The sequence below is a fragment of the Corynebacterium sp. KPL2734 genome (assembly GCF_040225595.1).
Classification (GTDB): Bacteria; Actinomycetota; Actinomycetes; order Mycobacteriales; family Mycobacteriaceae; genus Corynebacterium; species Corynebacterium rhinophilum.
In genome coordinates this window covers 1-48692 of sequence record NZ_JBEHFO010000014.1, presented here as the reverse complement: position 1 = coordinate 48692, position 48692 = coordinate 1, and the positions used below count along the sequence as shown (strand labels likewise).

At 61.1% G+C, this 48692-nt stretch carries 43 protein-coding genes, 2 tRNA genes, 1 other RNA gene and 5 pseudogenes; 21 read left to right on the top strand and 30 right to left on the bottom strand.

The window, feature by feature from the left end:
* From ABRP88_RS09065 to ABRP88_RS09050, 4 genes are all read right to left on the bottom strand, one after another.
* Positions 1–691 (bottom strand): type II secretion system F family protein (locus ABRP88_RS09065; RefSeq protein WP_349836997.1); only part of this gene is annotated, 691 nt, incomplete at its 3' end.
* Positions 684–1886: a TadA family conjugal transfer-associated ATPase gene (locus ABRP88_RS09060; RefSeq protein ID WP_349836996.1), complete on the bottom strand. Its 1203-nt coding sequence runs from the start codon at positions 1884–1886 to the stop codon at positions 684–686. The genes ABRP88_RS09065 and ABRP88_RS09060, both read right to left, overlap by 8 nt.
* Positions 1883–2953, bottom strand: coding sequence for a septum site-determining protein Ssd (gene ssd, locus ABRP88_RS09055; RefSeq protein ID WP_349836995.1), 1071 nt, complete (start codon positions 2951–2953; stop codon positions 1883–1885). Before ssd ends, ABRP88_RS09060 begins: the two co-directional genes overlap by 4 nt.
* A 348-nt stretch (positions 2954–3301) precedes the next feature.
* Positions 3302–4018 carry an oxidoreductase gene (locus ABRP88_RS09050; RefSeq protein WP_349836994.1) on the bottom strand — a complete coding sequence of 239 codons (717 nt, stop codon included), beginning with the start codon at positions 4016–4018 and terminating at the stop codon, positions 3302–3304.
* 125 nt (positions 4019–4143) lie between these two features.
* Here ABRP88_RS09050 and ABRP88_RS09045 point away from each other — a divergent pair, with 125 nt between their 5' ends.
* Both ABRP88_RS09045 and ABRP88_RS09040 read left to right on the top strand, forming a co-directional pair.
* Entirely contained in the window at positions 4144–4647 is a 504-nt protein-coding gene (locus ABRP88_RS09045) for a phage holin family protein (RefSeq protein ID WP_502879891.1), read from the top strand.
* A gap of 78 nt (positions 4648–4725) precedes the next feature.
* The gene (locus ABRP88_RS09040; protein ID WP_349836993.1) at positions 4726–5634 is read left to right on the top strand and encodes an alpha/beta fold hydrolase; all 909 of its coding nucleotides are present in this window, start codon (positions 4726–4728) and stop codon (positions 5632–5634) included.
* A gap of 63 nt (positions 5635–5697) precedes the next feature.
* On the opposite strand, the gene ABRP88_RS09035 is transcribed toward ABRP88_RS09040, so the two are convergent.
* The 4 genes and pseudogenes from ABRP88_RS09035 to nth all read right to left on the bottom strand — a co-directional run bounded on the left by ABRP88_RS09035 (position 5698) and on the right by nth (position 8839).
* The gene (locus tag ABRP88_RS09035) at positions 5698–6894 is read right to left on the bottom strand and encodes a MarP family serine protease (RefSeq protein WP_349836992.1); all 1197 of its coding nucleotides are present in this window, start codon (positions 6892–6894) and stop codon (positions 5698–5700) included.
* Positions 6895–6956: 62 nt separating this feature from the next.
* Entirely contained in the window at positions 6957–7658 is a 702-nt protein-coding gene (locus ABRP88_RS09030; protein WP_349836991.1) for an NUDIX hydrolase, read from the bottom strand.
* Complete coding sequence (locus ABRP88_RS09025) at positions 7655–8245, bottom strand: TlpA family protein disulfide reductase (RefSeq protein ID WP_349836990.1); 591 nt, start codon at positions 8243–8245, stop codon at positions 7655–7657. The genes ABRP88_RS09030 and ABRP88_RS09025 overlap by 4 nt, the downstream gene beginning before the upstream one ends.
* A 4-nt stretch (positions 8246–8249) precedes the next feature.
* Positions 8250–8839, bottom strand: a pseudogene (gene nth / locus ABRP88_RS09020) (endonuclease III).
* 404 nt (positions 8840–9243) lie between these two features.
* Between nth and glxR the strand changes: the two are divergent.
* Positions 9244–9927: a CRP-like cAMP-activated global transcriptional regulator GlxR gene (gene glxR, locus ABRP88_RS09015; RefSeq protein WP_005276495.1), complete on the top strand. Its 684-nt coding sequence runs from the start codon at positions 9244–9246 to the stop codon at positions 9925–9927.
* A gap of 85 nt (positions 9928–10012) precedes the next feature.
* Here the strand turns inward: glxR and ABRP88_RS09010 are convergent, their stop codons facing one another.
* The 4 genes from ABRP88_RS09010 to ABRP88_RS08995 form a co-directional block, all read right to left on the bottom strand.
* Positions 10013–10828, bottom strand: coding sequence for an MBL fold metallo-hydrolase (locus tag ABRP88_RS09010; RefSeq protein ID WP_349836989.1), 816 nt, complete (start codon positions 10826–10828; stop codon positions 10013–10015).
* Between the two features lie 18 nt (positions 10829–10846).
* A complete protein-coding gene (locus ABRP88_RS09005; protein WP_349836988.1) occupies positions 10847–11305 on the bottom strand; it encodes a RidA family protein in 459 nt (152 codons plus the stop codon).
* Positions 11306–11464, bottom strand: coding sequence for a Sp36 family protein (gene sp36 / locus ABRP88_RS09000; RefSeq protein WP_126318073.1), 159 nt, complete (start codon positions 11462–11464; stop codon positions 11306–11308).
* Between the two features lie 90 nt (positions 11465–11554).
* Entirely contained in the window at positions 11555–11878 is a 324-nt protein-coding gene (locus tag ABRP88_RS08995; RefSeq protein WP_005276491.1) for a WhiB family transcriptional regulator, read from the bottom strand.
* A gap of 145 nt (positions 11879–12023) precedes the next feature.
* Between ABRP88_RS08995 and ABRP88_RS08990 the strand changes: the two genes are divergently transcribed.
* On the top strand, positions 12024–14495 hold the full coding sequence (locus tag ABRP88_RS08990) for a transglycosylase domain-containing protein (protein ID WP_349836987.1): 2472 nt from the start codon (positions 12024–12026) through the stop codon (positions 14493–14495).
* A 3-nt stretch (positions 14496–14498) separates the two neighbouring features.
* Here ABRP88_RS08990 and ABRP88_RS08985 read toward each other — a convergent pair whose 3' ends face one another.
* Positions 14499–14963: a GatB/YqeY domain-containing protein gene (locus tag ABRP88_RS08985; protein WP_005276488.1), complete on the bottom strand. Its 465-nt coding sequence runs from the start codon at positions 14961–14963 to the stop codon at positions 14499–14501.
* Positions 14964–15006: 43 nt separating this feature from the next.
* On the opposite strand from ABRP88_RS08985, the gene ABRP88_RS08980 reads away from it, so the two are divergent.
* Together ABRP88_RS08980 and ABRP88_RS08975 are read left to right on the top strand one after the other, a co-directional pair.
* Complete coding sequence (locus ABRP88_RS08980; RefSeq protein WP_284770738.1) at positions 15007–15894, top strand: metallophosphoesterase; 888 nt, start codon at positions 15007–15009, stop codon at positions 15892–15894.
* Positions 15895–15961: 67 nt separating this feature from the next.
* Positions 15962–16035 (top strand) — tRNA-Pro (locus ABRP88_RS08975).
* A gap of 65 nt (positions 16036–16100) precedes the next feature.
* On the opposite strand, the gene ABRP88_RS08970 is transcribed toward ABRP88_RS08975, so the two are convergent.
* Together ABRP88_RS08970 and ABRP88_RS08965 are read right to left on the bottom strand one after the other, a co-directional pair.
* Positions 16101–17465 carry a CitMHS family transporter gene (locus ABRP88_RS08970; protein WP_349836986.1) on the bottom strand — a complete coding sequence of 455 codons (1365 nt, stop codon included), beginning with the start codon at positions 17463–17465 and terminating at the stop codon, positions 16101–16103.
* Positions 17466–17818: 353 nt separating this feature from the next.
* The gene (locus ABRP88_RS08965; protein ID WP_349836985.1) at positions 17819–19282 is read right to left on the bottom strand and encodes a hypothetical protein; all 1464 of its coding nucleotides are present in this window, start codon (positions 19280–19282) and stop codon (positions 17819–17821) included.
* Positions 19283–19366: 84 nt separating this feature from the next.
* Here ABRP88_RS08965 and ABRP88_RS08960 point away from each other — a divergent pair, with 84 nt between their 5' ends.
* Positions 19367–19921, top strand: a complete 555-nt coding sequence (locus tag ABRP88_RS08960; protein WP_349836984.1) for a hypothetical protein — start codon at positions 19367–19369, stop codon at positions 19919–19921.
* A 145-nt stretch (positions 19922–20066) separates the two neighbouring features.
* On the opposite strand, the gene ABRP88_RS08955 is transcribed toward ABRP88_RS08960, so the two are convergent.
* Positions 20067–21617 carry a catalase gene (locus tag ABRP88_RS08955; protein ID WP_349836983.1) on the bottom strand — a complete coding sequence of 517 codons (1551 nt, stop codon included), beginning with the start codon at positions 21615–21617 and terminating at the stop codon, positions 20067–20069.
* 183 nt (positions 21618–21800) lie between these two features.
* Here ABRP88_RS08955 and ABRP88_RS08950 point away from each other — a divergent pair, with 183 nt between their 5' ends.
* On the top strand, positions 21801–22343 hold the full coding sequence (locus ABRP88_RS08950) for an RNA polymerase sigma factor (protein ID WP_349836982.1): 543 nt from the start codon (positions 21801–21803) through the stop codon (positions 22341–22343).
* Between the two features lie 260 nt (positions 22344–22603).
* The gene (locus ABRP88_RS08945; RefSeq protein ID WP_349836981.1) at positions 22604–23962 is read left to right on the top strand and encodes a YkvI family membrane protein; all 1359 of its coding nucleotides are present in this window, start codon (positions 22604–22606) and stop codon (positions 23960–23962) included.
* 95 nt (positions 23963–24057) lie between these two features.
* Here ABRP88_RS08945 and ABRP88_RS08940 read toward each other — a convergent pair whose 3' ends face one another.
* Both ABRP88_RS08940 and ABRP88_RS08935 read right to left on the bottom strand, forming a co-directional pair.
* Positions 24058–25089 carry an aspartate-semialdehyde dehydrogenase gene (locus ABRP88_RS08940; protein WP_349836980.1) on the bottom strand — a complete coding sequence of 344 codons (1032 nt, stop codon included), beginning with the start codon at positions 25087–25089 and terminating at the stop codon, positions 24058–24060.
* Between the two features lie 33 nt (positions 25090–25122).
* On the bottom strand, positions 25123–26388 hold the full coding sequence (locus ABRP88_RS08935) for an aspartate kinase (protein WP_023016575.1): 1266 nt from the start codon (positions 26386–26388) through the stop codon (positions 25123–25125).
* A 240-nt stretch (positions 26389–26628) separates the two neighbouring features.
* On the opposite strand from ABRP88_RS08935, the gene ABRP88_RS08930 reads away from it, so the two are divergent.
* Positions 26629–27471 carry a DMT family transporter gene (locus ABRP88_RS08930; RefSeq protein WP_284770731.1) on the top strand — a complete coding sequence of 281 codons (843 nt, stop codon included), beginning with the start codon at positions 26629–26631 and terminating at the stop codon, positions 27469–27471.
* On the opposite strand, the gene ABRP88_RS08925 is transcribed toward ABRP88_RS08930, so the two are convergent.
* Complete coding sequence (locus tag ABRP88_RS08925; RefSeq protein ID WP_284770730.1) at positions 27468–28559, bottom strand: hypothetical protein; 1092 nt, start codon at positions 28557–28559, stop codon at positions 27468–27470. The genes ABRP88_RS08930 and ABRP88_RS08925 overlap by 4 nt on opposite strands.
* A gap of 234 nt (positions 28560–28793) precedes the next feature.
* On the opposite strand from ABRP88_RS08925, the gene leuA reads away from it, so the two are divergent.
* The 6 genes from leuA (at position 28794) to ABRP88_RS08895 (ending at position 36298) form a co-directional block, all read left to right on the top strand.
* Positions 28794–30611 (top strand): 2-isopropylmalate synthase, encoded by a 1818-nt coding sequence (gene leuA / locus ABRP88_RS08920; protein WP_284783232.1) that lies wholly within the window; start codon positions 28794–28796, stop codon positions 30609–30611.
* A 34-nt stretch (positions 30612–30645) separates the two neighbouring features.
* Positions 30646–31428, top strand: coding sequence for a hypothetical protein (locus tag ABRP88_RS08915; protein WP_349836979.1), 783 nt, complete (start codon positions 30646–30648; stop codon positions 31426–31428).
* Positions 31429–31908: 480 nt separating this feature from the next.
* Positions 31909–33021 (top strand): exonuclease domain-containing protein, encoded by a 1113-nt coding sequence (locus ABRP88_RS08910; RefSeq protein ID WP_502879892.1) that lies wholly within the window; start codon positions 31909–31911, stop codon positions 33019–33021.
* 27 nt (positions 33022–33048) lie between these two features.
* A complete protein-coding gene (locus tag ABRP88_RS08905; protein ID WP_005280819.1) occupies positions 33049–34326 on the top strand; it encodes a Mur ligase family protein in 1278 nt (425 codons plus the stop codon).
* Positions 34319–35092: a type 1 glutamine amidotransferase gene (locus tag ABRP88_RS08900; RefSeq protein WP_284612742.1), complete on the top strand. Its 774-nt coding sequence runs from the start codon at positions 34319–34321 to the stop codon at positions 35090–35092. Before ABRP88_RS08905 ends, ABRP88_RS08900 begins: the two co-directional genes overlap by 8 nt.
* Positions 35093–35206: 114 nt before the next feature.
* Positions 35207–36298 carry an HNH endonuclease signature motif containing protein gene (locus tag ABRP88_RS08895; protein WP_349836977.1) on the top strand — a complete coding sequence of 364 codons (1092 nt, stop codon included), beginning with the start codon at positions 35207–35209 and terminating at the stop codon, positions 36296–36298.
* A 41-nt stretch (positions 36299–36339) separates the two neighbouring features.
* Here ABRP88_RS08895 and ABRP88_RS08890 read toward each other — a convergent pair whose 3' ends face one another.
* The 6 genes from ABRP88_RS08890 to ffs all read right to left on the bottom strand — a co-directional run bounded on the left by ABRP88_RS08890 (position 36340) and on the right by ffs (position 42132).
* Positions 36340–36996 (bottom strand): recombination mediator RecR, encoded by a 657-nt coding sequence (locus ABRP88_RS08890; protein WP_023029977.1) that lies wholly within the window; start codon positions 36994–36996, stop codon positions 36340–36342.
* A gap of 72 nt (positions 36997–37068) precedes the next feature.
* On the bottom strand, positions 37069–37437 hold the full coding sequence (locus ABRP88_RS08885) for a YbaB/EbfC family nucleoid-associated protein (RefSeq protein WP_005276451.1): 369 nt from the start codon (positions 37435–37437) through the stop codon (positions 37069–37071).
* A gap of 67 nt (positions 37438–37504) precedes the next feature.
* Positions 37505–40135: a DNA polymerase III subunit gamma and tau gene (locus ABRP88_RS08880; protein WP_349836976.1), complete on the bottom strand. Its 2631-nt coding sequence runs from the start codon at positions 40133–40135 to the stop codon at positions 37505–37507.
* An 18-nt stretch (positions 40136–40153) separates the two neighbouring features.
* The gene (locus ABRP88_RS08875) at positions 40154–40678 is read right to left on the bottom strand and encodes a hypothetical protein (protein WP_284864743.1); all 525 of its coding nucleotides are present in this window, start codon (positions 40676–40678) and stop codon (positions 40154–40156) included.
* Positions 40679–40700: 22 nt separating this feature from the next.
* The gene (locus tag ABRP88_RS08870; RefSeq protein ID WP_349836975.1) at positions 40701–41972 is read right to left on the bottom strand and encodes an aspartate aminotransferase type Ic; all 1272 of its coding nucleotides are present in this window, start codon (positions 41970–41972) and stop codon (positions 40701–40703) included.
* A gap of 63 nt (positions 41973–42035) precedes the next feature.
* Positions 42036–42132: signal recognition particle sRNA small type (gene ffs / locus ABRP88_RS08865), an RNA gene on the bottom strand.
* Between the two features lie 198 nt (positions 42133–42330).
* Here ffs and ABRP88_RS08860 point away from each other — a divergent pair.
* Positions 42331–42419: transfer RNA gene (locus ABRP88_RS08860), tRNA-Ser, on the top strand.
* 60 nt (positions 42420–42479) lie between these two features.
* On the opposite strand, the pseudogene ABRP88_RS08855 reads toward ABRP88_RS08860, so the two are convergent.
* The 4 genes and pseudogenes from ABRP88_RS08855 to ABRP88_RS08840 all read right to left on the bottom strand — a co-directional run.
* Positions 42480–42851 (bottom strand): annotated as a pseudogene (locus ABRP88_RS08855) (hypothetical protein); the annotation flags it as partial.
* 92 nt (positions 42852–42943) lie between these two features.
* Positions 42944–43207: pseudogene (locus ABRP88_RS08850) on the bottom strand (integrase core domain-containing protein); the annotation flags it as partial.
* A gap of 36 nt (positions 43208–43243) precedes the next feature.
* Positions 43244–43771: a transposase gene (locus ABRP88_RS08845; RefSeq protein WP_349836974.1), complete on the bottom strand. Its 528-nt coding sequence runs from the start codon at positions 43769–43771 to the stop codon at positions 43244–43246.
* Positions 43680–44450 (bottom strand): annotated as a pseudogene (locus tag ABRP88_RS08840) (IS256 family transposase). The gene ABRP88_RS08845 and the pseudogene ABRP88_RS08840 overlap by 92 nt, the downstream one beginning before the upstream one ends.
* 203 nt (positions 44451–44653) lie before the next feature.
* On the opposite strand from ABRP88_RS08840, the pseudogene ABRP88_RS08835 reads away from it, so the two are divergent.
* From ABRP88_RS08835 to ABRP88_RS08820, 4 genes and pseudogenes are all read left to right on the top strand, one after another.
* A pseudogene (locus tag ABRP88_RS08835) lies at positions 44654–45115 on the top strand (IS6 family transposase); the annotation flags it as partial.
* 641 nt (positions 45116–45756) lie between these two features.
* Positions 45757–46230: a PDDEXK family nuclease gene (locus ABRP88_RS08830; protein WP_284819721.1), complete on the top strand. Its 474-nt coding sequence runs from the start codon at positions 45757–45759 to the stop codon at positions 46228–46230.
* A gap of 171 nt (positions 46231–46401) precedes the next feature.
* Positions 46402–47055, top strand: a complete 654-nt coding sequence (locus ABRP88_RS08825; protein ID WP_349836973.1) for a hypothetical protein — start codon at positions 46402–46404, stop codon at positions 47053–47055.
* Positions 47055–47411, top strand: coding sequence for a hypothetical protein (locus ABRP88_RS08820; RefSeq protein ID WP_239268985.1), 357 nt, complete (start codon positions 47055–47057; stop codon positions 47409–47411). Before ABRP88_RS08825 ends, ABRP88_RS08820 begins: the two co-directional genes overlap by 1 nt.
* A 327-nt stretch (positions 47412–47738) precedes the next feature.
* On the opposite strand, the gene ABRP88_RS08815 is transcribed toward ABRP88_RS08820, so the two are convergent.
* Entirely contained in the window at positions 47739–47996 is a 258-nt protein-coding gene (locus tag ABRP88_RS08815; protein WP_239275893.1) for a hypothetical protein, read from the bottom strand.
* Positions 47997–48692 lie beyond the last annotated feature (696 nt).

Genomic DNA, 48692 nt, shown 5'->3' with positions numbered 1-48692 from the left:
CTCCCCCGCCGAGCAAAAAGCCCAGCGAATTGGCCCCCATCGCCCCGCCCATGGCGATGCCCGCAATGGGAAGACACGCCAAGACCGTCGCCGTAGCTTGGGGTCCCTGCAGCCCGGCTGCGGTGGATTGGTGGTGGCGGCGCAGCGCATCCATCCGGCTTTGGGCCTGCTCAAAGAGGCTGGCTACCCCGATGCCATGCTGAGTAGATAATTCGAGCAGGTGGCCTAACCGGGTAAGTTCTGCATCCGCATGGGCGCCAGAGAGCGCCACGTGTGGGGGCGCGCCGCGGGCCGCCGCGGTAGCGGTGGATTCTAAGGCCGCGCTCATATCCCGCGGCGTCGTCGAGGGAAGGGACTCCGCCCCGCGCGATAGCGCGCTTGCGAGGGTCGCCCCGGCGCGCAGGTCAGCGGTCACGACACCGAAGTATCCGGCTAGGGCCTCGCGGCCGCGCCGGCGCGTGCGGGCGGCCATGACGTCCTTGATATACCACGACACGCACCAGGCGATGATCGCCGCCGCGACCGCAATGCTTATCCGCCCAACCGAGAAGAAGACCAAGCTGCCGCAGAATACGGCGCCCAAAATGACCAGGGAACTGGCCTTTATCCGGCTGCCCTTTCCGGCGATGCGGGCCGCGCTCGAGGGCGCAGACAGCAAAAGCGCTGCGGCGAGCAATAAGAAACTAAGCATCCGCCTGACCTCCTGCTTCTTCGCGCCGTTCCTCCAACAGCGCGGCGGAGAATTCCGCAAAGCCAGGCGCGGGCCCTTCGGTCGCACTCCAGACAATGCGCGGGGTGACCGGATTGCCCTCTAAGACGCCGATATGGGCCAGGCGCCGGCCGTGCGGCGTGCGCTCCATGGTGAGCACCACGTTGACGGCAGCCGCCAATTGCGAGTGCAGGGCGCTGCGGTCCAGGCCGCCGAGTGCGCCGAGGGCCTCCATGCGGGCGGGTACCTCAAAGAGGGAATTGGCGTGCAAGGTACCCGCACCGCCATCGTGGCCCGTATTCAGCGCGGCGAGGAGATCGACTACCTCTGGGCCGCGAATCTCACCGACGACGATGCGGTCTGGGCGCATGCGCAGCGCTTGCCGCAGCAATTGCGCCATGGTGATTTCCCCGCTGCCTTCCGCGTTCGCCCGGCGCGAGACGATGCTCACGCAATGCGGGTGGTGCGGCGACAGCTCCGCCGTATCTTCGATGACCACGATGCGCTCGCGCTCGGATACGGTTCCTAAAAGCGCCGAGAGCAGCGTCGTCTTGCCGGAGCCGGTACCTCCGATAACGAGGAAGGACAATCGCTTGTCCACCATCGCGGCAAGCAGCTGGCCGATGTCCTCCGGCACGGTGCCATTGGCCACCAACTGCGGCAGGGTGGTCTGCGTCTGCCGCAATACGCGCAGGCTAATGCACGTTCCGCCCACTGCGGGTGGGCTTAAAAGGGCATGCACGCGGAGCACGACGCCATCGGGGCGCGTGACGCGGCCATCGGCAAAAGGCTGGGCATCATCAAGCCGCGTGCCCGATGCCGCGGCCAACCGAGAGGCAAGCTGGCGCACCTCCCCATCGTTGCGAAAGGTGATATCGCTGCGCTCTAGCCCCTCTCCTCGGTCCATAAAGACGTGTTCAGGCCCGTTGACCACGACATCGGTCACGCCCTGCCGGGCCAATAAGGCATCCAGTGGCCCCATGCCGGTGGCATCTTGGCGCAAGCGCCGGAGCAGATCCACCACGGCGACATCACTGATAACCCCTGCTTCCTCGCGGATCCGCCGGGCCAAGCTAGGGGCGTCGTGCACCAGATCCGGCTCGGCGGCAATGACCCGCTGCATCTTCTCCATGGTCTTTTCCATGGTTTCGGCCGAGCTATCCATCGCCACGCTCATGCCCCTACCTCCTCGCGCACCGTACGGGCGGTTTTGGCCAGTGCCGCGGGGAGCCGGGCCGGTAATCCACCGATCTCGATGCTGCGGGTGAGCCCGCGCACGGTGGGCAATTGGGCGATGACCCGGTGGTGGATAATGTCTTCTACCTCTGGAGCACTCAGCGCCGCCCACTGCCGTTGGCGCAGAATCACCACGATGTCGCGTCGCGCCTCATCCAGGCGCAGGATAAGTTGTGCGGCAGCCGCTGCCGAGCGCACCTCCGCTGCCACCACCAGCACCACGTGCGTGCAGGAAGCGGGGATATTGTCCGCCGTGCAATCCACAACGCATAGGCCCTCGCCCGCATGCGCCGCAGACGTCACCGCCGCCAAGAGCGTGGCATCCAGCTTGAACGAGTCCTTGACCGTGCTGCGCGCTGCGGATAGCACCGCTATGCCATCGGAGGTAGAGGGCAAGGCGCGGTAGAGATCGGCGGCATCGATGCTGCCATCGCCAATATTGAGCTCCGGCCAGCGGGCACCCGGCGCCGTTTCCACGCCGAGGAGGAGATCGAGGCCGCCGGAGTGCGCGGTGGCATCGATAAGCAGCGCCCGCGCCTGCTCACCCGCCATGCAGTGGGAACGCGCCAGGGCCGCTGCAAAGGTAGAGGCTCCTACCCCACCGCTGGCGCCCACCACCGCGATGGTGGCGCTACCGAGGTGGTCCTCCGGTGGGTGCGCGGCCTGTGCAATAGCCGCCAGCAGGTCTTTAATCTCCGCGGGGATAATAAAGGCGCGGTCCGCATGGCAGGCAAGTGCCGCCTCGTAATCAATGGGCCCCGGATCTGCGGCGAGGAAAAGCACCGGGGCGGGCGTAGCCTGTGCGGCTTGGGCAGAGGCGATAACGCGTGCCATGAGCGCATCGACCAGAACCGTATAGGCCCCGGCGAGGCTGCGCGGAATATCGCGGGGATCGGTCACCGTAATGACCTCGTGGCTGGTCGCGGCGGCGGCATGAACTGCCTCGGCGCGCAAGGCTTCCTCACCTATGGCAACGACGATGGTGGAGCGAGACTGTGCTGTATTCATGCCCCCTAGCTTGAAGCACCCGCCTCGGCTGCACTAGGGATGGAACTTCCCGCCTGTGGATAAGTACGGGAAAGCTACCACTTAGCGCTCGGTTAGTTGCATTTTCAACAAAGCCTTGTGGATAACCGTAGATATAGGTGACGGCCCGCGCATCGGGGGGTGCGCGGGCCGTCAGTAACCCGGCCTCGGGGGGCGAGCCGGGGCAGGCCACACTGTATATCGGGGCCTTGCACCGCTTATTATGACACGTTCATTACCCGATCACAACAGCTAAGAAAAATTATCTACCTGCACGGCGATGACCAGCACCGAATGGGTGTTCACCGCCTACCGGGTACGGGCGTACGGTTAGGCAGCACGGGCGATGGCATCGGCTTCTTTGCCGCCTACCTCCCATGCGGAGAGATAGAAAAGCACCACCTCACCGGGGCTGTCGCGGTAGTTCGCGCGGCACTCGCGATAGGCCTTGGAATGACGGTGGAAATACACCTCTGGCACGGCGAACCCGCGGGGATCAAAGCCGGTGTGTATGGCGGCCAGTCGGGCCGCAACCCGCGCCACCACGCCGCTGCGCGGGCCAAAGAATTCGCCGGCCGCGATTTCAGCGTGCACGACACTTGGCAAAAGATCGCGGAATGCCGGGCCGCTACCCTGCGCAATCAGGCGCGCCAAGCCCTGCAAGCGCGCACTATCGCCGCCGGGGATCCCGGTTCCGCCGGCAGCGACGTCGATGCGCGCGAGCACCTGCAGCGGCGCGCGGGCAAAGGAACGGACGGTGGAGTCCACCACCTCAGGCGCCGCCACGGAATACGCGCTGACCGAGCCGGCGAGCGGCCCACTTTCCACATCGCCCGGGCCAGGGTGCGGGGGGATGGCGTGCCCATCCAAGGCCACGCTAGCGCGCGCCCCGCGCATCAAGGACTCCGCGGAGATGACCTCATACCTGCGCAGCCCGGCCGGCCTGCGGTGGGCGCGCGCGATGGCCGCCGCGGCTTTGTCCGCACCTTCTTTCACCCCCGGGAGGCGAAATAGCGGGGATAACGGGTCATTTTCTGGCATATACATTAGGATAGCCCTAGACGCCCCGAGCCCCGAAGGCCCTTACCTTTGGCGTGGCACCGTAAAACCGCGCTGTATCTATTATCATTGGGGCCGTTACAAGGTTTAGATGAAAACGAGGAGAATTAATCGTGAGCAACGATGGATTATTTACTGACGGCACCGATCAATTCGCACCAAAGGTTAATTCGATTCCTTTGAGCGATGTTGATGCATCGTCCTCCGAAACCTCCATCGGCAAGTTGGTCTCCAATGCCACCGAGCAGATGTCCCAGCTCGTGCGCTCTGAGGTAGAGCTGGCCAAGACGGAGCTGGCGCAGTCCGCAAAGAAGGGCGGCATCGGCGCCGGTTTCTTCGGTGCAGCGGGCACCATCGCGCTGTACAGCTCTTTCTTCTTTTTCATCTTCGTCGCTGAGCTCCTCGCCCTCTGGCTGGACCGCTGGGCTGCCTTCTTGATCGTCTTCCTCGTGATGATCGTGGTGGCCGGTGCCCTCGCCCTGCTCGGCGTCAAGAACGTCAAGAAGGTCAAGGCACCACAAAAGACCATAGATTCCACAAAGGAACTCAAGAACCTGATTCCGGGCAAGGCGCAGAAGTCGCTGGACCGCAAGGACACTCACGGCCTGTACACCTAAACCGCACGCACTATTAGATCCGCCTCAGCCTTTCCTGGGGCGGATTTTCTGTACACATAGAAAGGCGCCTTGTCCTCCATGGCCTTAGCACCACTTCCCCCCTCCACGGTTGAGCTGGAAGGACCCTTTGCGCACGAGTTTGTCCACACCCGTGGCATCCGCCTGCACGTGGCCATAGCGGGCGATAGCGCTGATCCCCTCGTCGTTTTTATTCACGGCGCTTTTGGCGGCTGGTTCGATTTTCAAGAGGTCATCGGGCCCCTCGCCCAGTGCGGGTACCACGTTGCCGCGGTGGATATGCGCGGCTTTGGCATGTCCGATAAGCCGCCCATCGATCCCGGCCAGGATATCCGCACCTTGGTCGGTGATCTGGATGGCCTCATCCAGGCATTGGGCCACGATGATGCCTATATCGTCGGCGCCGATACCGGTGGCGCGGTGGCGTGGTGCCTGGCCGCCGAGCGCCCCAACCGCGTCCGCGGCCTGGTCTCCGTCTCGGCCGCCCACCCCGTCGATATCCGCCGCGCCATCGCCGCCCGCCCCTGGGACTTTGGGTGGATGATCCTGCGTTCCCTCCTCTGCCACCTACCAAAGGTCACCCGAGCGAATACCTTGCTGCTCAGTCCCCGGGCCTATCGCAAGGAGCTCAGCCTGGATACGGGGCCCGCGCTTGCCGATGCCACCCTAGAGTCCATCCTTAGCCTGCGCCTGCGCGCCTCACAGATTGGCAAAGTGCGCCGCGGGATCCTATGGAATCACCGGATGCGCACCGCCGTGGTGCCCTTAAACTGGTCCGAATTAGGCGTAAAACGCCCCGTCCTTTTCATCCACGCCCAACAGCGCTTGTGGAACCCGGTGATAAAGCGGGCCGCCCTCCGCGCCCGCGCTGGTTTTAGCGCCACCTCGATTCCAGGTGCCAAGAACCTGCCCTTCCTCGAGGCCCCCGAGCAGTTCGTCGACGAGCTGCTCCGCTGGCTCGACGCATAGGGCGCGTGGGGCGCGTAGGACGGCGCGTGGGGAGACATACCCCACGCGGATCTAATACGAAGGCTAGTGCGCCACGCACTCGCCCGTTTCTACCGGGCGCTGCAATTGGGTGACATCCCCAATGTGGCCGATGACCTCGTCTGCGGTCAGCGCGTATCCGGTCTCAGAATCATCCACTGAGGCGCCGAAGATAACGCCCAAGACCTCGCCCGCGGTATTGACCAGGGGGCCGCCGGAATTGCCCTGTTGGATATTGCCGCGCACCGTATAAGAATCGCGCTCTACCCGGCCTTGGGAATAGATATCTGGGCCGGCGATGGTGATGCGATCGCGCACCCGGGCCATTTCCGCGTTAAAGGGACCGGAGTGTGGAAAGCCCATGACCATGGCATCGTCGCCGGTCTGGGCCGGCTGCTGCGCCCACGGCAGGGGTTGGATGCCCAGATCCGGCGCGCGCAAGACGGCGATATCGACCTCTGGGTTGTAGTAGACCACCGTGGCGTCTTTTAGCCCGAGCTTCGTATCCAACCTCACCGTTTGGGTGCCGGCCACCACGTGGGCATTGGTCACCACATAGTCATTGTCCACCACAAAACCGGAACCCAAGAGGCGGCGGGAGCACTCTTCGGCATCGCCAAGCACGTGAATGATGGACGGGCGGATGCTGCGCACCAGCTCTGGGTTCTGTACGTCCGGAGCTGGATCCTCGACATCCTCGCCGCTGATGGACTTTTCCCACGGCGAAACCAAGGGCGGAAGCCCCGATTCATTAAGCATGGCCGCCACGCCGTTGGGAAGGGAAGCCAAGCTCGGCGGTGCGGCAGCATTGAGGTTGCTCAGGATGCGGGATTCGCGCAGCCCCTGCCCTGCGGATCCGCCCAAATTGGTGGCCACGGGGATGGAAATCATCCAGATGACGATAAGGGCAATAAAGGACTGGAAAACCGCCCCGAACAGCGAATCTACCCGCTGGGTACTGCGCGCCTTCATGCGGTCGCGCACGTTGGTGCCCAAGGAAGAACCGATGATCTGCCCGATGCCCACCAGCAAAACTAGGATGCCCACGAGCAGGAGCAGGCGCAGCGAAGGCTCGTCCACTTTGCTCAATACGCTGGGTGCTACAGCGATGCCCACCACGAGGCCCGCGCCTACGCCAATGGCGGAGAGCACCGCGGCGAGCGCACCATTGCGCCAACCACTGAGCAACGCTGCTAACACGGCAAGCACAATCAGGCTGTCAACAATGAGCGCAGCAGTCATGGCTTTGGTTCTTTCTCTATCGAAATCTCGTGCGTCCTCCGGCGCCTTAAGCGCGCGGACAATTAGGACATCTTCTCATTATTGCGGGACTTTTTGAGGGTGTCACGCAGGTCTATGACCGAATTGTTATCCCACGGTACGCTCCACCCAGAATGATCCAATAATGCTGCCAGCACCCCGGCAGTAAAGCCCCAAATGACGTAGTCATTGGCATAAAACGCCGGTCCTTGCCACTGCTTGAATCCCACCAGCAGGCGGTTGCGGGGGTCAATGAGCTCCCTGATCGGGACGAAGAACACATCATCGGTCTCCGCCGGGCTAGCGGGATAGACCTCGCCCGGCTCCGCCCAGTGGGCCAAAATTGGGCTTACCGGATTCCCCGTGGCGCGAATGTGCAGCTGTTCCCACTGCTCTAAGGGCGTGACCGTGTGGCGCTGCAGATCGGTTTCCTCCCACGCCTCCCGCAGGGCGGTATCTACCAGCGAGGTATCGCCCGGATCCCGCCGGCCGCCGGGAAAGGCAATCTGCCCGGAATGCGAGCGCAGGGACGGCGAGCGGTGCGTAAGCAAAATTTCGCCATCCTCCACACTGTTCCCGCTAAGCAGCATCAGCACCGCGGCTTCCCGCTTGACTGGCACTTCTTCCTCCGAGCCATTGAGCTGGGATGCTTGCCGCTGCCCAATAAGCTCCTGCACCTGACTCGGATCGACGCCCAGCGCGGGTTTTATCCACTCGGGTGCGTATTCGGGCCATAATTCACTCATCCGGCAAGCGCCTCCTCAACCGTTTTTTCGATCTCGGCCGCCGAGGTAAACGGCTGCGCCGCCTGCTTGATCACTTCCCCATCGCGGAGAATGACGGTCACGGGAACCACGCCCGGCAGGCCCAGCGTGCCCGCGAAGCTATTATCCGGATCCTGGAAGCTCGGCAGGTCTACTCCAACATCGTTAAGGAATGCGGCCCCGTTGCCGGCATTTTTATCCGCGTGCACTCCAATGACCTTCCAATCCGGGTGCGATTCCGCCACCTCGTCCAAGTAGGGCAATTCCGCGCGGCACGGCTCGCACCACCACGCCCACACGTTGGCGATGGTAATTCCTTCATCCGCCTTGTCCCCTTCGCTTGCATCATCGCCGCCCAGGCACTCCAGATCCACCCCGGCGATGGGCCCCGCGGGGCAATCTGGGCGCTCTGCTACGTCCTGGTCGCCCGCAGATCCCGAGCCCGCGCTAGGGGCCTGCGCCGAATCGCCCGCGCCGGTGTCATCCCCACGCAGCTGCATGACTCCCACTACCACGAGGACTGCGATGACAATGGCCGCAATGACGGTGCCGAAGACGTATTTTTTCATACCGCTAGCTTAATGCAGCCGGGCACAGATCCCGCACCACGCAATTCCCACACTCCGGGTTCCGAGCATGGCAGACGCGCCGACCGTGAAAAATCACGCGGTGGGAAAACATCGTCCACTCGTCCTCTGCAATGAGCTTAGCGATGTCCCTTTCAATCTTCACCGGCGTCTTCTCCCCCGTCAGCGCTAGGCGCTGCATCAGGCGGCTAAAGTGCGTATCCACCGTAAGGCCGGGTACCCCGAAGGCATCGCCCAGCACCACCAGCGCCGTCTTGCGGCCCACCCCAGGCAGAGAGGTAAGTTCCTTTACGGTCTGTGGCACCTCGCCGTCGAATTCAGAAACTAGGCGCTCGCCGATGCCCATGAGGTGACCCGCCTTGGCCCGCTGAAACCCAGCGGCCGCAGGATCGCCTCCAAATCTTCCCGCTTGGCCGCCGCATAATCGGCCGCCGTGGGATAGGTGCGGAAAAGCTCAGGGGTCACCGAGTTCACGCGCGCATCCGTGCACTGCGCGGAGAGCACCGTGGCAACCAAGAGTTGGAGGGGAGAGTCAAAATCGAGCTCGCACTGCGCATCGGGGTGTTCGCGTGCCAATCGCGCGTTAATGATGGGCGCCCTCTTACTCGGGGCCGCGGTGGCTGGCTGTGATGAACTCATACCGCCAAGCTTAGTAGGATAGGAATACATGATTTCACTTGTTATTTTTGTTCCGCTTGGCATCGCCCTTTTCGCGCTCCTGATGGAAAAATTGGAAGCGGTTGTCTTCGCGGATTAATAGAAAACGCGCTGGCTGTAACGCTGGGGGCGTAAGTGATCCCATTTCTGTTATGTGAACGAAACTAGGGCAGTACCCAAAAGTGACGAACTGCACTGTAAAATGGGGTACGCTAAAAATTGACCCCGCTTGTTCCGCATTAGCGTGCCTCCCTGGAGCCCGCAAAAGGATGTGGCCCAAGCACTTTAGTGACTTATCGCAGTCGACATCCAAGGAGTAAAACGTGGAAGGCGTACAGGACACCCTCTCCCGCGCCGGAATCTTCCAAGGCGTTGATCCCGTAGCAGTGCAGAATCTTCTCGAGCAGATGGAGACAGTGCGCTTCCCGCGCGGTACCACCATCTTCGATGAAGGCGAGCCCGGTGACCGTTTGTATATCATCACCTCCGGCAAGATTAAGCTCGCCCGTCACGCCCCGGATGGCCGCGAAAACCTCCTGACCGTGATGGGCCCGTCCGATATGTTCGGCGAGCTCTCCATCTTCGATCCGGGCCCACGCACCTCGTCTGCCGTCTGCGTGACCGAGGTTCAGGCCGCCACCATGAACTCCGAGCTACTGGATAAGTGGGTAAGCGATCACCCCGCCATCGCCCAGCAGCTGCTGCGCGTGCTGGCCCGCCGCCTGCGCCGCACTAACGCCAACCTGGCGGACCTTATCTTCACCGACGTGCCTGGCCGTGTTGCCAAGACCCTGCTGCAGCTGGCTAACCGCTTTGGTGTCCAGGAAGGCAGCGCGCTGCGCGTCAACCACGATCTCACCCAGGAAGAGATTGCCCAGTTGGTCGGCGCTTCCCGCGAGACCGTCAACAAGGCCCTGGCTACCTTCGCCCACCGCGGCTGGATTCGCCTCGAGGGCAAGTCCGTACTCATCGTCGATACCGAGCACCTCGCCCGCCGCGCGCGATAAAACCAAAAATTCCCTCCGCCCCCGTGCATAAGCACTAGGGCTGGAGGGAATAAGCGTTTTAGCCGGCTGACCGCCGCGCCGGGCGTTAGTTGTCGGTACCGTCGAGGTACTTCAACGCGGTGCGCGTAGATTGCTCTGCGGCATGGCGCAGCACCGGATCCACATCGTCATACATTTCATTGACCAAGGTGGTCAGGTCCACGTCATCACCCAGCCGGGAGCGGATTTCCCGGATCTGATCTAGGCGGTAGTGGCGGCGATCAATATACTTGCGCGCTACCTGCGAGGTATCCTCCAAATCCGGCCCGTGGCCCGGGAAGAGCGGAACATCCTTGCCGCGGGATTCCAGCACATCCAGGGCATGCAGGTAATCGGCCAAATCGCCGTCCGTTTCTGAGAGCAAAACGGTGTGGCGCCCCGCGATGGTATCGCCGGTAACGATGCCTTCTAGCCGGGATTTTTCCACCTCCCCGCTCCACACGAAAAAGGACGTGGAGTCCGCGGTGTGGCCCGGTGTATGCAGGACCTCCAGTTGCGGGGTGATGCCCTCCAAAGTCAGGATTTCACCCTTCTGCAACGCCTCCGCGCCATTGCAATAGCTAGGATCGAAGGCACGGATAGGTGCGCCGGTCATCTGCCGGAGCCGTTGCGCGCCCGAAGCGTGGTCATCGTGGCGGTGGGTAAGCAGAATTAAAGCCACCTCACCGGCATGGCGATGCACAACGTTGAGGTGGCCTTCATCTTCCGGCCCCGGGTCTACGACGATCGACCGAGAGTCTTCAGCGGCGCTGATAATCCAGGTATTCGTGCCCTCGAGGGCGGTATAGCTGGGATTATCACAAAGAACTACGCCGACGGATTGGCTTACGGGACGCAATTGACTGTATGCGGGGTGCTCCATGCCTACCAGCCTAACCGATCACTCAGCGATCTCTACGATCAATTCGATCTCCACCGGGGCGTTCTTGGGCAAGGCGGCAACGCCGACTGCAGAACGCGCGTGCGCGCCAGCCTCGCCGAATACTTCCCCGATGAAATCCGATGCCCCGTTAACCACCGCGGGCTGTTCTTCGTAGCTGGGATCCGAGGCCACGAAGCCAACGATCTTGATCACGCGGGAGATATTGTCCAGCCCGATCTCGGCATCGACAGCGGCCAGGGCATTAAGTACGGCGGTGCGGGCCTGTTCTTGGGCCTGCTCCGTGGTGACCTCGGCGCCCACCTTGCCGGTCACCGGCAGGGAGCCTTCCACCAGGGGAAGCTGGCCAGAAGTCCATACCTGATTGCCCACGCGCAGCGCTGGCACATAAGAAGCCAGCGGCTTAGCGACGCCCGGCAGTTCCACCCCCAGCTCTTTCAAGCGAGCGGAAAAGCTCATTTACTCTGCCACCTCGCGCTTGAAGTAGGCCACCACGTTCTCCGGGTTGGGGCCAGGGGTGATGGAGACCAATTCCCATCCGTCTTCGCCCCAAGAGTCAAGAATCTGCTTGGTGGCGTGGGTCAGTACTGGTGCGGTTGCGTATTCCCATTTAGTCATGGGGTTCATTCTAGCGATTTAATACGACTTATGCCGACCCTATTTCGCAGCGCTGTCGCCGCTGCGAGGACAGTCACACCCCTGACCGCCTTAAATGCCGACGAGTTCGCCACCCTTAGCCAGGTAATTGGCCCAGTCTGTGATGTGAGGGTTCTTGCGCAGGAGCGCGCGGCGCTGACGCTCGGTCAACCCGCCCCACACGCCAAATTCCACGCGGTTATCAAGGGCGTCTGCGCGGCATTCCGTTAAAACGGGGCAGTGGCGGCAAATGACGGCGGCTTTGCGCTGTTCAGCGCCGCGCACGAATAATGCGTCTGGGTCCTCATTGCGGCACTTTGCTTGAGTGACCCACTCACCACGCTCGGGATTTCGGGCTGTATTGGACATTCCCGCAGTCTTCACTCGAACGGTCATGGGTGAGTGTTCTCCTTCCCAGACGGAATACTATGTACCGAGGCCTGAGTCTATTCACTAGAACGCGAGATTGTCTACGAGGTCACACTTTAGGGGGTGCAGGTCACCCTCCCCATTGCCAGGCAAACCACGTAGGGTATTGGGCGTGACTGTCTTCAAATCTTTGTCCAAGATAGCCCTGTCCACGGTCTTGGTAGCCGCGCTCATCGCGCTCGCGCTTGCCCCCTTCGCGGGCATTTCCGGCGTAGCGATCGCCCGCACCAACCAGACCATGCAATCGGACCTGCAAGACCTAACAGCCGGCAATATCCCTGGTGTTACCACGGTGCAGGATGCCTCGGGCAAAGATATGGCCTATGTCTATAGCCAACGCCGCCACCCCGTAGATGGTGACGAGATTTCGGACGCGATGAAAAACGCCATCGTCTCCATTGAAGACGAACGCTTTTACGAGCACGGCGGCGTTGATCTCCAAGGCAATTTCCGCGCCCTGTGGACCAACCTCACCTCCGGCGGGGTATCCCAGGGCGCGTCCACCATTGACCAGCAGTACGTCAAGAACTACCTCCTGCTCGTCTCCGCACAAAACGATGAAGAACGGGCCGCGGCGACCGAGCAATCCGTCACCCGCAAGCTGCGTGAAATGCGCATGGCAACGCAGATGAATGAAGAATTGGATAAGAAGGAAATCCTCACCAATTACCTCAACTTGGTCTCTTTTGGCAACCATGCCTACGGCGTGGAGGCCGCCGCGCGGACCTACTTTGATAGCCACGCCGCGGACCTCACGGTGCCGCAGGCGGCGATGCTGGCGGGCATGGTGCAGTCCTCAGAGCGCCTCAACCCCTATACCAATGAGGAAGAGGTGCTTGACCGCCGCAACGTCGTGCTGCAGTCCATGGTGGATAACGGCTATCTGGAGCAGGCGGATGCGGATGAGTATAAGGGGGAAGAATTGGGTGTCGGCAAGCGGCCCAATACCTTGGACAATGGCTGCATCGGCGCAGCTGATCGCGGCTTTTTCTGCGATTTTGTGCTGCAGTACCTTGAGGAAAAGGGTATGGACCAAGATCAGCTTGCCAACGGTGGATATACCGTAAAGACCACGTTGGATCCGCAGGTGCAGGATACGGCGCTATCTGCGGTGCAGTCGCGCACCAACCCGAATGCTCAGGGCGTCGCCGAGGTGATGGACGTTATCGAACCGGGCACGTCAGACCGCAAGGTCTTGGCCATGGTCTCTTCCCGTGCGTACGGGCTGGACCAAGATAATAATGAAACCCTGCTGCCGCAGACCAACTCCTTGGTGGGCAATGGCGCCGGCTCGGTTTTTAAGGCCTTTACCGCCGCGGCCGCCCTCGAGGCTGGCTACGGCATTAAGAATACGGTGGATGTGCCCACCCGCTATGAGGCCGAAGGCCTTGGCCACGGCGGCGCCGATAACTGCCCCGCCAACCGCTACTGTGTGGAAAACGCGGGCAACTATAAGGCCACGATGACACTGCAAGAGGCCTTGGCCCACTCGCCCAATACGCCATTTATCAAGCTCACCGAACAGGTTGGCGTGGCACCCATCGTAGATATGGCGGTACGCCTCGGCCTGCGCTCCTACGACGAAAAGGGCACCTTTGATAAGGACACTTCCATTGCGCAGCGCACAAAGGACGCCAATTCCGGTTCCTTTACCCTGGGCCCCAACCCGGTAAATCCGCTGGAACTATCCAATGTCGGCGCAACGATTGCCTCCAATGGCCGGTGGTGCGAGCCCAATCCCATTGACGAGGTCCTGGACAAGAACGGCAACGAGGTCTACCTCAAGGAAACCCCATGCGAGCAGGCGGTAGACCAGGATGTAGCCCACGCCATAGCCAATGCGCTGTCTGAAGATGCCACACAGGGAACCGCCAAGGATGCCGCCCAGGCTGCTGGCTTTAGCTCTCCCATCGCCGCCAAGACCGGTACCACCGAGTCCAACCAGTCCTCGGCATTTTTGGGATTCAACGACGGGCTCGCCGCCGCTCCTTATATTTATAACGACGGCACCGATACCCAGCCGCTGTGTACCTCACCCGTGCGCCAGTGCACCGGCTCCGGCAACCTCTTTGGTGGCTTAGAGCCCGCGCAGACATTTTTCACCATGGCATCGCAGCTGCCGCAAGCTACCCAGGGCGGGCTGCCCAACTACAACAAGAAATACGATGACGGCACCACCGGGGATAAGTTGCTCGACAGCTTGCGCGGGAAAAACGAGTCACAGGCCCGCAGCACCCTTGAGGCCAAGGGCTATGTGGTAAAAACCTCCCGCGTTGTCGGCGGGGATGTTCCCTACGGCCGAGTGGTGCGCGCGATTACCGGCAAGGATGGCAAGAAGGACGGCGCCGAGATTACCCTGCAGCTTTCCGATGGCACCTCTGCCACCCAATCCCCCTCCAGCGGCGTAGGCAGTGCGAATACGACCGGCGCACAAAATAACACCGGCAGCGGGAACACTACCGGCGTGAGCAACTGGGGAGGAAATAACGGCGGCGGATTGAACCTCAGCCCAGAGGATTTTGGAATCCGCCAGGAAGATATCGATAACTTCCGCAACGATATCCGCAATCTCCTCGGCCGCTAAAGATTAGTTAAGCTGGCCTTTTACCTCTGCGGAAAGGCGCTTGCCGTCGGCTTGGCCGGCGGCTTTTGCATTGGCAACCTTCATGACCGCACCCATCTGCTTCATAGTGGGTGCTTCGCCGTTTTCTTTTTCTACCTCAGCAATTGCTTCTTCTACCAAAGCCTTAAGCTCCGCATCATCGAGCTGGCGCGGCTGGTAGGCCTCGAAGAAGGGGACATCGACAAGCTCAGCCTCTGCCAATTCCGGGCGGCCATTTTCTTCATAGACCTCTGCGGACTCGCGGCGCTTTTTAATCTCGCGCGCGATGACCTTGAGGATGTCTTCATCCTCCAGCTCGTGGCGGGAGCCAGTGGTTTCTTCGGCCTGGATTGCCGCGAGCAGCGCGCGAATGGCGCTGGTGCGCTGCTTTTCCTTGGCCTTCATCGACGTTTTCAGATCTGCTCGGATAGTATCTTTTAGCTCGCTCATGCCTTTCAATATACGTCCATTTAAGGCAGGTAGTGTAGAAGCTGTGAAACTTCAACGGATTCTTGGCGGCGTCGCCGCAGGCCTAGGTGTTGCTGCTTGGGGTTTTAGCGAGCTCACGAAATTCGAGCTCAAGGAATTTACCCTTCCACTCCTTCCCAAGGGCACCCTGCGCGGCGAAGAAGAGTTCCGCCTGCTGCACATTTCTGACCTGCACATGATCCCGGGACAGCAGACCAAGATCGATTGGGTCTCCGCCCTCGATGCGCTGGAGCCAGACCTCGTGGTCAATACCGGCGACAACCTCTCCGATAAGCAGGCCGTGCCCGATACCCTGCGCGCGCTCGGCCCGCTGCTCGCCCGGCCCGGCGTCTTCGTATTCGGCACCAATGATTATTGGGCGCCGCGCCCGGTCAACCCCTTCAAATACCTGCTGGGTAAAAAGCGCGAGCCCTCCTACGTTGACCTTCCTTGGCGCGGCATGCGCGCGGCCTTCGTGGAGCACGGTTGGTACGACGGCAACCAGGCCCGTCACGAGTTCAAGGTGGGCAATGTTCGCCTCGCCGTGGCCGGTGTGGACGATCCGCACCACGACTTGGACGATTATTCCGAAATCGCCGGCCCGCCCCACGAAGATGCCGATCTATCGCTTGCCCTGCTCCACGCCCCCGAGCCGCGCGTGCTCGAAAAGTTCGCCGCCGATGGTTACCAGCTCTCCCTTTCCGGCCATACCCACGGTGGGCAGGTGTGCCTGCCCGGTTCGCGCGCCATCGTGACCAATTGCGGCATCGACCGCCCGCGCGCACAGGGCCTGCATGATTTCGGCCCTATGAAGATGCACGTCTCCAATGGCTTGGGCACGTCCAAATTCGCCCCGGTGCGTTTATTCTGCCGCCCCTCGGCCACCCTGCTGAGGATCACTGAGGTGGACTAGACCTGCCGTTTTGTCGATCTCATTCACCGTGCGTTAAAGTATCTCAGTACTGCTTTTAAGCAGTGACCGGGATATGGCGCAGGTTGGTAGCGCGCTTCGTTCGGGACGAAGAGGTCGCAGGTTCAAATCCTGTTATCCCGACAGTAGCCCGCAGGAAACTGCGGGTTTTTTCCATGCCTACAGGGCCCTTGGATTCCAGGGCCCGCTTAGGCCAGCATTCCGGTAAAGAAGGCGATGGCGACGAGGATGATGGAAAATACCCATGCGATGGGGAAAGCTATCTTGAGGTACTTGCCCATCTGACCGTCCGCCAGTCCAAGCGCCAGCCACAGTGCTGGCGAAAATGGGGAGACGAAGGTTCCCACCACGTTGCCGATAATGAGGGCGCTCGCAGCGCCCATACCGCTGACGCCGAAGGACTCCACCGTGCCCTGGACGATGGGCAATACCGAGAAGTAATACGCATCGGTGGAGGTCAACAGGTCTAGCGGAACCCCAAAGAATCCCACGATGACGTGCAGATACGGCGCCACTCCTTCCGGGAGAATATTCACCAGGCTCAGCGCGATTTCTTCTAGCATCTTGGTCTCATTGAGCACGCCCAAAAACATCGCGGCTGCAATGATCACTCCGGCCATGGACAAGGCGTTGGGGGCGTGACGCCGCAAGGCATCGCCCTGCTCCATCGCGCCGTCGAAGTTCACTACCAAGGCAATGGTGGTAGCAATAAGGAACGCGGGTGCCGGTGGCAGCAAGCCCGAAAGCAGGGCTGCGAGCACGGCCAAGGCAACGACGATATTCGCGATAGTAACCCACCGGGATTTCCGGTACCTGAACCCGAGTTTCTGTTGTTCCTCAGCCTGCTTGGCGGAAAAATCATCCGCCAAGGAATTCACGTCCACTGAGATGGTGCCCTTAATCTCGCCGCTTTCCTGCAGCTTGGCTAAGCGGCTCTTTTCGCGCCATCCCAACAGGGCGGCAATGGCGAAGATGAGGACCACTGCCACACCTTGGATGGGCAATAAGTGCAGCCAGATATCGTTCGGGTCTTGCTCAACCACCGCACCGGCACGCCCCAGTGGTCCGCCCCACGGGACCATATTCATCACCGAAGCGGCTAGGGCCACGATGGTAATCAGCACATAACGCGACATGTGTAGCGCCCGGTACAGCGGCAGCAATGCGGGAATCGTAATAAGGAAGGTCGTGGAACCCGATCCATCGAGGTGCGCCACGATGCCGATGGCGGCCGTGCCTATAGTCACGGCCATGACATTGCCGCGGGTCGCCTTGATGAGGCTGCGGATCACCGGGGTAAAAAGCCCCACATCCTGCAAAAAGCCGAAGAAAATGATGGCGAAGATGAACATCACCACGACGTTGATGACAGAACTTAAGCCTTCGCCAAAGAAATCCGCGATATCTTCTACCCCAAAACCGGCTATCACAGCGCCGATGACGGGCACCAAGGTCATGGGAATAATGGGATTAACGCGGCCACGGATGAGGATTCCCACCGTCACAAAGATGATGGCCAGTCCCATCAGGGTCAGCCCTAGGGAGGTCTGCATTGCGCTCCTTTAAAAGTCACTGGCGCCCGCATGGCGCACGCCATTAGCCAAAAGACGTATGGCTAATGCTAAACATTGCTGTGTGGTAGCGCACATTCCTGCCGTGGGCCGCATTTATCAACCCTGGCCCGCCGTGAATATATACCTTTGGGTAAAAACGGGAAACGACGCGGCGCCCCTACAGCACCGCGTCGCCCCTATTCCCTATCACTCACAACGGCGCAAGCCGTTCGCCCACCCCCTAAGTAGGCGGTGTGAGCACTAGTAAGAATAACACTCCTCGTATTCCAGCCATAGCGCTGGCAAACCATTGCCAGCTTTATACAAGCTTTTGGCCATTTAAGTATTAAATTTCAGACTTTAGCGGCTGTTTTTGGGTTCTTTCTGGCAGGCACGAGCCATTTCACTGCACTCAGACCTACAAGAGTGATAGCGCCCAAAACGGCAAGGCCGGTCCACAGCACCACTGTCTCACCATCGTTGCCCGCCACGGTGACGGCGGCCGTTGTCCAGTTGAGCGGCAAAAGGTTAGCTACTACCTGCCATACCTTGTCCACCCCGGCGATGGCCGCGGATTTCCACAGCCACCCCACCAACGCGGTCTGCCCAATGCCAAAGATCGCGGCGAGGATCGATCCCACGGTCATGCCACACAGTTCGAGCAAGCCACGCACGATAAGCGCGGAGGACAGGGCACCCAAGAACAGGGCTCCTCCGGCGGCCACGGCGGCGATGGGGGTAAGGCCGATGGACAAGACGAAGAGCAGGATCTCCCCGATGGCCACCGCTGCCAGCGATCCGCCGAGAACCATCAGCCACGGGCGGAATCCCAATTTCCACGCCACCCCGGCCGCGGATCCAGCCAAGAGGACGAGCGCGGAAATGAGCATGGCGATGACCGGGCTCAGCTGGCGCGCATCTTCCTCTGCAGCCACGTGCGCGGGAGGCAGGGCGCGCTGCACCTCCCCCAGGTTCGATTGGTTTTGTTCGGCCATGCCGGTGAGCTTGCCGGCGCCATCGTCAAGCTGGCCCACCCCATCGAGCGCCTCATCCACGCGGCTATTGAGCTCCGCGATGGACTGGTTGAGCTGCTGCGCGCCTGCCACAGCCTGGTTGATGCCATCGTGATAGGCATAACCGCTTACCGCCAGCTGATTGGAGAGATCGCGCGAGCCATCCTTCAGCTTTTTCAACTCCCCGGTCAGGGATTCATCGAGGCGGAAGTTTTCCACCTGCTTGCGCAGATCTCCCAGCTGGGAGCGGACTTGTTTCGCTTCCTTGGAATCATTTCCCTCCAGGTCGCGCACCGTACCATCGATGGCTTCCAAGATTTGGCCTTGGACGGCCCCCAGGCCCACGACCTGGTCGACGGCCCCGCCGACGGTATTTGCCAGTTCCGTCGCCCCTCCGCCGAGGGTATTGGTCCCGGACTGCAGCTGGTTAAGGCCCGAGACCAGCTCTTGCGAGCCGCCGGCGAGCTTTTCGACGCCCTCGCCTAATTCCCCGGCCCCCTTATCCAGCTCACTAGTACCCTTGTTCAAGCGATCCGCGCCGGATTTCAGGATGCTGGCCTGCGCTTGGGCGCGGCTGGCGGCCTCGGCGGCTTCCTTAAGCTCCGGCGATGCCGAATTCGCCTGTGGTGCGCCATAAGGCTGCGCGGCGCTCGACCACGCATGCGCCGGTTCCCACTGCGCCCAGGCCGCCACTGCGGTACCACCGATAAGCGGTACGGCGAGCAATACGAGCAGGAAGAAGTTGCGCCACCGCGAAGAGCTCGCGGACGCGGTGGGCGCGGTCGAGGCAAGGCGTTTGGTCATGCTAGTAACCTATCGCTGCAGGTCATTCCCTTTCCGCAGGCGCGCCGATCCCCACGCATAACAAAGAGAATCTACTATTAAGACATGCCTATCCCCCTGAAATCCCCGTTCTCCCGCACGCTAGCGTGCGCGGCCGCGTTTCCGCTGTGCATGGCATTGGTGTCCTGCGCCGATGATGCCGATACCTCCGCCCGCCCCAGTGAGCCCCAGTTTTCTGATGCCGTGGCGCAATCCAGTTCCGGATCTGCAAGCTCCACGGAAGACACGGCAGCCACTACAACCGATGCCCCTGCGACCTCACCCAAAAAGACGCAGGCACAACAACCCACTCCAAAGGAAGTCACGGTCACCACAACCACCACGCAGGCCAAGGGCGATTGCTCCCCCGCGTCCTTTGCTCCCATTGTCCCCAAAATGGACAACATTGTGGTGATAGATTGTGACGGTGCCTGGGCTCACTTTGGCAAAGACCAAACAGATTGGACCGTATGGGCGCGTTATAGCGATGGCGAGTGGACGGCCATCCGCGCGATCGGACAAGCCACCTCAGGGATGAGCGAACCGTGTTATGACGTGGACAAATGGATCAAGCAGGGCGCTCCTAGCTTTGTCTCAGACAATATGCGCCGCTGCGATTAATACCGCCTAACGTACAGGCCGCCTTCGACCAACTGTCTCCGCTGCACCCAACTCACAGCAACTCGCTGTGGGTTGAGGACATGGGGTTGGTCGAAGGCGGCCTGTATTTTATGCCTCTAAGAAGCAGTACAACCGCAGTGGCGGGCTACTTCTTTTCGGCAAAGACCTCGCGCACGCGCTGGCCCAGATCCGGGTGGACGTTGGTCCAGTACTGGTACACGCGCTCTTCGGTTTCTTCGGACACGCCGGCCATCGCGTTGGTGATATTGGTGACCAAGCGCTCCTTGGCGGCATCGTCGTAGACGTTTTCGTACAGGTCGCGCGCTTGGACGAAGTCATCGTCTTCTGCATGGCGTACGTACGGCGCGCGGACCAAGTCCTGACCGTGGGGATCCGGGTTCACGTAGAAGTCCGCCGCAGTGGTGGTCTCTAGATCCTCGCGGTTGTTGACGGAGGCATCATCAAGCACGCCCGTACCCTTCGCATGGCGGTTGGGCGAGTACACCGGATCCTCTGGTGCATTGTAGAAGTACTGCATTGGACCCTCGTGCTCGTAGGTATTGACCTTCTCCGCATTACGAGGCTGGTTGACCGGCAAGTGCTTGTAGTTCGGCCCGATGCGATAGCGCTGCTGATCTGCATAGGCAAAGACGCGGGCTTGAAGCATCTTATCCGGAGATAGGCCAACACCCGGCACGATATTGGAGGGATCGAGTGCAACCTGTTCGATCTGGGCAAAGAAGTTGCGCGGGTTGCGGTTGAGCTCGAAGTAGCCCACATCGTGCAGCGGGTAGTCCTTCTTGGACCAGACCTTGGTCAGATCGAAGGGGTTGAAGCGGTAGTCCTCTGCCTCCGCAAGCGGCATGATCTGCACCTTGACATCCCAGATGGGGTAGTTGCCCTCTTCGATGGCGTTGTAGAGATCCGCGCGGTGGCTATCTGGGTTCTTACCGGCTTCCACAGTGGCCTCTTCATCGGTGAAGTTCTCTACACCCTGGCGGGAGATGAAGTGGTACTTCACCCAGAATGCCTCGCCGTCCTCGTTGACCCACTGGAAGGTGTGGGAACCGTAGCCATTTTGGTGGCGGGTGGTCTTCGGGGTGCCGCGGTCACCCATCAGGTAGGTCACCTGGTGGGCGGATTCCGGGTTGCGGGTCCAGAAATCCCACTGCATATCGGCATCGCGCAGGCCATTGGAACCCAGGCGCTTTTGGGAGTGGATGAAGTCCGGGAACTTCATGCCATCGCGCAGGAAGAATACCGGGGTGTTATTGCCCACGATGTCGAAGTTGCCGTCTTCGGTGTAGAAGCGGAGGGCAAAGCCGTGCACATCGCGCCAGGTATCCGGGGAGCCCTGCTCGCCAGCGACGGTGGAAAAACGGCCCATCATCGGGGTGACGGTGCCCTTCTGGAAGACCTTAGCCTTGGTGTAGGCGGACACATCTTCGGTGATGTGCAGCTCACCGTAGGCGCCGTGGCCCTTGGCGTGCGGGGTACGCTCGGGCACGCGCTCGCGGTTGAAGTGGGCGAGCTTTTCAATGAGGTGAATATCGTTAAGCGCGACCGGACCCTGGGGTCCGGCGGTCACGGACGTGTTCTCAGAAGGAACGGGCTGGCCGGAAGGGCGAGTCGTGGTGCCCTTGCCTGCGGGACGCTGTCCCTTGTTCAAGATGTCATCAGCGGTGGAATCAGTCATGGTATGTCTTTGCCTCCTGGCAATCAGTCGATAATTTGGGGTCAATTATCAATCACGGACAACCCATAGCTTACTACGTATAACGGCGCTGCGCTACCTTTTCCGCGCATAAGCCGCTTGCTTTTGCCCCAGCCACCGCAACCTTGGATAAGAAATGCAGGAGCTACTGGTAAATTCATTCAGGTGACACACCACTCCGCAACAGACGACGCCCGCGTCACCGAGCTCGCCCTCCGGGCTGGGCGCGGCGACCGAGCAGCGCTTACGGAGTTCATCAAGGCCACCCAGGATGATGTCTGGCGCCTCCTCGCCCACCTAGGTGGCCCCGAAATCGCCGACGACCTCACCCAGGAGACCTACCTGCGCGTTATCAGCGCCCTGCCACGCTTTGCCGCCCGCTCTTCCGCGCGCACCTGGCTGCTCTCGCTGGCCCGGCGCGTGTGGGTGGATAATATCCGCCACGATATGGCCCGGCCCCGCAAGTCCGCCACGCAATACGAGGACGCTATGAGCTCCGCCGCGGAAAACTCAGGTTCCTGGAGCGATTGGATAGATGCCCGGGCGCTTATCGATGCCCTGCCAGCCGACCGCCGCGAAGCCCTCATCCTCACCCAGGTGCTGGGCTATACCTATGAGGAAGCGGCCAAGATCGCCGGGGTGCGCGTCGGCACCATCCGCTCCCGCGTGGCGCGCGCCCGCAAGGATCTCATCGAGGGCGCAAATTAATACCCCCGAATGTTCGAGCGCCTGGACGCATACTTTCGCCCTAATACTTAACAACGTGCAGGTACTTAGGGCAGTGCAGCGGGATCCTGCGGGCCTAGGGCGGGGTAGAAAAATACTAAAGTGACACGATTTCAGCTGTGAAGTCACGGGTGAAATGTGATTCTATTAGATACACACACGTGATAAATCGACCGTCGATCCGGGCCCGCGCGTTCCCAAAGCCGGGCCCGGCGAGTGTGAGTAAGAGAGTTTCTCCCCTCATGATTAAACGCGCAATCGGAATCTCCATGGCGTTTATTGGCGTCGTGGTGGGCGCAGGCTTTGCCTCGGGCCAAGAAGCCATGCAGTACTTCGTAGCTTTCGGCGAGTGGGGCCTGTGGGGCATCGCCCTCGCCGCCGCCCTCATGATGGTCACCGGCGTGTCCATCCTGCAGCTGGGCTCCTATTTCCAAGCGGTGGAACACACTGCCGTCTATAACAAGATCGCTTCACCAGTCACCGCCAAGATCTTGGACTGGTCCACGCTTACTACGCTGTTTTCCATCGGTTTCGTCATGTTCGCCGGTGGTGGCTCCAATATCAACCAGCAATTCCCCAGCATCCCCGTGTGGGTCGGCGGCACCGTCATGCTGATCCTCGTGCTGCTGGTGGGTCTTATGGACGTGGACCGCGTTACCCGCGTCATCGGTACCATCACCCCGTTCATCATCATCTTCGTAGTGCTGGCCACTGGCTACACCATCCTTACGGCTGATGTGGACTTTGCATCCCTAAACACCTGGGCCATCGATAACGTCGATACCTCGCTGCCGAACTGGTGGCTCTCCGCCCTGAACTACACCGGCCTGAACGTCATGACGGCCGTATCCATGTCCATCGTCATCGGCGGTAACTTCCTGGATAACCGCGCCGTGGGCATCGGCGGCCTCATCGGTGGTTTCCTCTACCTCATCCTGCTCGCCCTGCTCGTCTTCGCCCTCTTCTTCGAGGCTAAGGACGTCAACGGCGAGGACATGCCGGTGTTGAAGCTGATTACGGGCATCCACCCAGTTCTTGGCATCTTGATGACCTTCGTCATCTACGGCATGGTCTTTAACACTGCCATCGGTATGTTCTACGCGCTGGGCAAGCGCCTCACCCGCAATAACCCGAAGCGCTTCTACCCCGTATATGCCGCATCCTGCATCATCGGCTTCATCCTGTCCTTCATCGGCTTCCAGTCCCTGGTCAGCAACGTCTACCCCATCCTGGGTTACCTCGGTCTGCTGATGATTTTCGTCATGGTTTATAACCGCATTAAAAACCGCGGCATGCTTGCCGATGAATCCGATCGCCGCATGCGTGCCCACGATCTCGTCGCCCGCAAGCTCGACCCGCGCGAGCGCTTTACCAAGAAGAATGAGCGCGAGCTGCGCATGCTAGCCGCAGCATCCAATATGGGGACGCAGGAATTTATCGATCACCTCGCCGAGGATATCCACGAGGAGCTCGAAGAGGACGATGAAATCGACTATGACCGCGAGGCACCCGCGCCTTCCGTCACCTACGTCCAGCACACGAAGCCGGAAGTACCTTCCGTTGATAGTGACTTGGACTTTGGCAAGAAAGACGAAGACTAAGGCTTAAGCTTTAGAAGCCACACGCAATTCGGCTCCTCTCTTCCCATTACAGGAAGGAGGAGCCGAATTTTTATGCGCCGGGCACGGCTTCGCGGCTATACCAGCAGCTCTGCGATCTGAATGGTATTGAGCGCAGCGCCCTTGCGCAGGTTATCGCCAGAGACGACGAGGACGAGGCCCTTATCGTCATCTACCGTCTGATCCTGGCGGATGCGCCCGACCAAGGAATCGTCCTTGCCGGCGGCGGCGAGGGGGGTGGGGACATCGGCAAGCGTCACGCCTGGGGCATCGCTTAGAAGCTCGGTGGCCTGCTCGGGGGTGATGGGCTTGTCGAACTCCGCGTGGATGGTCAGGGTGTGGCCGGTAAAGACGGGAATGCGCACGCAGGTGCCGGCAACCTTGAGGTCCGGCAGGCCGAGAATCTTGCGGGATTCATTGCGCAGCTTCTGTTCTTCGTTGGTCTCGTTGCTGCCGTCATCGACGAGGTTGCCGGCAAAGGGCAGCGCGTTATAGGCAATGGGCGCGACGAAAGGTCCCAGGTCCTCATCATCGAGGGCAGAACCATCGTGAACTAGGTTCACGTTGTGATCGCCCACGCTGTAGACCTGCGCGGCCAGCGTCTGCACGCCCGCCAGGCCGGAACCGGATACCGCCTGATAGGACGATACGTGCAGCTTGTTGAGGCCGGCGGCATCGTGCAGAACCTTCAGCACCGGCATGGCGGCCATAGTGGTGCAGTTCGGATTGGCGATAATGCCCTTCGGCGGGTTCTTCGCCTCCTCAGGGTTTACCTCAGATACCACGAGCGGGACCTCCGGGTCCTTGCGGTAGGCCGAAGAATTATCCACCACGGTAGCGCCCGCGGCGGCGAAGACCGGGGCCCACTTCTCAGAGGTGGACCCGCCCGCGGAAAATACCGCGATATCGACATCGGCCACGGACTCTTCGGTGACCTCGGCCAAGTCCTCCACTTCGATCTGCTCGCCGCGGAATTCCAGCTCGGTTCCTGCGGAGCGGGCGGAGGCGAAAAAGCGCACCTTATCCGCCGGGAAATTGCGTTCTTCCAAAATGGAGCGCATCACGCGGCCGACCTGGCCGGTAGCGCCGACGACTGCAACGGTAGTCATTGTCTTCCTTTTACTGCTCTGTAGTGCTCTGGTTTAGCGTCCGGTTCCAGCATAGACGGTGGCTTCTTCCTCGCCGCCGAGCTGGAATTTATCGTGCAGGGCGCGCGCCGCCTTCTCTAGGTCCGCCTCGCGAGTCAGCATGGAGATGCGGATTTCGGAGGTGGAAATAAGCTCCATGTTCACTCCCACATCGCGCAGGGCCTCGGTGAAGTCCGCCGTCACGCCTGGGTGGGACTTCATGCCGGCGCCGACGAGGGAGACCTTGCCCACCTGGTCATCGTAAAGCACATTGGACCAGCCGCCCTCGGACTGCAGCTTGCTCAATAGCTCCATCGCGCGGGGGCCATCGGCGCGCGGGCAGGTGAAGGTGATGTCAGTGGTGCCGTCCTCCAAGGAGGAGACGTTTTGCAGCACCATATCGATATTGATCTCTGCATCGGCGATGACGCGGAAAAGCTTCGCGGCCTCGCCCGGGCGATCTGGGATGCCCAGCACGGTTACCTTCGCCTCGGATTTATCAGTTGCTACACCAGTAAGTACTGCTTCTTCCACGGGGATATCCTCCATCGAGCCGGTCACCAACGTGCCGGGGTCATTTGAATAAGACGAGCGAACTCGCAACGGAACATTGAAAGCGCGGGCGTATTCCACGCTGCGCAGGACCAGAATCTTGGACCCTACGGCGGCCATTTCCAGCATCTCTTCAAAAGAGAGCTTTTCTAGCTTTTGCGCATCCGGAACGATGCGCGGATCTGCGGTATAGACGCCATCGACATCGGAGTAAATCTCGCATACATCCGCCTTCAGCGCCGCGGCCAGGGCCACCGCAGTGGTATCGGACCCGCCGCGGCCCAGCGTGGTCACATCGCGCGAGTCCTTATTCACGCCCTGGAATCCGGCGACGATGCAGATTTGTCCATCTTCTAAGGCCTCGGTCAGGCGGCCGGGGGTGACGTCAACGATGCGCGCATTGCCGTGGCGCTCGGTCGTCAGCACGCCCGCCTGGGAGCCGGTAAAGGATTGGGCCTTCGCACCCAGGGACTCCACCGCCATGGCCACGAGCGCATTGGAGATGCGCTCGCCCGCGGTAAGGAGCATATCCATTTCGCGCTGCGGGGGAACGGGATTGACTTGCGCTGCAAGGTCAAGCAGCTCATCGGTGGTATCCCCCATAGCGGAGCACACCACGACGACATCATTACCCTGCTTTTTAGTGGCCACAATCCGCTCCGCTACCGCGCGGATGCGATCTGCGGATTCGAGGGAGGAGCCGCCGTATTTTTGAACGATCAGGGCCACGGTGTGGTTGCCACCTTTCGTTTTAAAAGGCACCCCTGCGCGCAGACGCGCCACAGAAATACCTGTCGGACACTAGTCAAATTCCTATGCTACCCCGCAAGGCGCTACACCTCATCATAATTCCGAGACAATACTTTTATTTTATTCACATCCACCCCCGTGCGCGCGCTAGGCGCCGTGCCGGGGGCGGCATCGATAAGCAAAATGCATCTCCGTCACTTTTTTACTAGCGTTGAGCGGGTGTTAAGCAACCTCCTCGCCGTATTCTTCGCGCTCGCCTCCGCGCTTACGGTTGCTTGGGGCACGGTCGTTCGCCACCGCATCGCCCTTGAAGCAGACGATTCAGTCATGCGCTCCGCTATGACCAACCCACTGTGGTGGGTCGGCACTGGCGCAGCCATCCTCGCCTATGGCCTCCAGGTCGTTGCCCTGGGCTTTGGTACCTTGCTGGTAGTCCAGCCCATTTTGGTCCTCTCGCTCATGTTTACCCTGCCGCTTTCGGCTTGGTACGCCAAGCGCCCCATGCCCGTGCACGAGACGTTCTGGTCCATTGCGCTGACGGTGGCGGTCGGCGTGATGGTGGTCTACGGCCGCCCCGTTGCCGGCAATCCCCGGCCGGAGTGGAGCCAGTGGTGGCCCGCCCTGCTATTGGGCCTGGCCACCCTGGTCGCGTTGGGCGTGGCCGGCCATAAATTCCGCGAGCAGCGCCCGCTCGCCCTGGGCACGGCTTGCGGCGTCATCTACGGTTTCGTCGCCCTGCTTTCCAAGGCCGTGGTGGACATCTTCACCCACGAAGGCTTGAGCGTCCTGGTGGGCAGCTGGCAGTTCTACGGCCTCATCGGCCTCGCCCTGACCGGCACCGTGGTGCAGCAATACTCCTTTAACGCCGGCCCGCTGGCGCAGTCGCTGCCGGCCATGACCATCTTCGAGCCCATCGTCGCCTTTGGCCTGGGCTATATGGTCTTGGGCGAAAAGTTCCTCATCGATTCCACCGCCGGCTGGCTCGTCATGGTGGCCGCGCTCGGCGTCATGATTGCCGCGACCATCATTTTGTCCCGCAACCCGGTCAGCCAGCGCAGCTAGATCGCCCACTCGAATACGGTCAGCATATAGGCCGAAAACCAGGCTCCGAAGAGCACCCAGGCACCCACGCTTGCCGATGCCCCCTTCTTGCCCACCCACGGCACCAATACCACCGCTGCGGGCAGTAAGAGGCGGGGGCGGGAGTGCATGATGCCATCGGAAAGCAGCACATTGGCCATCAGCACCGCGGCAAAGAGCCAGGCTGGCAGCGGCAGGCGCCCCCAGGCCAGCAGCAGGCAGATGGGGGCGGCGATGATGACTGCGGCGCTGAGCAAATACCCACCATTCGTGGCGCTAGACAGCGTCTCTGCTACCCAGGACACCGTCGCCCGGCCACCATCGAAACCGGAATTCCAGTGCTTTTCCTGCAGGCCAAAGTAGCCGCCGGCGCCGGGTAAATGGCGATTGGCCCACCAGATATAGCCAGCTAAGGGCAGCGCCGATACCGCCACGCTCAGCCAAGCCCACCAGGTGCGCCGCGCCTTGCAGAGCACCATGAGCGCGAAGACCACGATGAGATCTACCACGGTGAGGCGGACGAAAGAGGCAAGAAAGATCAGCACCCCGGCCGCGATCCAGCGCTGATCATGCAACATCACCACGGCCCAGATCGCGAGCGCGCCGAAGAGCGCCTCCGTATAGGGCATGGCAAAAACGATGCTCATGGGCGCGCTGGTGACCACCGTCGCGCCGAGCACCTGGCCGCGCACCCCCAGCCCCATCTGCCTAGCCAGCGCCATGACGCCCGCTGCCAAGGCGATGGTGAAAAAGAGGTTGAGGACCATCGCCGTGCCTGCAACGTCCGTGCCCAGCAGGTTGCTAACTGCCCGCACCACCAGCGGGAAGCCGGGAAAGAACGCAAGGGTCGTTTCATCCGCCGGGGCATAGCCCGCGCGGGCGATATCCACGTAGTAGTTGGCGTCCCATTTATTCAGCAGCCCCCAGAGGGAATCGCCCTGCGCCGCGGCCAGCGCCGCGAGCACGCTGAGGCGAATCGCCGTTCCCGCAACCGCCACTAGTGCAGCATAAAACCAGCAGCGCAGCGCGGGCGCGGCTGCGGGGCGGCGGGTGGTAGGAACAGTAGGCACATCAGTATGGTACGCCACGCACTCGGGCGTCCCGCTGAATGAAATATGTTGCCACACCGTGAGATTCTCTGTAGTGTGACCGGTATGACATTGCGGAACGACCTACTCCTTATCTGCCGCGGCGGGATTTCGGCCTAAACCTACGGCCAGCGCCCCGTCGCGGAGTCTGGCAATCCTTAGCCCAGCTGGCCGTCGCACTTCCCGACACCAAACACATTAAGGACACCGCACCCCATGTCTCCCAACGATTCCTTCATTAGCGCACCCCGCGAAATCACCACCCCTGCAGGCCCTCCCCGCGAGGGACAGCCTGCGTGGAATAAACAGCGCGGCTCCTCCATGCCCTTCGAGCGCTACCAACCCTTCGCCGTAGAGGTCGAGGACATCGACCTGCCGGACCGCACTTGGCCGAGCAAGAAGATCACCCACGCCCCGCAGTGGTGCGCCGTGGACCTGCGCGATGGCAACCAGGCACTGATCGATCCCATGAGCCCCGAGCGCAAGCACCGCATGTTCGACCTGCTGGTGCAGATGGGCTACAAGGAAATCGAGGTGGGCTTCCCCTCCGCCTCCCAAACGGACTTCAACTTCGTCCGCGAAATCATCGAGGGCGATAAGATTCCAGAGGACGTCACCATCCAGGTCCTCGTCCAGGCCCGCGAGCACCTGATCCGCCGCACCTTCGAGGCCTGCGCCGGCGCCAAGAACGTCATCGTGCACTTTTATAACTCCACCTCGAAGCTGCAGCGCCGCGTGGTATTCCGCAAGGACAAGCCGGCCATCAAGAAGCTGGCTACCGATGCCGCCGAGCTCATCAAATCCATCGCCGCCGACTACCCCGATACCAACTGGCGCTGGGAATACTCCCCCGAGTCTTTTACCGGCACCGAGCTGGATTTCGCCCGCGAGGTCTGCGATGACGTGGTCGCCATCATGGATCCCAGCCCCGAGAACCCGATGATTATCAACCTGCCGTCCACGGTGGAGATGATCTCGCCGAATGTCTACGCCGATTCCATCGAGTGGATGGACCGCAACCTGGCCCGGCGCGATTCCATCTTGATTTCGCTGCACCCCCACAATGACCGCGGCGAGGGCGTTGCCGCAGCCGAGCTGGGCTATATGGCCGGCGCCGACCGCATCGAAGGCTGCCTGTTTGGCAATGGCGAGCGCACCGGCAACGTGGACCTAGTGACCTTGGGCCTGAACATGCTCACCCAGGGCGTTGACCCCCAGATCGACTTCACCGATCTGCCCAAGATCCGCGAAACCGTGGAGTACTGCAACCAGCTGCGCGTCCCGGAGCGCCACCCCTACGGCGGCGAACTGGTCTTTACCGCGTTCTCCGGCTCGCACCAAGACGCGATTAATAAGGGCCTGGATGCGTTGGCCGCAACGGTGCGCCCAGAGGCCAATTCCACCGACGTCAGCTGGGAAGAGCTGCGTGATGCCATCTGGGAGGTGCCTTACCTGCCCATCGACCCGAAGGACGTGGGCCGCGATTACCAGGCCGTTATCCGCGTCAACTCCCAGTCCGGCAAGGGTGGCGTTGCCTACATCATGAAGACCGACCACGGCATCAATATGCCCCGCGCCATGCAGGCAGAATTCTCCACCGTCGTGCAGGAAATCACCGATACCGAAGGCGGCGAGGTCAACTCCAAGAATATGTGGGATATCTTCGCCACCGAATTCTTGGACCGCACCACCCCGTTGCACCTGGAATCGTTTGAGATCGACAATATTTCCGCCGATGATACCGATGCCACCGTCACCGCCACCGTGACTTATAACGGCAAAGAATCCGAGGTCACCGGCACCGGCAACGGCCCCATTGCCGCCTACGCCAATGCGCTGGAGTCCTTGGGCATCGATTTCGATGTCATCGACTACTCCCAGCAATCGCGCTCGGCCGGCGATGATGCCGAGGCCGCCTGCTACATTGCCGCCGACGTCAACCAGAACAAGGTCTGGGGCGCGGGCATCGCCGCTTCCACGACCCGCGCCTCCATCAACGCGATTACCTCCGCAGTAAACCGCGCGTTGGCCTAACGCGGGCGCGGGCCGGCATGGTAGAAGATCGACTATGCCTTCTTCTACCTACCTCATCCCCCACCGCGGCCTCGGCGCGGTGCAGGCCTTGCCCATTCACGGCGCATCGGTGAAGGGCACGGAGGATTTTACCGTCACCCTGGCTCCCAGCCAGGAGGGCGGTTTAAGCGTGGAAGCACAGGGCCAGATCGGCACCATCAGCGCCGCGGACCGCGCGGAATACCCCGAGATCGACCTCCTTTTCCGCGCCGGTCTCACCCCAGCCGCCACGGCTCAGCCGCATGCCGATGGCCACGTCACCCTCTTGCTTCCCCGCCCCGGGCTCTGCCTGCCGGCGAATAATCCGCCCGGCGGGCCCTATACGATGCTGGGCTACGCCCCGCCCATCGATATCACCGATCTTCCCGCGGATCTCGATATCCCCGCCCAGGCCCGGATGCACGTGCTGGTCAACCTCGTGCCCTCCGCCAACGCCGTCGACGTCTTCTTCGGCCCTAAGTTCCTCACCACCCTGTCCCCGGGCCCTTCGCTGCCCCCGCTTGCCGATGCCCCCATCCTCGCCCACGCCTACCACGCCCCGCGCGGCAAAGATCGTGTGCTGAGCATCTACGCCGGCGACCCACTTCCCGCCTCCAACGAGGATTCCGTGGCAGTTGCCACCCCGACCACGCAGGCGGCGACCGAGACCTTCGAAACCAGCAGCTTTCGCGCCGTAACGGCCACCCCGGAACCCACACGCCACACTGGGTGGTGGGTCACGGCCATAGCCGTGGTCGCCGTCGTGGCGCTGGTGACCGTACTCATCGTCGCGGTTTAGTTTCCACTAAACCGGATTAGGCACCGAAAAGGCACGGCGCGCCCTGTCCCGCCACAGGAATTCCGGGATACTAGACTAAGGCTGATGAATAACACACCTGGCCCCTCCCCACAGTCGCCGCAGGCTCCCTCGCCGGCGACTATGGCGTCCCAGCATGCGGCTAGGACCCACGCCCAGGCGTCCCCTCACTCCGCAGCCGATTCCGCCGCGCAACCGGAGACCAAGGCTGTGGCACAGCAGCGCAAGCCGGGCCCCAACTCCCAAAGCGAATCCAGCACCGGCGTCCCCAACAGCACAGGCACGGCCAAACCAGGCCCGCGCCGGCCTCGGCCGCGCCGCGCCGTCCGCCCCTCCGGCGGGCCGGCGACACCGAAAACCCCGGCCGACCCCGCTGCTTCAGCTGCTCCGTCCGCATCCAGCGCGGACAGCGCACCGCAAAAGCAGCCGGACAAAACCGAGACCGTCACCAAGCACCCCTACGTGGCCCTCACGCTGCAGACCACGGGCATCCACCCATCGACCGGCCGCATCGTCACCATCGATGCGGTGGCCTTTGATAACGCCGGCGATATTGGCCAGCGCTTCCACGCCGTGCTCAAGCCGGATATCGATGCTGGCCCACACCACCTCCACGGGCTGACCATCGCGGATATCGAGCAGGCGCCCGCCTTTAGCAGAGTCCTCAAATCGCTGGATAAGCTTATCGATGGCCGCACCCTCGTCGTTCACGATATCCCCTATACCTGGGGCTTTATCGTCGCCGAGGCCCGCCGCGCCATGATGACCGCCGCACGTCAAAACCGCGCGCGCAACCGCGGTCGCAATAAAGGCAAGCGCCGCCGCCAAAAGGTGGGCCACATGCCCGCGCCCGTGCGCATCATCGATACCTTGGCCACCTCGTATGCGCAGGGCGTGCGGTCGAATGATGTGCGGCTGAGGGGCGTCGCTAAGCAGAATGGCTTGGATGCTGATCCTAAGGCGACGGTGGAACGCGCCCGGCGTCCAGAGCAGGAGACCTCGCGCGAGGAGACGGAGCTGCTCATCCAGCTCTACCAGCACCAACAGCGCGGCCCGGTGCGCAGCTATGCCCCAGACGATATCCGCGCCGACCGCTTTGGCCTGCAACGCTCGCACGTGCGCGTCGATGCCGCCGAAGCCCCCGTGCAGCACCACAACCCCGGCAAATACGAGCCCGGCAAGGAGCTGCGCCGCGGCATGGAAATCGTCGTGGCCCCCGAAATCCTGGAGGACCCGGATACGATTATCTCCGCCCTCATGCGCGAGGAGCTGAACTATTCGGAAAAGCTCACCCGCGAGGCATCGCTTGTCGTGTGCAATGTCACCACGGATCTCGTGGGCAAGGCCATGCACGCCCAGCGCAAGGGCATCCCGCTGATGTCTGATGCCGCGTTTCTCGATGCCCTCACCCGCATCGAAGACCCCACCACAGCCCAGCCGCCGGCGCGGCGCCAGCCCCCGCAAAAGAGCGGCGGGAATAACCAGAGCAAGAGCCAGAAACGGCGGCGCAGGCGCGGCGGGCGCGGCCGGGGGCGGCGAAATTCTGGCGGCTCGGCGCCCAAGAACAACGCCTAGGCCGCTTCCCCGACTACCCTAGAGGGCATGAGTTTTTCAGTCCCGGGTGCCTTGAAGAAGTTGCGCACCACCGCCGCGACATCCGCCGCGAAGCTGGCCACCACCGCTTCCCGCGCCACCGGCCGGGGCGCCGGCGGAATGATCGGCGGCCTTATCGCCAATGCCATTGACCCCTCCATCATGACCAACCTGGGCGGCGGGCGCCCGGCCGTGCTGGTCACCGGCACCAACGGCAAGTCCACCACCACCCGCATGCTCGCCGCCGCGGTCCGCGCCGAACACCAGGTCGCCACCAATGACGGCGGCGATAACATGGACGCCGGCATCATCTCCGCGCTCATGGCGGGCAAGGACGCCTCACACCTCGTCCTCGAGGTCGACGAGCTGCACGTGCCGCACGTCGCCGATAACCTCAACCCGCAGGCGCTTGTGCTGCTCAACCTCACCCGCGATCAGCTCGACCGCGTCGGCGAGATCAACAAGATCGAGCGCGCTCTCCGCGGCGCCGTGGAGGCCCACCCGGACATGTTGGTCATCGCCAATTGCGATGACGTGCTCATGACGTCGGTCGCCTACGACGCCAAGAACGTCATCTGGGTTTCTGCCGGCGCCGGCTGGCTCGGCGATTCCGTCACCTGCCCGCGCACCGGCGGCCACGTCGTGCGCACCGAAGATGACTGGTACGCAGTAAAGCCGCTTGCCGATGGCCGCGAGTTCCGCCGCCCGCAGCCGACGTGGGGCATCGACAAGCATGGCGTTATTACCCCCACCGCAAAGCGCCCGCTGAACCTGGCGCTGCCGGGCCGTGCCAACCGCGGTAATGCCGCCCAAGCCATCGCCGCGGCTGTCGAGGGCTTCGGCGTGGACTTGGATCGCGCTATTGCCGCGGCAGAAAGCATCGATGACGTCGCCGGCCGATATTCCACCATCCACTGGAAGGGCCGCGAGATTCGCCTGCTGCTGGCCAAGAACCCCGCCGGCTGGCAAGAGGCCCTGTCCATGGTGGACCGCAGCGCCGATGGCCTGGTCATCGCCACGAACGGGCAGGTTGCCGATGGCATCGACATGTCCTGGCTCTGGGACGTGAAATTCGAGGGCTTTAATGGGCTCAGCGTCAAGGCCGCCGGCGAGCGCGGAACCGACCTTGCCGTCCGCCTCGTCTACGCGGATATCACCCACGAGCTCATCCCGGATCCCATGGATGCGCTCGCCGCCTGCCCCGAGGGCCGCATCGAGGTCCTTGCCAATTACACCGCCTTCCGCGATCTGAAAAAGGCCCTGTCCAAGGAGGCTAATAATGCTTAATATCGGCCTAGTGCTTCCCGATGTCCTCGGCACCTACGGCGATGACGGCAACGCCCTCGTGCTGCGCCAGCGCGCCCGCATGCGCGGCCTCGACGCCGAGATTCACCCCATCCGGCTGGGCGAACCCGTGCCCGAGACGCTGGATATTTATACCATCGGCGGCGGCGAAGACACCGCGCAGATTCTAGCCGCAGAACACCTCATTGCCGATGGCGGGCTAACCCGCGCCGCCACGTCCGGCCGCCCCATCTTGGCCATTTGCGCCGGCTTGCAGGTCCTGGGCGAGTCCTTCCGCGCTTCCGGCCGGGTTATCGATGGCGTCGGGCTTATCGATGCCACCACCGCCGGCATGCAAGACCGCGCCATCGGCGAGGTATCTTCCACCCCTACCGGCGCCGGCGTGACCGCAGATCTCACCGAGCCGCTCACCGGCTTCGAAAACCACTTGGGCGCGACCATCCTCGGCCCGTCCGCCCAACCGCTGGGAACCCTCACCCGCGGCAATGGCAACGCCGACCAAGCCGCCACCGCAGACCTCGCCGACGGCTCCACCCAACGCACCTACGAAGGCGCCGTGCAGGGCAGCGTCATCGCCACCTATATGCACGGCCCCGCCCTGGCCCGCAACCCGCAGCTCGCGGATCTGCTCCTCGCCCAAGCCATGGGTGTCCCGCTCGCCGATCTCGATCCGCTGGATATCCCCGCCGTCGACCGCCTGCGCACCGAGCGCTTCAACGCCGCCGAGCCACCGCGCTCCCAGCGCTAAGCCTGTGGATAACTTCGCCAATTCGCGGCCCTCACAGCCAAAAAGAGCCGAGTTATCCACAGGCCGGGCGCGGCCGCCTTGTAGCTCCCAGGCCCCAACCCTAGGCTGCGGGGCATGACGTTATTGGAGCAGCTGGGGGACATCGCCAAGCGCGGCGTAGACCTGATTGAAGAGGCCTACGCCGCCGCTGACCTGCCCCTGCCTGCGGACCACGCGCGCGAGCTGCGCCGCACCGCCGAGGCTTTCCTCGCACCTACCAGCCACTCGCGCTATCAGCGCCGCGCGCTGGCCGCCGCGCGCCGCAACCAGCACAGCCTGGCCACGCTCGCGCTCATCGCCCGCCGTTCCCGGCGCGTGAAAAATCCCACCGAGCGCTGGCGCTTCCGCGAAACCCTGTGCGCTACCGCCGGGACCACCGCCGAAGTGTCCCGCGCCGCCACACGCCTGCTGCGCGAAATCGCCCCACCGCCCGAGCGCGAAGACGGCGGGCGCCGCATCCTGCACGGCGAGAAAACCACGCTGAGCTTTACCGGCCCCGCCGCCGAAATGGCCGATATCTGGGCCACCGCGAAGGATAATCCCCTCGCCTGGCTCACCGGCTCCCGTGCCGTCGCGCCGGCCAGCGTGACCACCAATGTCATCATCGAGCTGCCGGATTACCTGAAAATCCTGCGCGGCGAGGGCTCAGAAGTCCGCCTCGCCATGACCAACGGTGCCACCATCACCGGCGCTGATCTCCTCCGTCGCACGCTCGCCGGCGCCGGGCTTTTTACCCTCATCCACCCCGCGGAAGGCCCCGTCAACCTCTACCGTGCCCGTCACGCCTCCGCCAAGCAGCGCCGCATGCTCGAGGCCGAAGGCGCGCGCTGCGCCTGGCCCGCTTGCAGACGCCCCGCCGCCGAATGCCAAGCCCACCACATCTTCGAATACGCCCGCGGCGGCCACACCCACCCGGCGAATATGTGCCTTTTGTGCCCGTACCACAATTCCATCAACGGCCTTCCGGGGCGGGGGCGGATGGCGCGCATCAACGGGCGCATCGCCTGGCTGCCGCCGCATCCGCGCCACGCGGGCCGCCCCGCCCCGTCATCAGACCCTCCGGGTTCCGCTGCACGGCCGCACTCGGCCTCGCCACCGGAGCCGAATGCGCCTCCCCCAGTCTTTACTGGCCGCGCGCCACGCGGGCCCACCGCCAACGTGCCCTAAACCCCAAGAAACCAAAAGTCCCGGGCCGGTGCTGCGGACACCTAGATAGTCAAGCGCCCCGAAAGCGCACGGGACAAGGTGAGCTCGTCCACGAACTCCAAATCGCCTCCGAGCGGCATGCCGGAGGCCAATCTAGTGATCTTTAAATCGGGAAAATCCCGCAATAACCGCACCAGGTATGCCGCGGTGGCCTCGCCCTCCGTATTCGGATCTGTGGCGAGGATGACCTCGCGGATGGTGGGGGTGTCGTCGTAAAGCGGGGCCTCTGGCGTGGAATCCGCCAACTCCCTATCCGGCAGCACCCCGCCCAGCCGCTGGAGGAGCGTGGAAATATTCAAATCCTTCGGCCCAACATTGGCCAGCGGGTCCAGCGCACCGCCAAGCACATGGTAGCGCCCCTCGTACTCACCCGTACGCTCGATGACCTGGATGTCCTTCGGCTCCTCCACGACGCAAATGGTGGAGGCATCGCGCTGCGAATTGATGCAAATCCGGCACACATCCTCGCGCGAAATATTGCAACAAATGCGGCAGAAAGTAACGCCGTCGCGCACGCCGCCTAAGGCATTTTGCAGGCGCTCAATATCCTCCGGTTCCATGTGCAACACATGAAACGCGATACGCTGCGCCGACTTCGGGCCGATGCCCGGCAGTCGCGAAAACTCATCAATGAGGTCCTGCAGAGGTCCTTCAAACACCACAACTCCCAAAATTACATCAAGGCCGCGGCCCCACTACCAGGGCAACGGCCTTTTTAGAATATCGCGCAGCTAGAAATTGCCGCCGAACATGTCATCCATCGACGGTCCACCCTGGCCGCCCATACCCTGCGACAGGGGACCAATCTTTTCCTGTGCCAGCTTGCCCGCAGCGGCGTGGGCATCCTTAAACGCGCCCATCACCAGGTCCTGCAGCGTATCGATGTCCTCGGGGTCAACCACGGACTTATCAATCTGCAGGTCTACCAGCTCGGCGCCACCGGTCATGGTCACCTTAACCAGGCCATTGCCCGCGCTTCCCTCAACATTGGTGGCCAGGATTTCTTCCTGCGCCTTCTGCAGCTCGGCCTGCACCTGCGCTGCCTGCGCGATGAGGTCGTTCATGTCGTTGGGTTGTGGGGTGGAATCTTGTTCAGCCATAGTTTTCGTCCTTTCTCAATAAATCCACTGTAGTTTTGCTACCGCCCGAGTCTACCGTGCCACAGTCCTATACACGGCGTGCGCCTAGTTCCTTTTCCACGAGCTCCATCGCTATCTCGGTGGCGCTGCGGTGGTCCATTTCGCCTGCGGACTGCGCGGCTTCGACCATGTCGCGTTCTTCGTCATCGCGCGTATAGGCCGGCGGTTCTTCCGGCGGCGGTTCGTCCGCGGGGCTGCCTTCCGGTTCTGGCTCGGGCGGCAGCGGCACCCCGTTGCTAAATTGCGGCGTGCGCGCGAATTCGTCGTCGCGTTGCTTCGCCACCTCGGTTGCCTTGGCGATGCGCGAGCGCCACCCGGGCTTACTCTCCGCCTCCTTGTCGTCGCTCGGCTCGCGTTCGGGCGCGTTGGGGTTCCATTCGGGTTTGCTTTGCGGCGCCCGCGGCGCATCGAACCCGGCGGTCTTTGGGTCCGTGCCCACCACGCAGTTGACCTGAATATCGCGTTGGAATTCTTCCCGTAGCACGTCCACGATGACGGAATTATTCGCCGGCGCATTGATGCGTTCTGCCAGCGCACCTGTGGTATGCCCCAGCGTCAGCGTGTTATCGCGGAACCCGAGCACGCGGGCTTCGGCAAGCATGATTTCAGCGACCTTATTCCGCTTGCCGACACTCCCCCTCAGCTCCACCCATTTCCTCTTCACTGCCTCCACGAAGTCACCGTCATCGCCGCTTGCCGATGCCCCCTGCGCCTGCCCTGCCTGAGACTGGCCCTGCGGCTGCTGTTGTTCTGCATGGGCTTGTTGCTGTCCCTCCGACTGTGCTGGCGCTGCCGGCACCGGTTTCTCCAGTGGTTCCGCTTGGCCGTTGCCGCGGGCTGGCGCATTCTGCGGAACCTGGCGCTCCTGGCCCCATGGATTCGCGCTACCGTCAGTTTCTACGTCGCCGCCTGCCGCGGTAGCCGAAGCGTCCTTTTCAGGCACATCGCTAGACTGCGAATCCGCGGACTGCTGCCCCGGCTGCATATATTCTGCGCTCGGTTGCGCAGGCCGTGAGACAGATCGCTCCTCATTCCCATCCCCTGCCGGCTGCGCCGATTGCTCAGCCGGGGTGGCCTGCGCAGACTGCGCTGCGTCCTCATGTCCGGCCCGCGAATGCTGCGCCGTTGCCTCCGGTTGCTCAGGTGTCTGCTCAGGCTGAGACGGCGATGACAGTGCTGACGGTGATGTCGATTCCGGTGCCGGAGCCGGTGCGCCGGTGCCCGCGGCGGTCTGGTTTTGTTGTTGCTGCGGTGCCGACGGTGCATCGGAGCTCGACCCGGCCTGGTTTTGCGGCGCCTGGGACTTTGCACGGCGCCGCGCGATGATGGCGGCCGCTGCCGACTGCGGATCTTGGGCGCCCGAAAAGGCTGGCCCGTTTCCCGCAGCAGGTGCCGCCTGAGCCGATTGTGCAGACTGTCCGCCATGGCCAGCATGGTTGGGCTGGCCAGCATGGTTGGGCTGGCCAGCTTGTGCGGATTGCGGGGCGCCGCTGGGTTGGGCAGGCTGGGCTGCGGATGCCGCACCAAGGGCGGCACTCGGCGCCGCGCTCGGGGCCGCGCCGGACGAGGTACCAATGAGCAAGTGGGCGCACATGATCTCGAGCAACAGGCGCGGTGAGGTGGCCCCTGTCAGATCGCTGATGCGGTCATTGACCGTCGAGGCAAGATAAGTCAGCTGCGGGCCGGAAAAACGCTGCGCTTGGGAGGTGAGCACCTCGGCGCGGTCGGTGGGCGCGGAAACCAGGCCGGCATCGATGGCCCCCGGCACGGCCTGCAGGATCATCAGGTCGCGCAAACGGTCGAGCAGATCCACCGCAAACCGGCGCGGGTCGTGGCCGGCCTCGATGACGTTGTCGATCTGTGCGAAAAGGCCGGCCTTGTCGTTCTCGGCGAGGGTGGCGATGGTGTCATCGAGAAGCGTGACGTCCGTAACGCCCAGCAGCGGGCGCGCGAGGTCATAGGTCAAGCCATCGGGACCCGCGCCGGCCAAAAGCTGGTCCAGCAGCGACAGGGTATCGCGCGGGGAACCACCGCCGGCCTCGATGACCATGGGATAAACGGCGTCTTCGACCTGCACGCCCTCGGAAGCCACGGTCTTTTGCAGCAGCCCCTTCATCGCGGGCGGGGTAAGCAGGCGGAAGGGATAGTGGTGCGTACGGGAGCGAATGGTGCCGATGATCTTTTCCGGCTCCGTCGTCGCAAAGATGAAAATCACGTGCTCGGGCGGCTCTTCAACCACCTTGAGCAGCGCATTGGCGCCGGACGGGGAAATCATATGCGCCTCGTCGATAATGAAGATGCGGTAGCGCGATTCCGCCGGCGCATAGTAGGCGCGGTCGCGCAGCTCGCGCATGTCCTCCACGCCATTGTGCGAGGCAGCGTCGAGCTCCGTCACGTCCAGGTTGCCCGGGCCGCCGGGCGCGAGCGACACACACGAATCGCACTTGCCGCACGGCGTCGAGGTGGGCCCGTGCTCGCAGTTGAGCGAGCGGGCCATAATCCGCGCCGAAGACGTCTTACCGCAGCCGCGCGGGCCGGAAAAGAGGTAGGCGTGGTTGATGCGCCCCGCGTCGAGGGCGGCAGATAGCGGCGTGGTGACCTGCTCTTGCCCCACGACCTCGGCAAACGTTGCTGGACGGTATTTCCGGTATAAAGCCACGGTTAGCCAGTTTACCGGCTAACCCTCGCGCGACCAGTCCAGCAGGTCAATGCCCTGCTCGGCCACGGCTTCCTGCAGCTTGCCGACGCCCTCTTCCACCCCAAACGCATATTCCGCATCCGTCAGCATGACCAGCTGCAGCACGAGCGTCAGGCGGTTCTCCTCGCGGTATTGCGGCGTCTGCCCGCCCCAGAGGTACGGGGCGATGAGCAGCCCGTGGTGCACGGTCTGCTCGCCGGGGAGATCCAAAAGTGACGGCAGCAAGACACCGGGTTGCGCGGGCAAGAGGCCGCCCGCCTTCTCCAGCTTCGCGGCCGCAGCCCCCACGGCGGCGGCGACTTCGGGCTGGCCCACGCGCGCTACAGTGACGAGTTCGCAGCGCACATCTAGGCCTTCGGCATCGCTGCGCAGGCCGGTATCGACGTCGTTGAAGGTGGTGGTGAGGGCGAGGGATTGGGCATCGGCAAGCGTGGCTAAACCCAACCTGCGCCCGTCGACGTATCGGAACTCCAGCGGAGCCGGGATGACCTCGCTAAGCCACACGGCGGATTCGTCGGCGTTGATTTTAGCCCTCCGCCTTTTCGATAGCTGCCAAGAGCACGCAGGTGGCGACGCCGTCGATGGCTTCCTCGATTTCCTCCTGCGGCGGCAGCGAAACCGCCAGGCGGATATTGCGGTCATTCTCATCGCGGCCGTGCGGGTAGGCCGCGCCCGCCTTGGTGAGCACGATGCCGGCGTCCTTGGCCAGCTCCCACACGCGGGTGGCGGTGCCGTCGACGACGTCCATGGAGATGAAGTAACCGCCCTCCGGGTCGGTCCATTCCGCGACCCCATACTCGCCCAGGCGCTCATCCAGGATGCGGCGCGCGGCAGCGAATTTCGGCGCCAGCAGCTCGGCGTGGCTGCGCATCAGCTCGCGCACGCCGTCCGCGGAGCCGAAGAACTCGGCGTGGGCGAACTGGTTAATCTTATTCGGTCCAATGCCGCGGATGCCCGCGTGCGCCAGGTACCAATCCAGGTTCTCTGCCGAGGACCCGAAAAAGCTCACGCCAGAGCCCGCGAAGGTGACCTTGGAGCTCGAGGACATGGCCCAGAAGCGGTTGGGGTGCCCGCCCTGCTTGGCGATGTCCAGAACCGGCAAGATTTCCGGAAACTCCTCTGTCAGCGTGTGTACTGCATAGGCGTTATCCCACACAATGCGGAAATCGGGCGCCGCGGTGTCCATTTCCGCCAGGCGGCGGGTCTTGTCCTCCGAAATGATCGCGCCGGTGGGGTTGGAGAACATGGGGATGAGCCACATACCCTTGACCTGCGGGTCTTGGGTGAGCTTCGCGATGGCCTCGACATCTGGGCCGTCGTCTTCCATCGGCACCGTCACCAACTCGAAGCCGAAGAGTTCCGTGATGGCGAAGTGGCGGTCATAGCCAGGCACGGGGCAGATCCACTTGACGTTTTCTTCCTCGCTCCACGGGCGCGGCGAATCATTGGTGCCGAAGGTATAGGCCCAAGAAATGAGGTCGAACATGATGTTGAGCGAGGAGCTATCGCCGGCCAGCAAGAGCTCTGGGTCAATATTGGTAAGCTCGCCCCACAGCTCGCGCAGCTTCTTCACGCCCTTCAGGTTGCCGTAGTTGCGCAGGTCAGCGCCTTCAGAATCGGTGTAGTTTCCCTCACCTGGCAGCGACAACAGCGCATTGGAGAGATCGAGCTGCGCCTTCGACGGCTTGCCACGGGTCAGATCCAGCTTGAGACCCTTTGCTTTCAGGTCCGCGTATTCTTCGCGGACTTTCGCGGCAAGTTCTGCCAAGGCGGATGATTCCAGAGTAAGAAGCGACATTAGTATGTCTACCTTCCGTAGTGTGGTGCGACGTTTAGCCACCAATACTAACGCACCCTGCATAAAAAAGGGACCCCGCGCACCCGTCAGAGCCTCCTGACCCTTGCTGCATTCCTGCCCTGGGGGAGTTCAGAGGATGGACGCCACGCGGAATCCTGCCTTTACTCTAACGCCCGCGGGCCACATTAGCCAAATACGCGTCTCTCGGAGCGATACGGAGGCTGCGGGCGGCATCGGTAAGCGGCAGCAGTACGGTAAGCGCGCCACCCTGCCCCACCGAAGCCCAATAATTGCCCAGAAATTACGTCTGACCAGGCGATTGGCATTCTAATTGCCACGGCTGCTAATGTTTCTTCTCGGAGGATTCGACTAGCGGCCTATGTCACACGCCTGGAACGCGTGCGGGGTTCACGCCCCTCGTGGGTTCAAATCCCACATCCTCCGCCATTGTCATGAGTCGCGACATGCTTGACAGGTCAGTCGCGACATCGTTGACAAACCGGCATCTTAGTCGTTTTTGTTCTGGGGTGCCGGTTTTTCGTGTTTTGGGTCTAGGGGTGGGTCGCCTTTTTTCCAGTAGGGCTTTTGGTAGTCGCGGGCTGTGTCGATGTAGTTCTCGGTGATGATTTCTCCGGTCGCAGCTAGTGATGTGATGATGTGGTTGTCGGCGATGACCATGAGGATTTTTTGTTTCTTGAATGCGCGCCCGATGCCTAGGTGGAAGAGTTTGCCGGCGTAGCGGACGGTGACTTTGCCGTTGTCCCAGACGATGTCTTTTCTGGTGCGCCATTCTTGTGTGGGATTGTCGTTGGGGCTGGCTTTTGTGCCGGTGGTGTAGCTGTGGTGTGGGGTGTGTCGTCCTAGTGCGCGGTGTGGGCGTTAGGGTTGCCCGCAAATCGTGGACACGTAGTAGAGCTACCTAGTGGTTAGGCAGCTAATTCTTTTCTGCTGGTGGTTAGGCTGGTGTGGTTCTCGAAATCGACGGGGCTGACCATCCCGAGGGCGGAGTGCCGACGTCGACGGTTGTAGACCACTTCAATCCAGCAAGCCACAGCCTGACGCGCAGCATCGCGGGTGGCCCAGCGCTTCCGGTCGTAGAACTCGGTCTTAAGCGTCGACCAGAACGACTCAGCCATCGCGTTATCGAAACACACTCCGGTACGCCCCACGGATTGAGCAATGCCCAAATTGCGGCACACCTCCCAGAGCTGCTCGCTGGTAAATTGTGTCCCACGGGAGAGTGTCCGATTCTTTGTGTGCGGGGGCTTGGTTTACAAGTAATCCGCGAATCGGTCGGGAAAGGCCACGGCTAGTTGGTTGATGGCTTGTTTCCACCCGGTGGCTTTCGCTCCTTCAATATAGCCGTTGCACTCAATGTTGCGCTTGGCTTTCTTCGCCCGCTGGGCAGCACGCTTGTCTTCGATATTGCAGATCATCAGCCACAGCGTCTTCAGCGCTGCGGTATCGTTCGGGAATTGGCCCCTGTTACGGGTAGCTTTACGCAGTTGGGCGTTGAGTGACTCGATCGAATTGGTGGTGTAGAGCACTCGCCTGGCCGCAGGCGGGAACTGCAAAAAGCGGCACGAACCGCTCCCAGGCGTCGCGCCAGACTTTGACCGACTGGGGGTATTTCCGACCAAGTTCACTGGACTCGAAAGCATCCAGGTTGGCGCGTGCGGTGTCTCCTCGTTAGTGGCTGTGTAGACCTCACGCAGCGCGCGGGAGACAGATTTGCGGTCCTGATAAGACACCCACCGGTTCGCAGCTCGAATCAGGTGCACAATGCAGGTCTGCACCATGGAATTCGGCCAGGTTGCCTCCACGGCTTCTGGCAGGCCTTTCAAGCCCGTCGCAGCACACGATGAACACGTCCTGGACCCCGCGGTTGGCCAGATCTGCGCACACCGATGCCCACAATGCAGCGCCTTCATTATCAGCGATCCACAATCCCAGGATGTGCTTGATGCCGTCTATGTCGACACCAACCGCCATGTAGCAAGCCTTATTGACCACGCGGTGGCCATCGCGAATTTTCACGCGTAGGGCGTCGAGGAAGATCACCGGGTAGAACTCATCTCACTGGCGGTTGTGCCAGATCATGACCTCTTCCAAGACCGCGTCGGTAATGGTGCTGATCGTATCCGGGCTCATATTCACCCCAAGGGTGGTCGCGAGATGATGGCAAATATCGCGCACTGTCATCCCGCCGGCGTAGAGCGAGACGATCATGTCGTCGAGTTCTGTGAGCCTGCGTGCGCCCTTGGGCACCATGCGGGGAGTAAACGTGCCGGCACGATCCCTGGGCACAGTTACTTCCACCGCGCCGTATCCAGAATTGACGGTCTTGCTGTACGACCCGTTGCGGTGATTGCTTCCTTGGGCGGGGCCAACCTGGGCTTTCGTCTTGCGGTCGGAATGGCTATAGCCCAAATGCGCATCCATCTCTGCCTGGAGACCAGCGTTAATCGAAGCCTGCAACAGGCCTTTGACCAGCTCGCTGGCGTCATCAGCAGAAGCCGACAGCTCGCTGATCAAGCTGGCGAGCTTAAGGATTTTCCATCAGCTTCTCACTGATGTCGTTGACCCTCGCCGGGTCATGGTTTTTCTTCGGTGACACAGTAGTCATTATCGGTGAAACTCCTTCTAGATCAGAGCCTCACACACAAACTTCCTGACACTCTCGGGTCGGCGGCAGGTGGTGCTACCTCTATCGGGCGATCACCGCCGGTGGCCAGACCTTGGAGTTTTACCTCTCTTCGAATCGGAACGTGGCCGCAGCGAAGTGTTTCCTGGCCAAGGCCGTCAGATCCAATGCGTCAGCCGGGTATCCCAGAGTGATCAACGCCGATAAAGCATCCTCCCTAGCCAGGGCAATCGCCGAGTTGAAGTCAGAGGGAATCTGCCCGCCAACAGTGGAACACCGGCAGGTGAAATACCTCAACAACATCCTGGAAGGCGACCATGGTCGGCTGAAGCGGATCCTCGGGCCAAAAGGCGCGTTTAAGAACCGGATATCTGCATATCGGACGTTGAAAGGGATGGAGGCGATGCACTCATTGCGGAAAGGGCAAGGCACGATGTTTGCCTACGGGCAACCGAACCCGGACGCGGTGATCGTCAACCAGGTCTTCGAGACGGCCTAACAACGCCCACACGCAGCGGCCGTCAGGGAATGAGAAACTGAGTCTTCGCTGCTCTCCGCCCAACTTTGCAACAGTACCGCTAAAACAATCGGGAAGCCTACACCTTCACCTCGGATATGATCGCCGAGAACTTTTCGACAAAATGGACTACTGCGGTAGAGCGAAGAAACTTTCGCAACGACATCAAGAAAGCCATTCATGACATTCTGTGTGTGGCCTAACGCTGGAATTACCTCCAATACTGACCGGTGTCACGTTGATCAAGACAGTCACCTCAGTCCGACAGCGGCCGTCTCGTCCAGAACTCGACTAGACAGAACACAGAAGACTAGCGCCCTCCGGCGCGCTTTCTTTTTACCTGAAAGCACTTTGCGCTGATCTGCCATCATCTTGCTAGTTATACACAGGGGTTTACCTATTTTCCCAGGTGGCTTATAACTATATCCCTGTAGATCTATATCCCCAGCCGATCAACCAACAGAACCGTCATATTGTGGGTTATGGTTTATACTCCCGCCTCGCCTTGCGGCTCGTTGGGCTGCCGCCCAAATCAAAGATTTGGTTGCCACCAACCAGCCCTTGTTACGGGTGCGTTGTGAAAGAATCAACAACTAAGACTTACCTACCCACCTTAGAAAGCCATGACCACACCACAATCCCTGATCACTCGCCTGGCGTCCCCAGACGCCACTGAGCGCACTGAAGCTGACATTCAGTCCGACATCAAGACCCTGCTGACTACCGCCGACTTCGACCTGGATACCCCACGGTTGGAAGAGCAGATCGGTGATGGTTCTCACCGACGAATCGACATCGCCACCGGAGCCACTGTCATCGAAGTAAAAAAGCGGCTCACCAACGAGAGCGCCGACGCGGACTACATCAACCAACTCGCTGGCTACGTCACTACCCGCATGAGCCAAGATGGTTCCCGCTACAACGGAATCCTCACCGACGGGAAAACCTGGTGGCTGTTCGAGCAGTCCCCGCCGATGGCTCCTTCGTCCGGCGCAGCACCTTCGAGCTTGCCCCTGGAGCTACCGGGTTCGGGCTTATTGAATGGCTCAAAGCCGTGTTGGCTACTCGGAGCAATTCGCGAATATCATTTTGATTGAACCTATCACAGGCGAGAACTCTCATTTATGAAACATCGGGAATCCCGCAATTCTCATTCCACCAGCGAGAGTATTCCACATGCTGTAGGATGCGGCTCATCCGAGAAGCGGGATGTCAGGATGGCGTGTATCCTAGATTTGTTCCGCCTATCGATACAGAAAGGTTCTATCATGAATCGAGTCGCACTTCTGACAGTTGTGTCTCTAATCACTGCAGGTATTGCCCCCGCAGCTTCTGCCGAAACGGTTGAACAAGCAGAGAAAACTCCTGTTTGGTTTGAAGAGCAATTTGATAGGTCTCTTAAGGAGATCACTCCTGAAGAGAAGAAGCAGCTTGAGCTAATTAGTAACGTCGGTGAACATATTGATTACGACGATGAGGGTAACCTCAAGTCCGATCTCAACGATGATCAGCTTCGTAGTGATTATGGTTTCGAAGACAAAGATGTCAGTTTTTTTCACTCAGTGCTTGCTGAGGATGAAAGCATTGTTCAGCACAAGGAAAACGAGCCAAAAATTGTCACTACATATGATCACAAGCTCGGCCACATATCAAATAGCGATTTGACGGTTGGGACGGCTGCAACTCTTACCGCAGCGGCAATGGAAGGGCCAGCTGCTCTTGAGGCGGCATTCTTTGCTTGGGGTGCTGTAGCAGGCGGGCCGATCGGAGCTGCTATTTCTGGCGCTGCCGGCCTTCTTGGGGCAACTTACTTTGTCGATCTCGCTACTAAAATCACAGGGGCGGTCGCGCAGGGTAAAGGTATTACCTGGTACTCTAAGTGGGGATTTCCGCCAATTACCGCAGAGATTGAGGATGACTAATGCGGACGGATAAAGATCCAAAGTTTATTCGCTTTCCAGAATCTCTGTGGGCTTTTGTCACTATATTCCCCTCGGATATTATTGAGAAACATGGAGTTGAGCACTTTTTCAATTCTGGATATTTGTGGCTCTATTCAATATTGGGAGTAATCCTTTTTGGTATTTCCATGATCATGGGTGAAAAAGCGGTATCTCCTTGGATGCATCGTGTGCGTTCCATTTTCCTCTTTGCTGCAACGATAGCTATTACAGCTTTCTTCCCTAGCTTGGTTGGGCGAATAGTCGTGGCGTTCCTAGCCATCTGCTACTTTTTCTGGCCCAATAACCATATAGTCTTTCGTCGAGCAGCGGCATGATCGGTGTTTTAAGTGGAGCTAGCAGTTTATTAATCACTTGATAAAAAGTGATAGGATCTTGCTAAACTGTCTTCCAAAACTTGGCCACAGTACTCATGCGGGTACTGTGGCCAAATTGGTGCATCTATCAAAAAGGGTACATAAGGGTTAAGTAGCTCTTAACTATGGAGTTGTGACGCCTTGAGAGTGTCAGGGAGATTTGGATTCAGAATCCCGCCACAAGGAGTTATTGAAATCCGCCCTTGATGCCCTTTTCTCGTTTCCGACCTAACCTAAACGGAACACGCCTAGGGGGATGAAGCGTCCGGGGTTTAGTTCCTACCTCAGCTAAGGAAGGGTTGAACTCTGCCTAAGACGCTTCACTTTACCGAAAGCCGGGCTGGTATTCATCGCATTAATAGCGTCCATTGCCGCCAGCTGCTCATGGCTGAGTGTGCATAGTGACGAGCTAATGGTCGGCGCGGCATTGATCGTGGTCGCGATTGTTTTATCCAGAAATCGGGAGGGGTGACGATTTAACCAAAAGATAAAAGCTGCAGGTAGTGCTACATGCTCGGAAACATATATTTTCCATAGTTTAGCCATACGGCAGGGGGTGACGTCTGTATATAAGACGGCATCACACGACTGCACAACTCTTACCTGTAGCAAGGGAGTCTTACCTGTAGCAAGGGAGGAATGGCGAGCGTCCCAGCGTGAGAGTATTGCGAAACCCCCGCGCGCGCATTAGCCTAAAACACGACAGCACAGTTCACCTTTGAATTGCTGCTGCACAATAAAAGGGCCCCAACCGACTGCTACTCGGTTGAGACCCTCGGGCCTAAAGACCCACGTGAAGCATCACCGTAATGAGCTTCACTGTTACGGTCGCAAGTGTTATGACCTTGATTGCCACATCGAGCCGGCTAAGCTTCGTGGCGTCAAGGTCTTTTCTTTTGCGACCGGGTGTATCCAATGAGTGTTTGCCCATTGTCTACCTCCCTTTTACGTCGTAGGGTTGTCCGCTCGCCTGAAAAAGGGACGCGCGGGACAGCCCACGTCACGCGCGGGCCTTACCGCGCACCGACGAGGAAGTCACGCCCACACTCCACCACAAGTAGTGGGGTGTGATTGTGAACCAGCACTAACGCTAGCAGTCACACCTGACGAGACCTAGAAGCGTGATTCCACCCCGGTCTTCATAAAGTCGTTCACGAGATAAAACGGTCAAGTCCGGTGGAGTGGTGTATCTGTCCTTCCTGAATCTGTGAATCGGGGGACAGTGTCAGGGTCGGTGTTGGG

Bases quoted from the DNA above. Each gene is read 5' to 3' on its own strand.
- ABRP88_RS08970 (WP_349836986.1), bottom strand. From the start codon at position 17,465: ATGCAGACCTCCCTAGGGCTGACCCTGATGGGACTGGCCATCATCTTT.
- ABRP88_RS08905 (WP_005280819.1), top strand. From the start codon at position 33,049: ATGAGTTTTTCAGTCCCGGGTGCCTTGAAGAAGTTGCGCACCACCGCC.
- ABRP88_RS09035 (WP_349836992.1), bottom strand. From the start codon at position 6,894: ATGACTGCTGCGCTCATTGTTGACAGCCTGATTGTGCTTGCCGTGTTA.
- ABRP88_RS08985 (WP_005276488.1), bottom strand. From the start codon at position 14,963: ATGAGCGAGCTAAAAGATACTATCCGAGCAGATCTGAAAACGTCGATG.
- ABRP88_RS09030 (WP_349836991.1), bottom strand. From the start codon at position 7,658: ATGAGTGAATTATGGCCCGAATACGCACCCGAGTGGATAAAACCCGCG.
- ABRP88_RS08900 (WP_284612742.1), top strand. From the start codon at position 34,319: ATGCTTAATATCGGCCTAGTGCTTCCCGATGTCCTCGGCACCTACGGC.
- ABRP88_RS09025 (WP_349836990.1), bottom strand. From the start codon at position 8,245: ATGAAAAAATACGTCTTCGGCACCGTCATTGCGGCCATTGTCATCGCA.
- ABRP88_RS09005 (WP_349836988.1), bottom strand. From the start codon at position 11,305: ATGAGCTTTTCCGCTCGCTTGAAAGAGCTGGGGGTGGAACTGCCGGGC.
- ABRP88_RS08870 (WP_349836975.1), bottom strand. From the start codon at position 41,972: ATGTCGCTTCTTACTCTGGAATCATCCGCCTTGGCAGAACTTGCCGCG.
- ABRP88_RS08915 (WP_349836979.1), top strand. From the start codon at position 30,646: ATGCCTTCTTCTACCTACCTCATCCCCCACCGCGGCCTCGGCGCGGTG.
- ABRP88_RS08815 (WP_239275893.1), bottom strand. From the start codon at position 47,996: ATGGCTAAACTATGGAAAATATATGTTTCCGAGCATGTAGCACTACCT.
- ABRP88_RS08885 (WP_005276451.1), bottom strand. From the start codon at position 37,437: ATGGCTGAACAAGATTCCACCCCACAACCCAACGACATGAACGACCTC.
- ABRP88_RS08820 (WP_239268985.1), top strand. From the start codon at position 47,055: ATGCGGACGGATAAAGATCCAAAGTTTATTCGCTTTCCAGAATCTCTG.
- ssd (WP_349836995.1), bottom strand. From the start codon at position 2,953: ATGAATACAGCACAGTCTCGCTCCACCATCGTCGTTGCCATAGGTGAG.
- ABRP88_RS09040 (WP_349836993.1), top strand. From the start codon at position 4,726: ATGGCCTTAGCACCACTTCCCCCCTCCACGGTTGAGCTGGAAGGACCC.
- ABRP88_RS08965 (WP_349836985.1), bottom strand. From the start codon at position 19,282: ATGACCAAACGCCTTGCCTCGACCGCGCCCACCGCGTCCGCGAGCTCT.
- ABRP88_RS08995 (WP_005276491.1), bottom strand. From the start codon at position 11,878: ATGACCGTTCGAGTGAAGACTGCGGGAATGTCCAATACAGCCCGAAAT.
- ABRP88_RS08945 (WP_349836981.1), top strand. From the start codon at position 22,604: ATGATTAAACGCGCAATCGGAATCTCCATGGCGTTTATTGGCGTCGTG.
- ABRP88_RS08955 (WP_349836983.1), bottom strand. From the start codon at position 21,617: ATGACTGATTCCACCGCTGATGACATCTTGAACAAGGGACAGCGTCCC.
- sp36 (WP_126318073.1), bottom strand. From the start codon at position 11,464: ATGACTAAATGGGAATACGCAACCGCACCAGTACTGACCCACGCCACC.
- ABRP88_RS08825 (WP_349836973.1), top strand. From the start codon at position 46,402: ATGAATCGAGTCGCACTTCTGACAGTTGTGTCTCTAATCACTGCAGGT.
- ABRP88_RS08940 (WP_349836980.1), bottom strand. From the start codon at position 25,089: ATGACTACCGTTGCAGTCGTCGGCGCTACCGGCCAGGTCGGCCGCGTG.
- ABRP88_RS09010 (WP_349836989.1), bottom strand. From the start codon at position 10,828: ATGGAGCACCCCGCATACAGTCAATTGCGTCCCGTAAGCCAATCCGTC.
- ABRP88_RS09050 (WP_349836994.1), bottom strand. From the start codon at position 4,018: ATGTATATGCCAGAAAATGACCCGTTATCCCCGCTATTTCGCCTCCCG.
- ABRP88_RS08845 (WP_349836974.1), bottom strand. From the start codon at position 43,771: ATGGTGCAGACCTGCATTGTGCACCTGATTCGAGCTGCGAACCGGTGG.
- ABRP88_RS08960 (WP_349836984.1), top strand. From the start codon at position 19,367: ATGCCTATCCCCCTGAAATCCCCGTTCTCCCGCACGCTAGCGTGCGCG.
- leuA (WP_284783232.1), top strand. From the start codon at position 28,794: ATGTCTCCCAACGATTCCTTCATTAGCGCACCCCGCGAAATCACCACC.
- ABRP88_RS09060 (WP_349836996.1), bottom strand. From the start codon at position 1,886: ATGAGCGTGGCGATGGATAGCTCGGCCGAAACCATGGAAAAGACCATG.
- ABRP88_RS08895 (WP_349836977.1), top strand. From the start codon at position 35,207: ATGACGTTATTGGAGCAGCTGGGGGACATCGCCAAGCGCGGCGTAGAC.
- ABRP88_RS08830 (WP_284819721.1), top strand. From the start codon at position 45,757: ATGACCACACCACAATCCCTGATCACTCGCCTGGCGTCCCCAGACGCC.